General features: G+C 44.8%; 53 protein-coding genes (2 of these 53 only partly in view). 27 read left to right on the top strand and 26 right to left on the bottom strand.

The annotated features are described in order from the left end of the window. The 4 genes from NJD71_RS06110 to msrA all read right to left on the bottom strand — a co-directional run. Nucleotides 1-1,052, bottom strand: partial view of a lytic murein transglycosylase gene (locus NJD71_RS06110; RefSeq protein WP_319051060.1) — the 5' portion only. Its footprint begins 391 nt before the window's first position; 1,052 of the gene's 1,443 nt are visible here — the first part of the coding sequence; the start codon lies at nucleotides 1,050-1,052; its stop codon lies off the left edge, out of view. Between the two features lie 229 nt (nucleotides 1,053-1,281). Further along, nucleotides 1,282-1,995 carry a DUF1499 domain-containing protein gene (locus NJD71_RS06105; RefSeq protein ID WP_319051059.1) on the bottom strand — a complete coding sequence of 238 codons (714 nt, stop codon included), beginning with the start codon at nucleotides 1,993-1,995 and terminating at the stop codon, nucleotides 1,282-1,284. Between the two features lie 50 nt (nucleotides 1,996-2,045). Beyond that, on the bottom strand, nucleotides 2,046-2,759 hold the full coding sequence (tmpT, locus tag NJD71_RS06100) for a thiopurine S-methyltransferase (RefSeq protein WP_319051058.1): 714 nt from the start codon (nucleotides 2,757-2,759) through the stop codon (nucleotides 2,046-2,048). A 182-nt stretch (nucleotides 2,760-2,941) separates the two neighbouring features. Next, nucleotides 2,942-3,463 (bottom strand): peptide-methionine (S)-S-oxide reductase MsrA, encoded by a 522-nt coding sequence (msrA, locus tag NJD71_RS06095; RefSeq protein ID WP_319051057.1) that lies wholly within the window; start codon nucleotides 3,461-3,463, stop codon nucleotides 2,942-2,944. Between the two features lie 235 nt (nucleotides 3,464-3,698). Between msrA and cmoA the strand changes: the two genes are divergently transcribed. Next, complete coding sequence (gene cmoA / locus NJD71_RS06090) at nucleotides 3,699-4,496, top strand: carboxy-S-adenosyl-L-methionine synthase CmoA (RefSeq protein ID WP_319051056.1); 798 nt, start codon at nucleotides 3,699-3,701, stop codon at nucleotides 4,494-4,496. Between the two features lie 50 nt (nucleotides 4,497-4,546). Beyond that, nucleotides 4,547-5,581, top strand: a complete 1,035-nt coding sequence (gene cmoB / locus NJD71_RS06085; protein WP_319051054.1) for a tRNA 5-methoxyuridine(34)/uridine 5-oxyacetic acid(34) synthase CmoB — start codon at nucleotides 4,547-4,549, stop codon at nucleotides 5,579-5,581. Nucleotides 5,582-5,877: 296 nt separating this feature from the next. On the opposite strand, the gene NJD71_RS06080 is transcribed toward cmoB, so the two are convergent. Continuing rightward, on the bottom strand, nucleotides 5,878-6,096 hold the full coding sequence (locus tag NJD71_RS06080) for a DUF2788 domain-containing protein (protein ID WP_319051053.1): 219 nt from the start codon (nucleotides 6,094-6,096) through the stop codon (nucleotides 5,878-5,880). A gap of 431 nt (nucleotides 6,097-6,527) precedes the next feature. On the opposite strand from NJD71_RS06080, the gene argS reads away from it, so the two are divergent. The 3 genes from argS (at nucleotide 6,528) to NJD71_RS06065 (ending at nucleotide 10,474) form a co-directional block, all read left to right on the top strand. Next, on the top strand, nucleotides 6,528-8,357 hold the full coding sequence (gene argS / locus NJD71_RS06075; RefSeq protein WP_319051052.1) for an arginine--tRNA ligase: 1,830 nt from the start codon (nucleotides 6,528-6,530) through the stop codon (nucleotides 8,355-8,357). Nucleotides 8,358-8,444: 87 nt separating this feature from the next. After that, the gene (locus NJD71_RS06070) at nucleotides 8,445-9,245 is read left to right on the top strand and encodes an SPOR domain-containing protein (RefSeq protein ID WP_319051051.1); all 801 of its coding nucleotides are present in this window, start codon (nucleotides 8,445-8,447) and stop codon (nucleotides 9,243-9,245) included. Nucleotides 9,246-9,379: 134 nt separating this feature from the next. Beyond that, the gene (locus NJD71_RS06065) at nucleotides 9,380-10,474 is read left to right on the top strand and encodes a PTS transporter subunit IIC (protein ID WP_319051050.1); all 1,095 of its coding nucleotides are present in this window, start codon (nucleotides 9,380-9,382) and stop codon (nucleotides 10,472-10,474) included. 154 nt (nucleotides 10,475-10,628) lie between these two features. Here NJD71_RS06065 and NJD71_RS06060 read toward each other — a convergent pair whose 3' ends face one another. The 3 genes from NJD71_RS06060 to clpP form a co-directional block, all read right to left on the bottom strand. Beyond that, the gene (locus NJD71_RS06060) at nucleotides 10,629-11,615 is read right to left on the bottom strand and encodes an SDR family NAD(P)-dependent oxidoreductase (RefSeq protein ID WP_319051049.1); all 987 of its coding nucleotides are present in this window, start codon (nucleotides 11,613-11,615) and stop codon (nucleotides 10,629-10,631) included. 340 nt (nucleotides 11,616-11,955) lie between these two features. Beyond that, nucleotides 11,956-13,230 (bottom strand): ATP-dependent protease ATP-binding subunit ClpX, encoded by a 1,275-nt coding sequence (gene clpX, locus NJD71_RS06055; protein ID WP_319051048.1) that lies wholly within the window; start codon nucleotides 13,228-13,230, stop codon nucleotides 11,956-11,958. 204 nt (nucleotides 13,231-13,434) lie between these two features. Then, nucleotides 13,435-14,070, bottom strand: coding sequence for an ATP-dependent Clp endopeptidase proteolytic subunit ClpP (gene clpP, locus NJD71_RS06050; protein WP_319051071.1), 636 nt, complete (start codon nucleotides 14,068-14,070; stop codon nucleotides 13,435-13,437). 966 nt (nucleotides 14,071-15,036) lie between these two features. On the opposite strand from clpP, the gene NJD71_RS06045 reads away from it, so the two are divergent. The 7 genes from NJD71_RS06045 to NJD71_RS06015 all read left to right on the top strand — a co-directional run bounded on the left by NJD71_RS06045 (nucleotide 15,037) and on the right by NJD71_RS06015 (nucleotide 21,849). Next, nucleotides 15,037-16,020 carry an urease accessory protein UreD gene (locus NJD71_RS06045; RefSeq protein ID WP_319051047.1) on the top strand — a complete coding sequence of 328 codons (984 nt, stop codon included), beginning with the start codon at nucleotides 15,037-15,039 and terminating at the stop codon, nucleotides 16,018-16,020. A 146-nt stretch (nucleotides 16,021-16,166) separates the two neighbouring features. After that, nucleotides 16,167-16,469 carry an urease subunit gamma gene (gene ureA, locus NJD71_RS06040; RefSeq protein WP_057761815.1) on the top strand — a complete coding sequence of 101 codons (303 nt, stop codon included), beginning with the start codon at nucleotides 16,167-16,169 and terminating at the stop codon, nucleotides 16,467-16,469. 66 nt (nucleotides 16,470-16,535) lie between these two features. Beyond that, nucleotides 16,536-18,719, top strand: coding sequence for an urease subunit alpha (gene ureC, locus NJD71_RS06035; RefSeq protein ID WP_319051046.1), 2,184 nt, complete (start codon nucleotides 16,536-16,538; stop codon nucleotides 18,717-18,719). 165 nt (nucleotides 18,720-18,884) lie between these two features. Continuing rightward, complete coding sequence (gene ureE / locus NJD71_RS06030; protein ID WP_319051045.1) at nucleotides 18,885-19,499, top strand: urease accessory protein UreE; 615 nt, start codon at nucleotides 18,885-18,887, stop codon at nucleotides 19,497-19,499. Further along, entirely contained in the window at nucleotides 19,489-20,283 is a 795-nt protein-coding gene (locus tag NJD71_RS06025) for an urease accessory protein UreF (protein ID WP_319051044.1), read from the top strand. The genes ureE and NJD71_RS06025 overlap by 11 nt, the downstream gene beginning before the upstream one ends. Nucleotides 20,284-20,340: 57 nt before the next feature. Then, nucleotides 20,341-21,027 (top strand): urease accessory protein UreG, encoded by a 687-nt coding sequence (ureG, locus tag NJD71_RS06020; protein ID WP_319051043.1) that lies wholly within the window; start codon nucleotides 20,341-20,343, stop codon nucleotides 21,025-21,027. Nucleotides 21,028-21,096: 69 nt separating this feature from the next. Next, nucleotides 21,097-21,849, top strand: coding sequence for a HupE/UreJ family protein (locus NJD71_RS06015; protein WP_319051042.1), 753 nt, complete (start codon nucleotides 21,097-21,099; stop codon nucleotides 21,847-21,849). Between the two features lie 153 nt (nucleotides 21,850-22,002). On the opposite strand, the gene tig is transcribed toward NJD71_RS06015, so the two are convergent. Then, nucleotides 22,003-23,346: a trigger factor gene (gene tig, locus NJD71_RS06010; protein ID WP_319051041.1), complete on the bottom strand. Its 1,344-nt coding sequence runs from the start codon at nucleotides 23,344-23,346 to the stop codon at nucleotides 22,003-22,005. Between the two features lie 426 nt (nucleotides 23,347-23,772). Then, the gene (gene rdgB / locus NJD71_RS06005; RefSeq protein WP_319051040.1) at nucleotides 23,773-24,423 is read right to left on the bottom strand and encodes an RdgB/HAM1 family non-canonical purine NTP pyrophosphatase; all 651 of its coding nucleotides are present in this window, start codon (nucleotides 24,421-24,423) and stop codon (nucleotides 23,773-23,775) included. A gap of 549 nt (nucleotides 24,424-24,972) precedes the next feature. Here rdgB and NJD71_RS06000 point away from each other — a divergent pair. Beyond that, nucleotides 24,973-25,602 (top strand): superoxide dismutase, encoded by a 630-nt coding sequence (locus NJD71_RS06000; protein ID WP_319051038.1) that lies wholly within the window; start codon nucleotides 24,973-24,975, stop codon nucleotides 25,600-25,602. An 87-nt stretch (nucleotides 25,603-25,689) separates the two neighbouring features. Here NJD71_RS06000 and NJD71_RS05995 read toward each other — a convergent pair whose 3' ends face one another. The 5 genes from NJD71_RS05995 to NJD71_RS05975 form a co-directional block, all read right to left on the bottom strand. Continuing rightward, the gene (locus tag NJD71_RS05995) at nucleotides 25,690-26,430 is read right to left on the bottom strand and encodes an SDR family oxidoreductase (RefSeq protein WP_319051037.1); all 741 of its coding nucleotides are present in this window, start codon (nucleotides 26,428-26,430) and stop codon (nucleotides 25,690-25,692) included. Between the two features lie 314 nt (nucleotides 26,431-26,744). After that, nucleotides 26,745-26,939: a hypothetical protein gene (locus tag NJD71_RS05990; protein ID WP_319051036.1), complete on the bottom strand. Its 195-nt coding sequence runs from the start codon at nucleotides 26,937-26,939 to the stop codon at nucleotides 26,745-26,747. Next, the gene (locus tag NJD71_RS05985; protein WP_319051035.1) at nucleotides 26,932-28,089 is read right to left on the bottom strand and encodes a metal-dependent hydrolase; all 1,158 of its coding nucleotides are present in this window, start codon (nucleotides 28,087-28,089) and stop codon (nucleotides 26,932-26,934) included. Before NJD71_RS05985 ends, NJD71_RS05990 begins: the two co-directional genes overlap by 8 nt. A 32-nt stretch (nucleotides 28,090-28,121) precedes the next feature. Next, complete coding sequence (locus NJD71_RS05980; protein WP_319051034.1) at nucleotides 28,122-28,940, bottom strand: DUF72 domain-containing protein; 819 nt, start codon at nucleotides 28,938-28,940, stop codon at nucleotides 28,122-28,124. 71 nt (nucleotides 28,941-29,011) lie between these two features. Beyond that, nucleotides 29,012-30,082 (bottom strand): polyprenyl synthetase family protein, encoded by a 1,071-nt coding sequence (locus NJD71_RS05975; protein ID WP_319051033.1) that lies wholly within the window; start codon nucleotides 30,080-30,082, stop codon nucleotides 29,012-29,014. Nucleotides 30,083-30,878: 796 nt separating this feature from the next. Here NJD71_RS05975 and fadB point away from each other — a divergent pair. The 4 genes from fadB (at nucleotide 30,879) to NJD71_RS05955 (ending at nucleotide 36,151) form a co-directional block, all read left to right on the top strand. Next, the gene (gene fadB / locus NJD71_RS05970; RefSeq protein ID WP_319051032.1) at nucleotides 30,879-33,038 is read left to right on the top strand and encodes a fatty acid oxidation complex subunit alpha FadB; all 2,160 of its coding nucleotides are present in this window, start codon (nucleotides 30,879-30,881) and stop codon (nucleotides 33,036-33,038) included. Between the two features lie 214 nt (nucleotides 33,039-33,252). Next, nucleotides 33,253-34,425 carry an acetyl-CoA C-acyltransferase FadA gene (fadA, locus tag NJD71_RS05965; protein WP_319051031.1) on the top strand — a complete coding sequence of 391 codons (1,173 nt, stop codon included), beginning with the start codon at nucleotides 33,253-33,255 and terminating at the stop codon, nucleotides 34,423-34,425. A gap of 285 nt (nucleotides 34,426-34,710) precedes the next feature. Further along, nucleotides 34,711-35,286, top strand: coding sequence for an isochorismatase family protein (locus NJD71_RS05960; RefSeq protein ID WP_319051030.1), 576 nt, complete (start codon nucleotides 34,711-34,713; stop codon nucleotides 35,284-35,286). A 235-nt stretch (nucleotides 35,287-35,521) separates the two neighbouring features. Beyond that, nucleotides 35,522-36,151: an HD domain-containing protein gene (locus tag NJD71_RS05955; RefSeq protein WP_319051029.1), complete on the top strand. Its 630-nt coding sequence runs from the start codon at nucleotides 35,522-35,524 to the stop codon at nucleotides 36,149-36,151. A 93-nt stretch (nucleotides 36,152-36,244) separates the two neighbouring features. Here NJD71_RS05955 and asd read toward each other — a convergent pair whose 3' ends face one another. Next, nucleotides 36,245-37,081 (bottom strand): archaetidylserine decarboxylase, encoded by an 837-nt coding sequence (asd, locus tag NJD71_RS05950; protein ID WP_319051028.1) that lies wholly within the window; start codon nucleotides 37,079-37,081, stop codon nucleotides 36,245-36,247. Nucleotides 37,082-37,195: 114 nt separating this feature from the next. Here asd and dtd point away from each other — a divergent pair, with 114 nt between their 5' ends. The 3 genes from dtd (at nucleotide 37,196) to phoR (ending at nucleotide 39,633) form a co-directional block, all read left to right on the top strand. Beyond that, on the top strand, nucleotides 37,196-37,648 hold the full coding sequence (gene dtd, locus NJD71_RS05945) for a D-aminoacyl-tRNA deacylase (protein ID WP_319051027.1): 453 nt from the start codon (nucleotides 37,196-37,198) through the stop codon (nucleotides 37,646-37,648). 112 nt (nucleotides 37,649-37,760) lie between these two features. Then, nucleotides 37,761-38,465 (top strand): phosphate regulon transcriptional regulator PhoB, encoded by a 705-nt coding sequence (gene phoB, locus NJD71_RS05940; protein WP_319051026.1) that lies wholly within the window; start codon nucleotides 37,761-37,763, stop codon nucleotides 38,463-38,465. Between the two features lie 58 nt (nucleotides 38,466-38,523). Then, entirely contained in the window at nucleotides 38,524-39,633 is a 1,110-nt protein-coding gene (gene phoR, locus NJD71_RS05935) for a phosphate regulon sensor histidine kinase PhoR (protein ID WP_319051025.1), read from the top strand. A 216-nt stretch (nucleotides 39,634-39,849) separates the two neighbouring features. On the opposite strand, the gene NJD71_RS05930 is transcribed toward phoR, so the two are convergent. Then, entirely contained in the window at nucleotides 39,850-40,440 is a 591-nt protein-coding gene (locus NJD71_RS05930) for a M23 family metallopeptidase (protein WP_319051024.1), read from the bottom strand. Between the two features lie 196 nt (nucleotides 40,441-40,636). On the opposite strand from NJD71_RS05930, the gene NJD71_RS05925 reads away from it, so the two are divergent. After that, nucleotides 40,637-41,356, top strand: coding sequence for a putative quorum-sensing-regulated virulence factor (locus NJD71_RS05925; protein WP_319051023.1), 720 nt, complete (start codon nucleotides 40,637-40,639; stop codon nucleotides 41,354-41,356). Nucleotides 41,357-41,363: 7 nt separating this feature from the next. Here NJD71_RS05925 and NJD71_RS05920 read toward each other — a convergent pair whose 3' ends face one another. Beyond that, a complete protein-coding gene (locus NJD71_RS05920; protein ID WP_319051022.1) occupies nucleotides 41,364-42,329 on the bottom strand; it encodes an alpha/beta hydrolase family protein in 966 nt (321 codons plus the stop codon). Nucleotides 42,330-42,635: 306 nt separating this feature from the next. On the opposite strand from NJD71_RS05920, the gene NJD71_RS05915 reads away from it, so the two are divergent. Beyond that, nucleotides 42,636-43,319, top strand: a complete 684-nt coding sequence (locus tag NJD71_RS05915; protein ID WP_319051021.1) for a TIGR00730 family Rossman fold protein — start codon at nucleotides 42,636-42,638, stop codon at nucleotides 43,317-43,319. Nucleotides 43,320-43,499: 180 nt separating this feature from the next. Here NJD71_RS05915 and NJD71_RS05910 read toward each other — a convergent pair whose 3' ends face one another. Continuing rightward, on the bottom strand, nucleotides 43,500-45,068 hold the full coding sequence (locus NJD71_RS05910; RefSeq protein WP_442967655.1) for an FAD-dependent oxidoreductase: 1,569 nt from the start codon (nucleotides 45,066-45,068) through the stop codon (nucleotides 43,500-43,502). A 599-nt stretch (nucleotides 45,069-45,667) separates the two neighbouring features. On the opposite strand from NJD71_RS05910, the gene NJD71_RS05905 reads away from it, so the two are divergent. Continuing rightward, entirely contained in the window at nucleotides 45,668-46,102 is a 435-nt protein-coding gene (locus tag NJD71_RS05905) for a COG4315 family predicted lipoprotein (protein ID WP_319051019.1), read from the top strand. A 118-nt stretch (nucleotides 46,103-46,220) separates the two neighbouring features. Here NJD71_RS05905 and NJD71_RS05900 read toward each other — a convergent pair whose 3' ends face one another. Further along, nucleotides 46,221-46,820 carry a YceI family protein gene (locus NJD71_RS05900; protein ID WP_319051018.1) on the bottom strand — a complete coding sequence of 200 codons (600 nt, stop codon included), beginning with the start codon at nucleotides 46,818-46,820 and terminating at the stop codon, nucleotides 46,221-46,223. A 516-nt stretch (nucleotides 46,821-47,336) separates the two neighbouring features. Here NJD71_RS05900 and NJD71_RS05895 point away from each other — a divergent pair. Then, a complete protein-coding gene (locus NJD71_RS05895) occupies nucleotides 47,337-47,615 on the top strand; it encodes a type B 50S ribosomal protein L31 (protein WP_057761772.1) in 279 nt (92 codons plus the stop codon). 109 nt (nucleotides 47,616-47,724) lie between these two features. Here the strand turns inward: NJD71_RS05895 and NJD71_RS05890 are convergent, their stop codons facing one another. The 4 genes from NJD71_RS05890 to NJD71_RS05875 form a co-directional block, all read right to left on the bottom strand. Then, on the bottom strand, nucleotides 47,725-48,552 hold the full coding sequence (locus tag NJD71_RS05890) for an SGNH/GDSL hydrolase family protein (RefSeq protein ID WP_319051016.1): 828 nt from the start codon (nucleotides 48,550-48,552) through the stop codon (nucleotides 47,725-47,727). Then, nucleotides 48,546-49,943: a nicotinate phosphoribosyltransferase gene (locus NJD71_RS05885; protein ID WP_319051015.1), complete on the bottom strand. Its 1,398-nt coding sequence runs from the start codon at nucleotides 49,941-49,943 to the stop codon at nucleotides 48,546-48,548. Before NJD71_RS05885 ends, NJD71_RS05890 begins: the two co-directional genes overlap by 7 nt. A 155-nt stretch (nucleotides 49,944-50,098) precedes the next feature. Further along, nucleotides 50,099-51,166 (bottom strand): bifunctional nicotinamide-nucleotide adenylyltransferase/Nudix hydroxylase, encoded by a 1,068-nt coding sequence (locus NJD71_RS05880; RefSeq protein WP_319051014.1) that lies wholly within the window; start codon nucleotides 51,164-51,166, stop codon nucleotides 50,099-50,101. Between the two features lie 139 nt (nucleotides 51,167-51,305). Beyond that, a complete protein-coding gene (locus tag NJD71_RS05875; RefSeq protein ID WP_319051013.1) occupies nucleotides 51,306-52,295 on the bottom strand; it encodes an alpha/beta fold hydrolase in 990 nt (329 codons plus the stop codon). 637 nt (nucleotides 52,296-52,932) lie between these two features. Between NJD71_RS05875 and nfuA the strand changes: the two genes are divergently transcribed. After that, complete coding sequence (nfuA, locus tag NJD71_RS05870; protein WP_319051012.1) at nucleotides 52,933-53,604, top strand: Fe-S biogenesis protein NfuA; 672 nt, start codon at nucleotides 52,933-52,935, stop codon at nucleotides 53,602-53,604. 226 nt (nucleotides 53,605-53,830) lie between these two features. Continuing rightward, nucleotides 53,831-55,156 carry an O-acetylhomoserine aminocarboxypropyltransferase/cysteine synthase family protein gene (locus NJD71_RS05865; RefSeq protein ID WP_319051011.1) on the top strand — a complete coding sequence of 442 codons (1,326 nt, stop codon included), beginning with the start codon at nucleotides 53,831-53,833 and terminating at the stop codon, nucleotides 55,154-55,156. Between the two features lie 204 nt (nucleotides 55,157-55,360). On the opposite strand, the gene NJD71_RS05860 is transcribed toward NJD71_RS05865, so the two are convergent. Further along, the gene (locus tag NJD71_RS05860) at nucleotides 55,361-56,374 is read right to left on the bottom strand and encodes an adenosine kinase (RefSeq protein WP_319051010.1); all 1,014 of its coding nucleotides are present in this window, start codon (nucleotides 56,372-56,374) and stop codon (nucleotides 55,361-55,363) included. A 69-nt stretch (nucleotides 56,375-56,443) separates the two neighbouring features. Continuing rightward, nucleotides 56,444-57,400, bottom strand: a complete 957-nt coding sequence (rsmI, locus tag NJD71_RS05855; RefSeq protein ID WP_319051009.1) for a 16S rRNA (cytidine(1402)-2'-O)-methyltransferase — start codon at nucleotides 57,398-57,400, stop codon at nucleotides 56,444-56,446. Between the two features lie 134 nt (nucleotides 57,401-57,534). Between rsmI and NJD71_RS05850 the strand changes: the two genes are divergently transcribed. Continuing rightward, nucleotides 57,535-57,671: the 5' end (the start) of a YraN family protein gene (locus tag NJD71_RS05850; RefSeq protein WP_319051008.1), read on the top strand. It continues 334 nt past the right edge of the window; only the first 137 of its 471 coding nucleotides appear in the window; its start codon is at nucleotides 57,535-57,537; the stop codon falls past the right edge of the window.

Below are 57,671 nucleotides of genomic sequence, written 5' to 3'. Positions count from 1 at the left end.
ATACCAGGATCATCTGTCGGCCATGCAGTTACAAAGTCGGTTTTACTACTGTCTTCACGAGTGACCAAGTCTGATAAGTGCGCGATAGCTAGGGCGTAGTTTTCTGAGGCGTTATAAGAGTAAAACGTATCGAAGTTTTTGCCGACTAGAAACGCAGGACCATCGATACCAGCAGGTAGCAATAAGCCAGCACTACTTAAATCATAAGGTAGTGGGCTACCGTTAGCGAGGGTCAGACCTTGATTGCGCCAGTGGCTGATAGACTTTTTATCTTTACGATTTGAGGCCGCCCAAAATCCATTAGGTAATTTGACCTCGTAACCCCAAGGCTCACCCGTACGATAGCCACGATTATCTAAGAAGTTTGCGGTCGAAGCGAGCGCATCAGGAACACTATTGACCAAATCTCGGCGCCCGTCACCATCGAAATCTACTGCCAACTCCAAAAAGGTGCTGGGCATAAACTGCGTCTGTCCAAAAGCACCTGCCCATGATCCTGTCATATCACTAGGTGCAATGTCGCCGTTTTGCACAATCTTTAGGGCATTGGCATACTCACCTTGGAAGTAGCTTTGACGACGATCGAAGCAAGACAATGTCGCCAATGATTCGAACAATGGCTTTTTACCCAATGTCTGACCAAAGTTAGACTCTACGCCCCACACGCCCAGTACGTGTTCGGCTTTTACACCGTAGCGTGCCTCAATTTGACGAAGCGTTGAGCCCCATTGACGCTTGGCTCGGATGCCATCTTCGACACGCTCTTTGTCTACTAGCGATGATAGATAGTCCCAGACATCTTTTTGAAACTCTGGCTGGTAGTTGAGCGACTGAATAACGCTTGGATCAGGCTGGTTTGGACGATAATTATTAAAAGTATAGCTGTTTACATCGCTAAATTTACTCGAGTTTTTTAGACCATCCAAACATTGCTGAAATTCGCTATTGGATAGATCCGGTGCTGGTGGCTGCGCGGCTTGAGCAGTGCTAGCGAGACTAATGCCAACCGCAACACTAAGCAGCGACAAGGTAGAGAAAGGAGTCAAACGCATGAAAATATCCTATAAACATCAAAGTGATTATTGAGAGAAAAAGCAAAAGGTAAAAAAACGATATTAACGTAGAGTAACCAATCTAAACAGTAAAGAAAAGCTGTCGAAGTACTAAGATTATGAATGGTTACGATAAATTGACGATGGCGTGAGGTTGGGAGAGGGTTTAGCTTTACCAGAACGTCAAGAGTCAAATAACATGTAATTGTTTTTGGCAGATATAATTTAACTACTCAGCCAATATACTATCTAATTCATTGATAAATGTATCAATTCGCGCCGCGTTTTTGCCCAAATCGCTGCCACCAACCCGCGACTTACTGCGTATATCTACTAGGCGCTCGCTATCGTTATCCGTGATGCGCACGACAATATCGTCTTTGAAGCCAAACCAAGCAGTCGTATCGGTCGCTTCGATGATGCCATTATCTATATCAATATTGACCAACTCCCAGCCTAAGTTCTCAACAGCTTGTTTGGTTGCTGCTGCCAGTTCAGGTTGTGTTTGGGTATAGCGTAATGTTTGTAGGTCAGGGTATGCCTCGCGCTGTTGCTCTGCTGCCTCGATACCAGCGTAAGCGGCTGGATTAGGCGCGTCAGCACGCAGTGGGGCAATGGCCACAAATGCAGGCGGATTTACTAAATCAGTAGAGATATCATGAATGGGCGGGACCTTTTTGGCCGTACTCATCATACTTACTGGAATAGCGATGGCAGTGATAGCCAATACTGCTGATATCAATGCGCTACCAACGCTCGCTGTGTTTCGTTTAAATAAAAGCTGTATAACTAACAGTATTAAGGCTGCAATACCCACGAACACGCCAAACTTGAACCCTGTAAAGGCAGTCGCTAACTCAATCATGCCAAATTTGTAGAGTGGGCCTGCGAGCGCGACCAGTAAGACAGCGATTAAACTTATCAGACCAACGAATATTTTCATTTATTTTCTCCAACATGAATTAGTACTGATTAATCGCTGCGCAAACTGATTTATTTATGACTCAATAACCAAGCATGCTCTGTGACGAGTAAATTAGGTGTAGACCCTATAACAGTAGGCACATTTGCCAGTTCACATATTTGATAGTGACTGCCATAGTACTGCTGTAGCTGTTCTGCACTGATAGAGAACGGCGGTCCATTTTTTTTGCTTTGATCATAATTCAACGTCATCAAAAGCTGCGGCGCGAGGTTATTGTCAATGCTATCGACGCTGACAGATTTGTTTACATTACCACTAAGCTGTCGTATCTGCTCACTATATTTTGTTCGCATATCAGCTGGTAGGGCAATCAATGCCGCTTTGTCATATACTGCATCGATAGGACCAACATCTGTAGGGGTAAGCGTAAAAATATCGGCGACCCATAATGTAATAGTTCGCCGCTCTTCACCTTCTATCAGTTGACCTTGATAGCATGTGATAGCTGGATTTTCTACATGTTGAGAGATAGTGTACTGGATATTTTGTTCAACAAAAAAATCCTGCACAGCTGTTTCAATCAGTTCCACACCGACCACATCATATCCTTGTGCAGCTAGCCAAGCCATATCAATAGATTTACCACATAGCGGAACAAAAATACGGCTACCCGCCGATAAATTCAAATGTTTGATATATTCAACTAACAATGGATTAGCAGCCGACTGATTAAAACCAATGCGTTTTTCTTGCCAGCGTTTGTACCAAAACTCAGGGTTCATATGTGAGATCTCTAACAGGTATGGTGTATGTGGAAGGAGCGTTTACTATAAATATCAGCTATCGATATAGTAAACAATAATAAAAAGCCAAACACCTATCGTATAAGTGTTTGGCTTAGGTATTTTGCTCGCATCGTACTCGGTTTTTTGAACAATACGATGCTCAATTTCTTTAATTAAAATCAGCTTATCATATACTTGCTAAACTCTTTACGCAATTTTGCCAGCTTTGGTGGTATCGCAAAGTTACAGTAAGCCTGTCCTGGATTGCGATTAAAGAAGTCTTGATGCGCGTCTTCTGCTTGGTAAAATTCAACGGCAGGATGTACTTCTGTGACGACGTTGACGCCCATGTCGCGCAGTTTGTTGATGGTACGGTCGACCGTTGGCTTCTGATCTTCTTCGGTATAAAAGACCACGCTGCGATACTGACTGCCAACGTCATTGCCCTGACGATCCATCGTGGTGGGATCATGCGTGGCAAAGAAGACGTCGAGGATGACTTCTAGCGGAACAGTCGTCTCATCAAACTCGACTTTGATAACTTCGACGTGACCAGTTGTACCGCTACATACTGCTTCATAATTGGCAGACACTGCATCACCGCCCATATAGCCTGAGACAACAGATTGTACGCCTTTCACGGACAAAAATACCGACTCAGTGCACCAAAAGCAGCCGCCGCCTAATACGATTGTTTGCATAGTTTTTTCCTATTATTATAAATATGGATTAAGCACTGTATTTGGTTGTAATGTTCTCATTTTTCAATGCCTCATTAGTCCTAGCGCTATTTATTCAGCTTAGCAGGCAAGCCAAAGGCAATAAGTAACAAACAGTAATGTTATAATGAGCTTTTGCTATCTCGCTTGTTTATCAACTGACAGTGACAAGCAAAATTCATCAAGTAACGCCTAATGTAAGTTCTATTACTAAAAAATGAGTCGCCCCATGAGCCAATCGCAGCCTGCTATCAAACATGACACCCTATTTGACAAACCGTTTACCACGCCGCTGGATAAAGCAGCGCGTTTTTCCTTTGATGAGCAAGTGGTGGCTTGTTTTCCCGATATGATTCGTCGTAGCGTGCCCGGTTATGGTCAGGTATTAGCTATGTTGCCCATCTTTGCCCGTCGGCATTGCAAGTATCGTCAGCAGAGTGATAGTGGTCAGCGCGTTAGTCGAATTTATGATTTGGGCTGCTCACTGGGTGCCGCCAGTATGACGCTGGCTGGTGAGTTTGACCCGCAGGATTTGCAGATTAAGGCGATTGATATTTCCCCTGCGATGACGACCGAAGCGACGACGTTATTAAGTGACAATTATCCTGAGCATGACATCGAAGTGATCACTGCGGATATTCGCGACGTGGAGCTGGAACCCTGCGACATGGTTATTCTGAATCTAACGCTACAGTTTTTACCAGCCGCCGATAGAGTCGCGGTATTAGATAAGATATATGCGGCATTAAGCGCAGGCGGCATACTGGTATTAACCGAAAAAACCCATGCCTTTGATGAGCAATACGATGCGTGGTTGGTTGAGCGTTATTATGATTTTAAACGTGCCAATGGCTATACCGAAATGGAAATCAGCGGTAAACGCAATGCGCTAGAAAACGTGCTGATTACCGATACGCTAGATGAGCATCATGCGCGGTTAGATCAAGTTGGCTTTAAGCGTCATTTGACGTGGTTTCAGTTTTTAAACTTTGTCTCTATTGTGGCGTTTAAATAAACCTTACTTTTAACACAGTTATTTTTTAATCAATACGGTAACCTGCTTTTATGCTCAACGACACAATCACTCACGCCGAACGCGAATTATATTTAACCTTGTTAGAGCTGGCCCAGCAGTACCCAAGTGCTTACGAATGGCTGACGCGACTGCCAACATGGTTAAATGCGATCAAAGACAAAGCCAACTACGCGCATGCCCCGGCTTATCAAGCGTCAGTGGCACGTCTGCCAAATTTGACGGTCAATCACGTCGATTTAAATAGTGATACATTGACGATTGATGCAAGTCTTAATCAATCTCAATACAAACAAACCACCGCATTATTAAAGCAGCTGATGCCATGGCGTAAAGGGCCATTTCAAATTGGTAATGATGAATCAGGTATTAAGATTGATACCGAATGGCATAGTGATTGGAAATGGCAACGGGTCGCATCGCATTTGAGTGAGCTTGACGGTCGCCGCGTATTAGATGTCGGCGGTGGCTCTGGCTATCACGGCTGGCGTATGGCTGGCGCAGGGGCAGATACCGTTATTATCATTGATCCCTCTTGCTTGTTTTACCATCAATTTATGGCGATTCGTCATTTTGTTGGCGCAGCTGATGCTCATGATACAGGGCGTTATCGTACGCATTATATTCCTGTGCCACTTGAGGCATTGCCTGAGCACAGTCAGTTGTTTGATACTGTGTTTAGCATGGGGGTGCTCTATCATCGTCAGTCACCATTCGAGCATTTACAGCAGCTTAGAGGACAGCTTGTCAAAGGCGGCGAACTGGTGCTTGAGACGTTGGTCATAGAGGGCGATGCCAATACAGTACTGCTACCACATGATCGCTATGCGCAGATGAATAATGTGTACTTTTTACCGTCAGTGGCGGCATTGACAGGCTGGCTAGAAAAAGCAGGATTTGTCGATGTACGCTGCGTGGATGTCGCCGTCACCTCAACTGAGGAACAACGAAAAACGGAGTGGATGACATACCATTCATTAGCAGATTTTTTAGACCCTAACGATGCCGCAAAGACTATCGAGGGCTATCCTGCGCCTATGCGTGCGACTTTGATCGCAAAAAGATAGCAGGTAATGTGCTAGACAGTACTAGGAAAAAACAAGGGATTAACGACTGCTAGCATCGCGCTGTATGGACGTAGAATGGTCAAACGTTTGCTAAGAGCGAAGAGTCGAGTACGGGAATGTGTCGAGGCTTTGCTGGTGGCGCATGGAATCTGCCAACTTACGTGAGTAAGGTCGTAGAAGATAATAGGAATGCTCACTAAAATAGTCGTTTAAGACGTATATCCGACATTTTATCAACTGCATTAGTTATACGCTATATATGTTTGCTGAGTCGTAAACACATAAAAAATAACCGTTTACATCAGCCATTTTTTAAAAGCGACTTCCATGACTATCTTCAGTATAAAACCGACAGAGCCTGCCCCTAGTGCCAAAAATATCCAGAATGTACCTGCGCGCCCAGCGTCAGATTTTTTGGAGATATCCCACATAATAAAGAATAAAAAAGCGATGAAAATCGGCAGTAAGACGTACAGTCCCCAACTGGTGACCGTACTGGCAGCAATAGCAAACATGGCGTAATCCTATGAAGTAGTAACGCATCTCCTATATTTTAGAAGAGCCATACAAACCGCTATTATAACGTGGAAGCAGATAGGTATAAACGACTGCCCAGTGTTGGGCAACAGGAACGCTACAATTGAGCGTGCCATTCGCTGAGTTGCTGTATGTGCGTGATATCAACTTTGCGTCGTTAAGTATAAGCGAGTACGTAACCAATTTTTTATTGTCATCAATTATCAGCCGTAGCTGTCATAACAGTAAGATTTTGGTGCTAATTTTAGTGCAAATGGTGCAATACATCGTAAAGATTGTTATATTTACAGGTTACTTATCTTTTTACGTTATTTTATCCCTGCAATGTCGGTCGCTATTACCATAAACCGTTATTAATCGCTCGTATTTGCACCGCTTTTGTTGTCTATTTAATTGAGTTCAGATCCCTATGTCACAAGCCCAAATTGATACGCTTGCATCCCTATTTAATGATGCGATTCAAACCCTACAAGCAGATGGTACGCTACCAAGTGATTGGCAAAATAATAGCCAAATCACCCGTACTAAAGATCTTAGTCATGGCGATTTTGCCAGTAACATCGCGCTCACTGCGGCAAAGGCTGCCAAAGCCAATCCGCGCCAACTCGCTGAAAAAATTGTCAGCGCGCTGCCTGAGAATCAAGATATCCGTCAAGTAGAAATCGCAGGCCCAGGGTTTATCAACGTATTTCTAAATTCAGAGGCCAAGTTTTCAGTACTAGACGATATCTTTAGCTTGCAAGAAAGCTTTGGTTTGAGTGACCAATTTGATGGTCAAAAGGTACAAGTCGAGTTTGTCTCAGCCAATCCAACCTCAAGCCTGCATGTCGGTCACGGACGCGGTGCGGCGTTTGGTATGAGCGTATCTAACCTGCTAGAAGCCATCGGTTACGACGTCACACGCGAGTACTATGTCAATGACGCGGGTCGTCAAATGGACATCTTAGCAACCAGTACCTATTTGCGTTATCTGGAGTTAAATGGCGAGCAAATCACGTTCCCAGTCAATGGCTACCAAGGTGACTATGTCAGTGATATCGCGCAGACACTAAAAACGCAACATGGCGATAGCTACGTACATGAGTTTGCACAAGTTGCCAAGGATGCGCCAGAAGATGCCAAGTTTGAGCTCAATGCTGATGGCGAAAAAATGCTCATCTCAGGTGACAAAGAAGCGCACATTGATGGTTTAATTGCAAATAGCAAGGCCTTGCTTGGTGACAGCTATGCATTGTTTTTGAATGCAGCATTAAGCAGTATTTTGGCGGATATCAAAGACGACTTAAATGACTTTGGTGTGAGCTATGAGTGCTGGTTCAGCGAGCGCTCTATCGATAGTGAGATTGAGCCAGTCCTGCAAATACTTGATGACAAAGGCTACTTATACGAAAAAGACGGCAATATCTGGTTCAAATCGACTGACTTTGGTGATGAGAAAGACCGCGTAGTGCGCCGTGCCAATGGTCAGTCGACGTACTTTGCTTCTGACATCGCTTATCACAAAAACAAGTTTGATCGCGGTTTTGATAAAGTCATTAACGTGTGGGGCGCTGACCACCATGGTTATGTGCCACGCGTAAAAGCGGCGCTGCTCGCGTTAGGTATTGATGCAGAGCGCCTTGATGTCGTATTGGTTCAGTTTGTAGCGTTATGGCGCGGCAGTGAAAAAGTACAAATGTCTTCACGCTCAGGGCAGTTTGTTACCTTACGCGATCTGCGCGCAGAAGTCGGCAATGATGCGGCGCGTTTTTACTATGTTGCCCGTAAGCCTGAAGTGCATATTGATTTTGATCTGGAGCTTGCCAAATCACAGAGTAAAGACAACCAAGTGTATTACATTCAGTATGCTCATGCGCGCGTCTGCCGCGTATTAGAAAAGCTACAAAGCAATGGTCTTGCGGTAGATGATACCGTTGGTTTAGCGCAGCAAGATCTGCTTAATGCGCCCAATGAAGATGAGCTGATTAAGCTATTGGCAGGCTATCCAGCAACGCTATTACGTGCAGCGACAGGCTATGAACCACACGTCTTGACTAATTATCTAAAAGATCTTGCTGCATTATTCCACGGCTGGTACGACACCAATCGTATTTTGCCGGTCAGTGTCACATCAGGTGAGACGCCAAGTGCTGACGAGCTGGACTTAATGCAAGCGCGTTTGCGTTTGTCCAAGGCAGTGCGGCAGGTATTGGTCAACGGCCTTGGTCTACTCGGCTTGTCTGCACCCTCTGCTATGTAATAACTTTTTACTATGTAAAATAAGTGTAGACAGCTGATAGTATTAATTCGATGATGACAGTTAAATTCAGTAGGGAGAACGAGATCCATGCTAGCCAAAAAACCCAAAGGCGCAACAGAAAAGCGCAAATCAAGTAGCGTATCAGGCTTATTGTGGATGTTTGTTGGGGCCGTATTGACCCTTATGATCGGGGTGTTTATCTACCTCTCACCATTATTTAACTTTAGCCCCGCGGATAGTAGTGCTGAGAACGATCCTGACAGACAAGTACAGCCACGTGTGGATACTGATACTGATAATGGTGATTATGAGTTCTATGATATTTTGCCCAATCAAGAGATGGCAACCATCCCTGATGAAGATATCGCAGAAATCGATAATGATCAAATAGGGGATATCGACGAGTTCGAACCAGATGTTGTGGTGACTCAACCAGAGGGTACGTCGACCAATGGCGTAGACGGTACTGGTAGCTTTGGTAGTGCCGACAATGCTGCAGGTGATAGTGGTAATGATGCCGCGAACGATGATATTGTAATTGTTGAAGAAGATGCGACTTATGACGGAACGCCGCCAGCTAGTAGTAATCCTACAACTCGAAACAACACTGCAGGAGCAGGTACGGCAAGTATCCAAGCGGCTAAGCCTGCTGCGACTTATATCTTGCAGATCAATAGTTTTAGTGATGCAGATGAAGCGGATCGCCGCCGCGCCCAAGTGCTGATGGCAGGTGTTGATGCTAGAGTAATCAAAAACACCACAGGTAATGGCTTACCGATCTATCAGGTAATCTCGCGTCCGTTAAATAACCGTCAAGCAGTGACAACAGCACAGCAGCGCCTACAAAACAATGGTATTGATTCTATTATCGTTGAACAGCGCCGCTAAACATAGGCTAAGCAATAGGTATCAGGTGAATCTGTAAATAAAAAAGCGTCGTCATGACGCTTTTTTTATCGCTTTATTTTATCAAACCCTCATAACGATTTTATCCAATCGCAACGTTTACAAAGAGTACGGTTATGGCAGTATCTCACCCAGCAGCACCGCAAGTCGGCATTATCAGAGCATTCTTTCAAAAATATTTTATCGATGCCTTTACGGGCATGGCGTTAGGGCTATTTGTCACGTTGATTGCTGGTCTAATTATCTCCCAAATCGGTGGTTGGTTGGATCTTCCAGCACTGGTCGCTGTCGGTAAGCTGGCTTCTATATTGATGGGGGCAGGTATCGGTGTCGGTATCGCTTACTACCTAAAAGCGCCAACGCTTGTGATGCTCAGTTGCCTTGTAGCAGGTATGCTGGGTGCACATTCTGAGGCATTGATGGCAAGGACGCTATTTACGCCGCAAGAGGTTGGGCCTGCCACCTTTGTGGCATTACCGGGTAATCCAATAGGGGCATATTTGACCTCGGTATTCGCTTATCGCGCTGGTACGTGGATCGCTGGCAAGACCAAGCTTGATATTTTATTGGTGCCTTTAGTAGTGTGCAGTGTAGCTCTGTTAGTCTGTGCGCTACTCAACCCACCCATCGTGGCAGGAGTCGCGGCTATCGGACAGGGCATTCATGCGGCAACTGAATTACAGCCATTACTAATGGGTATTATCATTGCCGTTGTAGTCGGTATCCTATTGACCTTACCGACATCGAGTGCTGCCATTTGTATCGCGATTGGTCTTGGTGGTTTGGCAGGCGGTGCTGCCGTGGTTGGCTGTGCGGCGCATATGATTGGTTTTGCTGTCGCTAGTTTTAAGGACAATGGCGTCAGCGGTGTGATATCTCAGGGTCTGGGCACCAGTATGCTGCAGATTCCCAATGTACTAAAAAAGCCATTAATTCTACTGCCTGCTGTCATTGCGAGTGCCATCGTAGGTCCTATCGCGACTGTCGGTTTTGAGCTGGCTTGTACAGCGACAGGAGCGGGCATGGGTACGGCTGGTTTGGTCGGGGTGTTCGGAGTCATCGAAGCATCACAAGAAATCATGAGTACTGGTCAGCTGTGGACGGCGATTATTCTATTAATGTTTGTATTACCTGCGGTGATCGCAGGTGTGGTTGCTTATATTATGCGCCGTATGGGCTGGTTGGTTGCTGGAGATATGAAACTGCCTTAATACTCAAAATGTTGAATTAAGATATTACTGACAGTATCAAAACACCTTTTGGTCTGTAGTTAATAACTCTCAAAAAGCCCAGCTATTATCGTAGCTGGGCTTTTTGTATACAGGGTCGTGCAACTGTCATGTTACAAAGGATGCTCATAGCCTATTACTCAACTGCTTTGGGCTTCTTATGGCGACGGGGCTTTAGCTTGAGAGAGAGCTGATGAAATTCAGTTAGGATTTGACTGTAGTGCGATGGAAATACCCGCTGAATGGCGTCAATCATTTTGGCATCATTACCAATTAAGCAGCGCTGCTGATTGGTCGCTGCTGCATGCAAAATAATCCAAGCGGCTTCACTGGCATCGAATTTTAAGAACTTATTAAAGCTTCTGATGGCTTTGGGTCCAGTGCTCATGCCAATATCATGGATGCTCTCGTTACCGCGCGCACTATTGGCAATATTGGTCTTGATGCCACCTGGGTGAATACAGGTTGCTGATACCCCGCAGCGCTGGATGTTTAACTCTTGGCGCAAGCTCTCTGTGAAGCCGCGTACCGCAAACTTACTAGAGTTATAGGCAGATTGTGACGGCTGCGCTGTCAGCCCAAACAGACTTGAGATATTGATAATATGACCATGCTCCCTCAACTGACTCTGCTGCACACTGTTTTTTATCAAAGGTAGAAAGGCTTTGGTACCATAGACCACGCCCCAAAAGTTGATATTCATTACCCATTCAAGCTCACTGATACTGCTACCTTCAACCGTAGAGTAGAGCGCCACACCTGCGTTATTAAAGATAAAGTTCACTTTGCCATGGTCGCTCATGACACTATCAGCCCACGATTCTACAGCTTTATTATCTGACACATCGAGCACAGTCATCGTGACGCTGATGTCATAACCGCTGAGTAACTGTTTGGTCTCTGCCAGCTGTTCAGGATTGATATCTGATAGCGCAAGATGACAGCCCATTTTTGCTAGATGAATCGCCAGCTCACGTCCCATACCAGACCCTGCGCCCGTGATGGCAGCGACATGATTATGATAATAAGCAGCAATATCAGCATCATCTAGTGAGTCTGTATGGGAGGAAAATGGCAGGCGCTGGCGCAATGAAGTCGCCATAGTAGTCACATGAGTGAGCATAATAAACAGTCCTTTGTATTATTAATAACGAGTATTCGCAGATGCTATAAATATTGGAGTGTAGCAATGGAATAAAGATCGAATCCGACTATCTACATTAGCATGATTCATGATCAGGTCTACTTGCGATTGATAAACGCTGCTGTCATTTTGTGAGAGATGGTTTATTATCTCTAAAATATGATGTCGCTATGCGTTATTACGATATGAAGCTCAATTGAGTGTTTGTTAGACCATTTAGATAGTAAGCAGGCATAAAAAAAGCGCCTTAGCTTACTTAGCTAGGCGCTTTTTTGAATAACTCACTACTAATAATGAGTTATCTAATGTTCACTCTACATTAAGCAATTTTAGGAATTTTGCCTTCGTTGATAACTTCTGCATCAACCATAACGGTTTTGGCATTTTCCATAGAAGGCAGCTCATACATGGTCTCAAGTAAAGCGTTTTCTACGATAGAACGTAGACCGCGCGCACCAGTTTTACGCTCCATAGCTTTTTTGGCAATGGCATCAAGCGCTTCTTGCGTAAAGCTAATATCAGCCCCTTCCATATCGAACAAGTACTTGTACTGTTTGACCAGTGCGTTCTTCGGTTCAGTCAGGATTTGTACCAGTGCTTCTTCATCAAGCTCTTTTAGTGCCGCAAGTACAGGTAGACGACCGATCAGCTCAGGGATAAGACCAAACTTAATCAGATCTTCCGGCTCAACTTCTTGTAGCAAGTCTGAGCTGCGGCGACTGTCATCTTTTGAGCTGACATCCGCGTTAAAACCGATACCGCCTTTTTCTGTACGCTGCTGAATGACTTTGTCTAGTCCAGCAAATGCGCCGCCCACGATAATTAGGATGTTGCTAGTATCAACTTGGATCAGCTCTTGTTGTGGATGCTTGCGACCACCATGCGGTGGAATCGCAGCAACCGTACCTTCGATCAGCTTTAGCAGTGCTTGCTGTACGCCTTCACCTGATACGTCACGAGTGATTGATGGATTGTCCCCTTTTTTACTGATCTTATCGATCTCATCAATATAGATGATACCTTGCTCAGCTTTTGCCACGTCGTAGTCAGAGGCTTGTAATAGCTTTTGTACGATGTTCTCAACGTCCTCGCCGACATAACCTGCTTCGGTCAAAGTCGTGGCATCAGCCATCGCAAATGGTACATCAAGTAGACGAGCTAACGTTTGGGCTAGCAATGTCTTACCAGAACCAGTCGGACCAATCAGCAAGATGTTACTTTTTGCCAACTCTACCATAGCGTCATCAGCACCAATTTTGGCTTTCTTGCTATCATTAGCGAGTGTTTGGCTAACTTTTAGACGTTTGTAATGGTTGTAGACCGCAACAGATAAGGCTTTTTTGGCAGCGTCCTGACCGATGACGTACTCATCAAGCTTGGCACGCAGCTCTTTTGGCGTTGGTAGCTTTTTATTGACCCACGAAGTATCCACGTCACTATCGTCATCGCTATATTCTGCGCTGTCGGCGATTAGATCTGTACATAGTTCAATACATTCATTACAGATATTGGCATCGTCGGCAGCAATCAGCTGCTGTACATCACTTTTGGCTTTACCGCAAAACGAACACTGCGGGGTATTATCTTCTGCCATAAAAGGCGCTCCTAAAGTTTAAAACTGGTTAGTCCATTTGCGTCACATCGATGGCTATATTGGTTGAACGCTCATACCTGCTTACTATCTATCAGATATGAGCTATCAGGTATGAGCGACATATTGATCTACCATAATACAAACAGACTATAACTATTCTTATGATTGCACACTCGTTTGAGGGGCGTAGCACTTATCTGTAGATTACAAAGATTCAGGGCGACGCTCTAATACTTCGTCAACCAATCCGTATTCTTTTGCTTCATCAGCATCTAACCAATAATCACGCTCAACATCTTTTTCGATTTTTTCGATTGGCTGACCAGTACGCTCAGCTAAGATTTTGTTTAGACGGGCACGAGTCTTAAGGATCTCACGAGCATTGATTTCAATGTCAGTCGCTTGACCTTGCGCACCGCCTGATGGCTGGTGAATCATGACACGCGCATTAGCAAGTGAGTAACGCTTGCCTTTTTGACCTGCGGCCAATAGGAATGAGCCCATGCTATAAGCACCGCCCATACAGATAGTCGATACTTCAGGTTTGATAAAGTTCATAGTATCAAAAATTGCTAAGCCTGCACTTACTGAGCCGCCTGGAGAGTTGATATATAAATGAATATCTTTGTCAGGGTTTTCAGCTTCTAAGAATAGTAGCTGTGCGACGATAAGGTTTGCCATGTTATCTTCGACCTGACCGGTCAAAAAGATAACGCGCTCACGTAATAGGCGTGAGAAGATATCAAACGAGCGTTCACCGCGCGAAGACTGCTCAACCACCATTGGTACTAAGGCGCTTTGAATGTTTTGCGCGCTTTGTACTTCGTTGTGCGCACTCATGAGCATGTCAAAATGTGGGTTAGCAGTGATGCGATCATAATCTGTCATAGAAAGGTCCTATCGATAAAAGTATAAAATAAAAATGGTTTGAGTAATTTTATTGTCTAGTAGGTTTTGGACTAATGGATAGTTTATAGGGGGTCTGCGCTCACTATTCAAGCCTATAAAAACGGTTTGTGCACAAAATAGAGGAAAAAATAACTATCCTCTGTTTTTATACTTTCTGCATAAACTAAAATAAGAACGTTTGGATAAAAATATGTGAATAAAATCAGTAGTGACTTAAGTGTTTTTTACAGCGTTTGACTCAAATGATTACTATAGTATTTTGCCTTGATACAGATATCCTGAGTCTCATACCGGCCCACTTTTAACATAGAATACCTGATTAATAGCATTACAATCTACCTATCTTGCTAAGGCGCGTCTCTAATTCAAACTTTTATCACCATTTTTAAAATAGGGACACATCCTAGTCGATTTTATGAGTGTGCAAATATCTTTATAGTTTTCCGTTCGACTTTGTAATTAAATATGCCTAGTGTGGCGTGAAGAATAAACAGGATATGCCCAAAGAATAGCAACCATGCATATGACATATCGGTCAATAGCTCTGTTGAAAAATGGTGCATATACTCATTAGAGCGCCATGGTTTGGTGCAAATATAGCTAACTGTCTATGTATAACGAGTCCCAAAATCAGGTAAGAAAATAGCCAAACTGATGTTACTGTTTTCTTAAACGAATACAGGAAACAAAAACCAATGCAAAATCACGGTGTTGGATAGATAGGCTGATTTTTACAGCACTAGGCCGATACAAGTTGGCACAATGCTTGTATAAATAGTAGTATTGATGGTTTTTTACATTATGTGACCTAGTTTTTATGTTGACAGCACTCTGGTTGCAACTGCTAAATAATGATGGTTGTGTAAGACGCTAGATCATATTTGATGAGTATATAAGATGAGTTGGGCTTCCTCCTTAGCATTGAGTTTTGACGCTGTTAAACGTACGACTACCCAAGGCGCATCTATTGATAAGACGCGGCTGTATCACCGAAAGCACACAGGCGCGCTTATGGTACAGCGTGCGCTTTATCCTGAACCGAGTGTACAACAAGGTATTTGTCATATATTGATGCTATATCCACCAGCAGGTATTGCAGGCGGTGATACCCTGACGATAGACTTACGTTTAGATCAGGGCAGCCATGCTGTTATCACTACCCCAGGCGCCGGTAAATGGTACGGCAAGGATAGTAAATTGCCAGCTAATACCGTGACAGACGAGATGGCTACCTATGCCAGTCAGGATGTACAGGCCGAACTTGCAGCAGATACTCGTTTGGAGTGGCTGCCACAAGAGAGCATTATTTATAATGAAGCCAATATGCATGCGACGAGTCGCTTTGATTTAGCTGACTCCTCTAGCTTGCTAACCTGGGAGATCAGCGTGTTTGGGCGACAAGCGTATGATGAACAGTTCCTACAAGGGCGTTATCATACTGGCTTACGCATTTACCGAGAAGGTAAAGTCGTCGTTGCTGAACGTGTAGATCAGTCTGCCCAAAGTCGTTGGTTCACCTCAAACTTGGGGCTAGCAAGCCATCATATTTATGGGTCGTTTTGGGCAGTGCCAAGTTTGAGCGATGTGCATGACAATCATGTACTGTCTGCCTCTCAGCCAACGCAATCAGACGAGACGGCACAAGCAGCTACCAAACAAGCATTAACGCGCTATCTAGACCACACCATAGCGACATTACGTCAAGTCATCGCTCAAGCTGAACTACCCGTCTATTGCACTCATAACAGTCAAGCGGTTAATATCCGTTATATTGGCTCAGATGTGCGCGACTGTTTTGAAGCGTTTTATCAGCTTAGAGAGATTTTGCGTGAGCATTGGTGGCAGCTTGAGCATTGTCGCCCGCGTATTTGGGACACCTAAGCTTGCATTTGCTATCACCAAAGTTTAAGAATACTGAAGCTAATTATTGAGGCTAAGTGTTGCCGCGTCTGTTTTGGGCAGTATGCAATGTTGTTTAATCTCTAGTCTGCTATAAATAATAATCACAAATATAACAAGGATCCGCCATGCATCTGACGCCAACAGAAAAAGACAAGCTCATGCTGTTTACGGCCGGTATGGTCGCTGAGCGCCGCAAAAATCGCGGTGTTAAGCTGAACTATCCAGAAGCCATCGCCTATATCAGTATGCTGCTGATGGAAGGGGCTCGAGACGGTAAGCGAGTTGCTGAATTGATGAGTGAAGGGGCAACCTATCTATCTGCGGATGATGTCATGGAAGGGGTGGCAGAGATGGTCGATGAGGTGCAAATCGAGGCGACATTCCCTGATGGTACCAAGCTGGTTACGGTGCATAACCCCATCGTATAGTAGCGTTCATCAACCACTTATATCACTGTATCACTGAAATGATAACTATAAAATAAGGCGGCTCCCATGCAAGCAGGCGAATACAATATAAAAGATGGCGATATTATCTTAAACCAGGGGCGACAGGTTCAGACGATCAGTGTCAGTAACACTGGTGATAGACCGATTCAAATTGGCTCGCATTATCATTTCTACGAGGTCAATGATGCGCTGAGTTTTGACAGAGAGTCGACCCGTGGATATCGCCTGAATATTATCTCTGGGACAGCAGTTCGTTTTGAGCCAGGACAATCGCGAGAAGTAGAATTGGTGGCCTACGCAGGCAAACAGGAAGTCTACGGTTTTGCGGGTCGCGTCATGGGTAATGCACAGCCAAATGAAGAATCAGATACGTCTCATGACAGAGCACCAGTAACCACTTCGCAAAAGCGAGTAAGCCGGCAGATTTATGCTGAGCATTTTGGTCCGACCACTGGTGATAAAGTACGCCTTGCTGACACGGAGCTTTGGTTACAGGTTGAGGCGGACTTGACCAGTCACACAGATATGGATCAAACGCAGACGTCGCAAAGCGATGAGGGTATTAGCAAAACCACAGAGATCAAGGGTGAGGAAGTCAAGTTTGGCGGTGGTAAAGTCATCCGTGATGGTATGGGGCAAGGGCAGTTGTTAGGGGCAGAAGTTGCTGATACAGTGATTACCAACGCATTGGTTGTAGACTATACAGGTATCTACAAAGCGGATATTGGTATCAAAGATGGTCGTATCAGTGCTATTGGTAAAGCGGGCAATCCTGACATTCAGCCTGCCATCGATATCTCTATTGGCGGCGCGACTGAGATCATCGCTGGTGAAGGAAAGATTCTCACTGCAGGGGGCGTTGATAGTCATATTCATTTCATCGCGCCCCAGCAGTGTGAGACGGCGCTGATGTCGGGAGTGACCACGATGCTAGGCGGTGGTACAGGCCCTGCCCAAGGAACACTCGCTACCACCTGTACGCCAGGAGCATATCATATTGCCTCAATGCTAAAGTCTACTGATAGTATCCCTATGAATATTGGGCTATTGGGTAAAGGTAATGTAAGTGTACCCAAACCGATTGCTGAGCAAATCGAAGCAGGGGCGGTCGGACTGAAACTCCATGAGGATTGGGGTACGACGCCGCAAGCCATCGATAACTGTTTGAGCGTCGCTGACGACTATGACGTGCAGGTCGCCATCCATACCGATACGCTAAACGAAAGTGGCTATCTTGAGAGCACGCTAGGCGCGTTTAAAAACCGCTGTATTCATACCTTTCATACCGAAGGCGCGGGTGGTGGTCATGCACCCGATATTCTAAAGGCGATTGGTGAGTCGCATGTGCTGCCATCCTCAACCAACCCAACGCGTCCATATACCGTCAACACCATTGATGAGCATCTCGATATGCTGATGGTTTGTCATCATTTAAGTCCTGCTATCGCAGAAGACGTGGCCTTTGCCGAAAGCCGTATTCGTCAAGAAACCATCGCGGCTGAAGATATCTTGCACGATTTGGGTGCGATTTCGATGATGAGTAGTGACTCGCAAGCGATGGGACGGGTGGGCGAAGTGGTCATTCGTACGTGGCAAACTGCGCACAAAATGAAAGTTCAGCGCGGGCATCTTGCTCCAGATGCGACAGCAGATACAGAACATCAAAATCAATCCATTACTCTGACAGACTATGACCAAAGTACAGATAACGATAACTTTCGTATCAAACGCTATATCGCAAAATATACGATTAATCCTGCAATTACTCATGGTATCAGCGATATGGTTGGCTCCATCGAAGTGGGTAAGTGGGCAGATATGGTGCTGTGGTCGCCTAAGTTTTTTGGGGTAAAACCTGAGTGCATCATCAAAGGTGGACTTATCGCTGCGGTGCCGATGGGTGATATTAATGCCTCTATTCCTACGCCTCAGCCCGTACATTATCGTCCTATGTTTGCGTCGTATCCAAAGTCGGTTGCCCAAACCAGTATTACCTTTATGTCGCAAGCCGCTATCGACAAACAAGTAGATAAGCAACTCGGGTTAACCAAAGTTATTCAGCCTGTACACGGTATTCGTGAGATTCGCAAAAGCGACATGCGCTTCAACAGCTACTGCCCAGATATGGACATCAATCCTGAGACCTATGAGGTGCGCGCTGATGGTAAGACACTTACTTGTGAGCCAGCTGAGGTACTACCCATGGCACAGCGTTACTTTTTATTTTAGTCCTTATGACGCACGTTTTTAGGATCTTCAAAAGAGCGAACCATAGACCATGTATGCCAATGGTTAGGGGGTGTTTTGAGTGTGATCTTGCCTTCATTGCCACCACTTTTACCATTCAAGTTATAGACCGATAGTTTGAGCAACAGTAAACAGAGCCTTATATTTATGAAAATATTTAATACCCGTTTAAGCGCACCTAACGACACACAACAAGCGCAACTAACAGCACAGTATCAAGCGGATGATTACCTGCTACTGGACTTTGACACGCGCCAGCATACACGCTTTAGAGCAGTTACTGCAGCAGGCACAGCTGTTGGTATTGATTTGCCTCGTACAGGGGTCTTAAAAGGAAATGATGTGCTTAGTAATGCAGCAGGAGACTTGATACAAATCATCGCCAAACCGCAAGCAGTGACTAAAGTGACGGCCAACGATGATTTTTTACTCATGAAAGGCGCTTATCATTTGGGCAATCGTCATGTGCCGTTGATGTTTGAGCACAGTTTTGATCAGGATGATGCAGGCTATGCGCTGTATTTTGAAAACGATCATGTGCTGGCTCAAATGCTCGAAAACTTAGGGTTATATACTGAGTCCACGTCCGTACCGTTCGAGCCTGAGACAGGGGCCTATCAGACAGGACAAGGGCATGCACATAGCCATTCTCACGCGCACTCTCATTCACATGCAAGCAGCCACTCTCATTCGAGTAGCGACTCACACAGTCATTCCCATAACCATGATGAGGCATCTGTAGGTCATTCACATGATGGTTAATACCAGCACGCAATCTACTCAATCCGTCCAACTGGGGCAGCTATTGATGCTGGCATCAAGTAATTTGCCAATCGGGAGCTATACCTATTCGCAAGGTGTAGAGTCAGCGATTGAGTCAGGGGTTATCTCTGACGAAGCCAGTACACTTGCATTTATGCAGGACTATTTAGAGCTTGCAGTGATTGGCTACGAGCTACCACTATTAGGGCTAATAATGTGTGCGCTCGGTGGAGGACATGAGGCGCTGGCAAACGAGGTAGCACATGACTACCATGCCAGCTTAGAGAGTAAAGAGTTTGTGCTTGAGTCCCAGCAGTTGGCACAGGCGATGGTATCTTGGCTTAATGAAGTTTTAAATCTGGGCGTACCTACAGAGCTACCTGAAGATGGCTTTTTGCCACTTTTCGCTCATATTGCTCAGCATTGGCAACTACCACTAGCGCAGTCAATGACTACCTATGGATTTGCGCAATTAGAGAATATGGTGCTCGCTGCTGTAAAGACCGTACCGCTAGGACAGATGGCAGGTCAGCGTATCTTATGGCAATTACAAAACGATCTCGGCTCTCAAATTAATGCGTTGAGCGGTGACGTAAAACAAGCCTTTGATGATGTAATCACGTCAGCAAACGCTACCCATGCTTTGGATATGAATGAAGATCAGGTTTGTCAAAAACTGTGTCAAGACCTCTATGAGAGCCTCAACATCTCTAACAACTTGCCCAATCTAGCTATCCTCTCGAGTATGCACGAGGAGCAATACAGCCGGTTATTCCGCTCATAATTTTACATTCGTTTCTATTTACAATTATTCCTATATGAATCCTCTAAGGAGCTTACGATGTCTCTAACCCCAATAAAACCAAAAAATACTCAAACCATACCTGACTCAGCTATTGATAGTGAGAGCTCACATCAGCCTGCTTTATCGTGTTTACGCCTTGGTATTGGCGGGCCAGTCGGCAGTGGTAAAACTGCTTTGACCTTGAGACTATGTCAAAACCTGCGTGATACGATCAATATGGCAGTTGTCACTAACGATATTTACACCAAAGAAGATTCACAGTTTTTGACCCGTAATAACGCCATGCCAGCTGAGCGTATCCGCGGCGTTGAGACAGGCGGCTGCCCGCACACGGCCATTCGCGAAGATGCGTCTATCAATCTGACCACCATTGCTGAGCTGCAAGCGACCTTTGACGGCTTGGAGATGATCATCATCGAGTCAGGTGGGGATAACTTGGCCGCGACTTTCAGCCCAGAACTGTCTGATTTGACCTTATATGTCATTGATGTCTCTGCAGGCGACAAGATACCGCGTAAAGGTGGCCCCGGTATTACCAAGTCTGATCTACTGATTATCAATAAGACCGATCTTGCGCCTATGGTTGGAGCGTCGCTTGAGGTAATGGAGCGCGATGCCAAAAAAATGCGTGGCGACAAACCTTTTGTCTTTAGCAATATGAAAACAGGTGACGGTTTAGATGAGATTATCGCCTTTATCAAAGAGCACGGCATGCTTGCGTAGCTTAGGTATATCCTTAGTCCGAATCCTTCACCATCGAAAATACAATATAAATAAAAAGGAACAAACCACATGACACGATATACAAAAGAGCTTGATGTCAAAAATGCTAAATTTTCACAGAGGTTGTCTACTCGTAGTCTCGTAGTTGGTTCATCGACACTGGCAATGTTGTCTGTGGTGCCGTCGCTGGCACAAGCACACTCAGGGCATATTCATTCGACTACTGCGCAAGCGCCATCGTTCTTAGGAACGTTGCAAGCAGGACTGATGCATCCAGTGACTGGCCTTGATCATCTATTTTTGGCAGTAGGCATGGGCATGTTGTTTTATGGACTACAAAAGCAACGCCTAGGTATGATGTCATTGACGGCAGGATTGTCGTTGGGTGCAATATTGGGCACGATTGGTGTCTTGGTCGGTGGTATTGGGTTTGCGGCATCATCTGGGCTGATCGAAGTCGCCATATCATTATCGGTAGTCGTATTGGCAATGGTTTTGATGAGTCAAAAAAGCAGACAAGAAGCATTCTCTGCGCAGACCCATACAGCCCGTATGCCAAGCATTCAGCAGTTGTCACTGTTTGGCTTTGGTGGTCTAGCAGTCTTTCACGGGTTGGCACATGCACTTGAAGTGCCAGCGAATGTTGGTGTGAGCGGTCAGCTGGGTTTTTATGCAGGGATGATGGTCACGATGCTAGCGCTATATGCAGTTGGTACGCTAGTTAGTCAACAGTTGCAGCAACGATTTAGCGATAGCTTATGGTTACAGCGCGGGGTAGTACTGCTAGGGTTGAGCGCCGTATTTGCGCCTGTTTTGGTATAAGGCGTGCTTTATAGTACAAGTACGATGTTTGTTGCTGAACTTACTTAGCTAGCGAACGCCATAAAAAATGCGCCCCCGATCAAAAGGTCGGGGGCGCATTTTAGTTTTGATAACCGACTACAGCATATCTAAAAAGACAGCTTGTCGTATCAATTACATTGCTTGCTGCTGTTGTTGCTGAGCGGCTAGCAAGTCTTGGTAGCTAACTTCTTTGTCAGTGACTTTACCTTGTTCGATCAAGTAATCTACTACTTGGTCTTCTAGTACTACAGACTCAATGTTAGCACGCTGCTGCTTGTCATTGGTGTAGTACTCGATAACTTCTGCTGGATCTTCGTAGTTTTCAGCGGCTTCTTTGATGAAGGTTTCAACACGCTCTTGATCTACTTCTAGACCTTTGGTATCGATAACACGGGCAACGATGATACCAAGACGGGCAGCACGTAGCGCTTGCTCTTCAAATAGCTCATTTGGTAGCATGTCTTTATCGAAGCTATCAGCATTCGCACCGAACTGCTGAGAAAAACGTTGCATCATCATGTTGCGTTGACGCTCGATTTCTTGCTCTAGCATCGCATTTGGTACGTCAAATTCGTTCTTTTCTAACAATGCGTCAAAAGTCGCTTGCTTAACTTGGCTACGCGCCGCGTTTTTGATTTCGCGTTCCATGTTTTTGCGTACGTCTTCTTTCAACTTCTCAACGCCGCCCTCGGTCACGCCAAATAGCTCTAGGAACTCTTCGTTAATTTCAGGTAGCTTAGATTTTTCAACCAATTTTACGTTGATTTTGAACTGAGCTTCTTTACCAGCTAGGTTCTCAGCTTGGTAGTCTTCTGGGAAAGTCACGTCGATAGTTTTTTCTTCGCCAGCTTTCATGCCTTTAATACCAGCTTCAAAACCTGGGATCATCTGGTTGCTACCGATAACCAATTTGAAGTCCTCGCTAGAGCCGCCTTCGAATTTTTCGCCGTCGATAGAGCCTTCAAAGTCAAAAGTCACTTGGTTGTCTTTTGCCGCCATGCCCTTTTTCTCAACGAATTCTTCACGTTGCTTTTGTAGGTTTTCGATCATGGTGTCGACGTCTTCTTCACTCACTTGTGCCGTGTGACGCTCAACTTCGATCTCATCGATACCTTGTACGTCTACTTCTGGGAAGATTTCAACAGTCGCTTGATATACCAAGAAATCATCTTCAAGTTTTACGTCGTCGATGTTAGGCATGCCAACAGCGCGAATGTCTTCAGATTTGATCGCTTCAAAAACCGTATCACGGATCACATCGTTGATCACTTCTTGCTGGATACCAGCACCGTACTGTGAGCGGATGTGTGACATTGGGACGTTACCTTTACGGAAACCGTCAATCTTGGCAGTTTTCGCAACTTGGCGAATACGGCCTTCGACTTTGTTTTGAATTTTTTCAACGGGCACTTTAACCGTGAGCTGAGTTTCTTTATTTGATAGCTTATTGGTTGTGACTTGTAAATCTGTAGCCATGTTCATTACACCTTTAGGATTAAGTAGTACGTTTGATTAATGAAATAGTACTTAGGGTTAAATGGTAATAGACAAACCGTGCCTCAAATTACGGGCGTGTACGACCGGTTGCCGTTGGAATAAAAATAGGGGATAGTGATAAGCCCGCAACCTCAAAATCAGCACCAGTAGCCATCGCCGCTGATACTGATTAAGATAACGCTGTCCAAGTTGCAGACACTACCAAATATCAATCATAAACCGTTAATGCAGCGCATAATAACGCTTTTTGGTGAATTATACAGCCAAATAACGGCTTTCAACAAAATTTTAAAAGTAGAACAGTATAATCTATCTGTTTATTAAAGTAAAAATTATCTCTTTAACGCCATGTTTTCTTATGTTGCTGTTTTTATTAAGTACGCTTATCCAGTCAGTTGGGCAAGTTTAGGCCAACTGTTTTAGTAACTGCTTGATCGCCTGACCACGATGGCTGATGCTATTTTTATCAGCTGCGCTCAGGCTAGCTGCACTGGCTTGCAAGTCAGGTAACCAAAACAATGGATCATAGCCAAAACCGCCATCACCATGCGCTGCCTCTGAAATCTCACCATGCCATAATCCTTGGGCGACAATCGGTAAGGAGTCATCGGCATGACGCACCATGGCCAGTACGCAAACGAACATACCTTTGATCGGAGTATTTGGATTTGCTGTGCGGATAGGCTGCAAGTCAGCGATGAGTTTGGCGTTGTTTTTACTATCGTTACCGTGTTCGCCCGCGTAGCGAGCGGAGTAGATACCTGGCGCGTTGCCCAATACAGGTACACACAGTCCTGAATCATCAGCAATAGCAGGCAGCCCACTGATACGGCTGGCGTGACGGGCTTTGATAATGGCGTTTTCTACAAAGCTCAAGCCATCCTCAACAGCATCCTCGATATCGAGTTGACCTTGCGGAACAATCGTTACGTTTAAATTTGCTTCTGCAAATAGTCGTTTGAATTCAGCTAATTTGCCTTTATTATTACTGGCGAGTACCCATTGGTCATCGGAGGTCGACTCAGTAGAAAGTAAAAAGGGGTCAGTAGAGCTCATATAGACATTCCGTTAGGTGAGTAGCGATGATTTGATCGACCTTGATAGCTATGTTGTGACTGTATTACGCTTAATAGCGTATGGCTATACGATGGTGGTGATTATTATTAAATGAATAACCAATTGCTATGCAAATTATGCGGGCTATAACATTTGGTAACTGATATTATTGGCTACTGTTGCTATAATGGTTTCTAAGCTACAGTGAATAAAATCTTATAGCTTGTGAACATTAAGTTAATAAAAGTCTATAGGGTTAGATACTTAGCCTTTAGACAAAGAATAATAGCAATAAGTAATAGCTAGATTAATTTTGGACTCATAATAATACGTGATACTGTGTTAAGCAATAACGTGTATTAAACGATCAAACTTATTTCAAACAATAAACTCAGCCAATTTAGCTCGATATTGTTTATGTCTTTAGTACGCATCTTCTTAGGGTAGTTCTGTTTTTAGGCTTGCCTATCGACAGAAATACTAACTTTGATGATATATTTCCGAGATATAAACAGTATGAGTGGCCAAATAAGCAAGGATAAAATAATTATGTCAAACATTACATTGCCAGACCTACCATATGCAAAAGACGCACTAGAGCCACATATCAGTGCCGAGACGCTAGAATACCATCATGATAAGCATCATGCTGCTTACGTAAATAAGCTAAAAGACTTGCTACCAGGTTCTGGTCTAGAAGACAAAACATTGCCAGAAATTATCAAGGCAGCTTCTGAAAGCGAAAGCACTCAAAACCTATTCAACCAAGCAGCTCAAGTATGGAACCACACGTTCTATTGGAACTGCATGACGCCAACGAACGGCGGCGGCGAACCTACTGGCGATCTAAAAGCAAAAATCGAAGAAGACTTCGGTAGCTATGACAAGTTCCGTGAAGAGTTCAAAAACGCAGCATTGACTCAGTTTGGTTCAGGTTGGGCATGGTTAGTGGCTGATAAAGTTGGTGGTAAATTGTCAATCGCCAAAACTGCTAACGCTGACACCCCACTTGCACATGACCAAGTCGCTGTACTGACTTGTGATGTATGGGAACACGCGTATTATGTAGATTACCGTAACCGTCGTCCTGACTATGTTGATACGTTCTTAGACAAGCTAGTGAACTGGGACTACGCAAATGCAAAATATAAAGGTCAAGATGCTGGCGTTGAAGCGTAATCTTCAGTAGCTAAGTATTTGATTGATAGAAAAGGATACCGAAAGGTGTCCTTTTTTTGTTTGATCACTTTCAGTCGAAAAATGCTATTATGCTATACCGCCGTTTGCACCGATATTTTGTCCTGTCATCCAAGCCGCTTCTTCGCTCACTAAAAATGACACTACGCGGGCGATATCGATTGGTTCACCGATACGATTAAATGGTGACATACCAGCGAGATTTTCGATAGTCTCGTCAGCTTTACCTTGATTGAATAACTCAGTGTCAGTAGGGCCAGGAGAGACTGCATTGACAGTAATGTTGCGCTCGCCAACTTCTTTAGAAAAGATTCTAGTTAGCTGCTCTACCGCACCTTTGGTTGCACAGTATGTGCCATAGGCAGGCAGCATCATGCGAGTGGTCGTGCTTGAAAGGTTAACGATACGACCGCCATTATTGAGTTTAGTCGCCGCCTCACGTAGCGTGTTAAACGTGCCTTTTACATTGATAGAAAATATACGATCAAAATCTTCATCAGTGGTTTCTGCAATGGGTTTATTAATCATTATACCTGCGCTATTGACCAAAATATCTGGTTTGCCAAATTCACTGATGGTGGTGTCGAACAGCGTAGCCACTTGCTTGGTATTACTGACATCTGCTTGCACAGCGATAGCTTCACCGCCTGCTGATTTAATCTGGATCACGATATCATTGGCTGCTGCGTCATCGTTTGCATAATTAATGACGGTTTTAGCTCCTGCCTCTGCAAGCAATATAGCTATCTGTGCGCCGATACCTTTTGATGAACCAGTTACAATCGCGACTTTATTTTTTAGGGTTGTCATTATTATTCTCTCTATTATTGTAGGTGAATATCAGTACGCTTATGTTGCATCTTGACTAATGTCTCTTGATTAGTAGGATATAAGTTACCAGTGTGCAAAACCGATAAGTAGAGCGATTCTGTAGGCTTGTTTTTAGATAAATGTATGAGCTGAGTTTCTATAGGTTTGAAAGATAAAAATTTTGAGTTGCTAAGGGTTTGGATGAAAAAAAGGACACGGTGAGGTGTCCTTTTTTTGGTTTATAGGTTATGGCTGCTGTCAGATTTTTACGGGTTTATTAGTCTCAATTTCTAGATTAGAAAGATAAGAAGGTATTACACAGTAGGCGTTAACAGGTAAAAACCAGAGTAATAATTAGACATTAAGTGAACTTCACCTTTTCGAGCATATGAGAAAGGTAATACTTCTCCATATTTAGTAGTTAAAATACCTGTGACATTTATAATAAAATCTTTTTTAGGAGCTCCTTTTAGACTTATAGTTTGAGTAGCGAGGATATCTTCATTCAACTACCTTCCATCCGGTACCTCTATCCACAACCGACTCATCAAACACTCTCACAAATCCTTGTTTGACCAATTCAATACGCGACACTTCAGGTTCGCCATCCGTTTTGATAACAGGTGCTTCTATAGGCGTAATCGATTGCCATGGTGCCCCTTGTCCTATTTTATTAGCCAATACAAAACTAAAGAACGCCGTGTCACCTGCCATCATACGTAGGTCATCAACGACCAGCTGTTCGGCTGCATCGCTAGTGGTAGAAGTGGCGGGTAGCATTTGGACGCGATATCCTGTCCAATCACCAGAGAACCAATCCAGCCTGTGTGCATAGGGTCGGCTTTGCGCTGGCATGTTTACGCGTAGTGTCTGTGAGTTGTCATACTGCGTCAGGTAGCGATACTCAGGTAAGCGACTGTCTAAAACGCTACCTCGTACTTCAATCAATCTATCTTGATCGTCTTCAGCAACTGTACGCCACATAAGCACTGTCGGCAGGGCAGGCATGGTTTTGAGGCGCGTGGTATGGATATTAGCCGCTGCCAAAGTTTGCTTAGCTTGAGACTGTGCATGGTATTTTAATCCTAAGCTAAGCAGTAAGTAACTACTACTGAGCAGTAGCATCCATAAGGCAAAACGTTGACAATTGACCAGCAGTCCAGCTTTGAATGCTATAAGTCTGCTACCCTTAATAAGTCCCAGAAGTAGTGCTACAAGTAATGGCAAAGTATAGAGTGGATCGATGATGAACATTGACGCAATACTAAAAGGTGTCAGCGATAAAGACTCTTGTAGTGGCCACAGTAATTGTGTGCCATAGACGGTAAAGCTGTCTAAAATCGGATGGGTCGTCAGTGCCAACGTCATGGCTAGCGTTAAGCGAGCTTTAGAGTAAGGCAATGGCATGTTGCGCCATTGATGATAGCGACTGATTAGCCAAGCGCCTATGATACCCACTGCAGTCAGGACAATCAGTGAGTGGCTAAAGCCGCGATGGTAAGTCATGTCACTGATGGGGTCAGGATAATGAACCAGCACATCCAAATCAGGTAATGTACCTAGCATTGCCCCGTACAGATAGGCTTTGCGACCTTGATACTTGCCAAGTAACGTGCCTTGTACGCTTGCGCCCAAGACGATTTGACTGAGTGAATCCATAGCGCTCTTATTAATGTAAGGGTTTAGATTAATTATAATACGTCAAAGTTATGTACTGCCAACGCTTCACGTAGCATCGCAATATTATAATAAGCATGCGCATTGACCGTGTTTTGAAAAAATATATAGAGCGTATCAAAGTGCTGACGCTGATTGGCAATCGCTTGTGCCCAGCCCTGCATCTCAGCTTCGCTATAACGATAATCATGACGGTCAGCTGCGCTCATCGCATCCCACCAGCCCGTGTTATTGCCATGCATACGCAGATAGCCAGTGCGCTCAGTGAATATCAATCGTGATGGTGGCAACCCACCGACTTTTGGATAGTCGACGCTGCACCAGATCAGCCCTTGCTGCTGGAAACTATCGACCACTTGTGGCGTGTGCCAGCCGTTATGGCGGAACTCGATAGCAAGTGGATAATCTTTAAACCAACTGACAAGCTCTGCCAGATAGAGGCGATGCGTGCGGGTACGATCAAAACCGTGTGGGAACTGGAGTAATAACGGTGCTAACGCATCCGCTTCGATAAGCGGAGATAAGGCGTTTAGAAATGCTTGTGCGTGTTCGGCAGTGCCTTTACGTGCATGAGTAAAGTCTTGATGCAATTTTACAGAAAATTTGAGCTGACTACCTGCTTGGGCGTAGGCTTTATCTACCATTCCAGCAAAGGCTTTTTGCCCGATGGGTGCATAGAATGTGCTGTTTACCTCTACCGCGCCGTACTGCTTGGCGTATTCACGTAGGAAATCCGTCTTTTTGGTGCCTTTTGGATATAGCGTACCGAGTAAGTCAGTATCGCTATAGCCACCAGTACCAAGATAGATACGCGGGGTAGGGGGACTGTCCATATTGACCACTCACTGCCGTTTAAGGTAATAAAATTTGCGAAGATCTTCTTGATCACTGATCATTTGATAAACTATTTCTTACGCGACCAGAGCCATTCAATCAACGCCAAGAGAGCATCATTGTTTTTGCCAATATTGTCTTTGTCGCTAAGCTCATGACTATGTAGTTCATGAGAAATGGCTGTGCGTCCGTCATTAAACAGCGATTGCGCGTAGCTGGTCGCATTATCGGCACCCATCAGTTTTACATAGGTAGACTTGTCCAGCTTTTCATCGCTCCCCGCTGGTTTGCCAAGTGTGTCTGTCGTCATGGTGACGTCCAACACATCATCTTGGACTTGAAAGGCAAGCCCGATGTGTTGTGCGCACTCTTGCAGTGCCATGCGCTGCGGGGCTGTTGCACCAGCACAAACGCCGCCCATAAGCATAGCTGCCTCGATCAACGCCCCTGTCTTGTCGCGGTGAATGGCTTCTAAATCGTCCTGCGCGATACTGGTACTGGCTTCGGCATTAAGATCTAGCATTTGACCCGACACCATGCGCCGTGCGCGCGGAGCAAAAATTGCCAATAGCTGGCTTGCAATGTCCGCATTGAATGGCGCAAAGGTTGGCAGCTCTGCAGTGAGTACTTCAAATGCTAGCGTCTGCAGCACATCTCCTGCCAGCAGAGCCGTCGCTTCATCAAAGGCGATATGAGCCGTTGGTTGGCCGCGGCGTAGCTCATCATCATCCATACAGGGCAGATCATCATGTACTAGCGAGTAGGTATGCAGTAGCTCCACAGCCAGTGCAGCACGGCGCGACATATCATAGTCTGAGTCGTTCTCGAGTAATGAGTCCAGATCAGCGTTGAGCATATCGACATCATTGCGCTCGTCTTCACGATTACTCTTACTGCTGTTGATACTGGCAAAAGCGCTGGCAACCATGAGTGGTCTTACCAGTTTGCCTTGTCCAGTCATCACATAACGGCAAGCATCGACCAGTGGACTAGGAAGCTTGGCATAAGCAAACAATACCTCGATGTCTTGCGCCAATTGTTCGCGCACAGCACCATGAAACTGCTCAGTGCTTTGAAAAGAAATAAAGTCAAAAGAGGTGATATCAGAAGAAGTAGTGCCAGAAGTAAGGGAAACAGTCATAATCCAACCATTTATTAGGAGTACAGTAGAGACTTATCAGAGATAAGGTAAAAACAGTATTAGTGTAGCATGATAGGTCATACGGCTTTTGTGAGACACCGTATCAATTGATTGTTTTTTGCATTTTTTATCGCGACTTTCACAGTGAGTGTATACCCTAAAGCAAACTGCGCTAAGCTGAAATACAGCGACAAGATTTTGTTACGTATGGATGGTGTCACTCACTGGTTGAATATGCTTTGATAAAGGTACAATCTAAGTAAGTCATATTTGTTGAGCACAGCAACGGTTTATCATCCTTGTGGTGGTAGACAGCATAGGCAAGCCAGATAAATTAATATCAAAATAGTCACTCAGTATACAGTCATTCACTAAAACACTTTGCGCATAAGGTAAATGCCTACGGGTGATTTAAGAGTGACTTGCGAGTATGGTATTAGCTTGTGACAGTTAGGGGCATAATCCCCTACACTAATTGACGTGAAAATGGTCCGATAGTGACCGTATTGAGTTTTGCTCAGTGTGGTCGATCATCTGTATTGGAGCATGTCTCAGTCAGTATTTTAATATCAGTGGTTGTAACATATAAATGAAGCGCCGTGTGGTGAGGTACAAGCGTCAACACAAGTATCCCATCATGAGCGCTGGATAATAAAGACATCTTCACTCGTGCGTAAGCTATGTGTTTATCTCTAAGACGTAGCATGCGTGGAGTGCTATTACCCATTTTACTAACAATAACTGGCTATTTATTTAATTCAAAACGTAGCTTTCGTTATATAGAAAGGAGTTTCAAATGGTATACCAAGGAAATCGCATCACGGTGACAATGCTAGAGGATGGCATCGCCAACATGCAGTACAACGCCGAAAATGAGAGCGTGAACAAGTTTGATGCTGAGACCAACAAGCAGTTTGGTGAAGCCGTTAGCGCGTTAGAAAAAGCTGACGACGTAAAAGGTCTTATTGTAACTTCAGCCAAAGGCGTGTTTATCGCTGGTGCTGATATCACAGAATTTGTCGGTTCTTTCAAAAAATCAGAAAGCGAGATCAAAGATTGGGTCGTTCATGTCAATGACGCTTTCAACCGTTTTGAAGACCTACCATTCCCGAAAGTTGCTGCCATCAATGGCGCTGCGATGGGCGGTGGTTGTGAGATGACATTGGTCTGTGAATACCGCGTCATGAGCGACAAAGCAATCATCGGTCTACCAGAAACTCAACTTGGTATTTTCCCAGGATTTGGTGGTACAGTTCGTAGTACACGTGTGATCGGTATCGACAATGCGCTTGAGCTTATCGCTACTGGTAGCCCGAAAAAACCACTTGCTGCTCTTAAACTTGGCTTAGTTGATGCAACCGTACCTGCTGATGACTTACAAGATGCTGCAATTGACCTAGTCAAAAAATGTATCTCAGGTGAGCTTGATTGGAAAGCAAAACGTGAAGAAAAACTGGTCCCAGTTAAGCTAAACCAGCTTGAGCAAGCCATGGCATTTAACAGTGCCAAAGGTGCTATTTTTGCTAAAGCCAATCCTAAGCAGTACCCAGCACCAGCGTTAGCAATCGAAGCGATTGAGAAGCACGTCAATCTACCGCGTGACAAGGCAATCGAAGTAGAAGCGGCTGGTTTTGCTAAAGCGGCTAAAACCCCACAAGCAGAGAGCTTGGTTGGTCTATTCTTAAATGACCAATTGGTTAAAAAGCTAGCGAAACAACACAGCAAACAAGCACATGAAATCAATGAAGCAGCCGTACTAGGCGCTGGCATCATGGGCGGCGGTATCGCGTATCAAGCAGCCAGCAAAGGCTTGCCAATCATCATGAAAGACATCAAGTCTGAGCAATTAGACCTTGGTATGGGCGAAGCCAGCAAACTGCTTGGCAAAATGGTTGAACGTAAGAAAATGACCCCAGCGAAAATGGGTGAAACGTTGAGCCGTATTCGTCCTACTTTGAACTATGGCGACTTTTCTGAGACTGATATCGTAATCGAAGCGGTCGTAGAAAATCCAAACGTAAAACGTGCGGTACTAAAAGAAGTAGAAGGCCTGGTAAAAGACGATTGCATCCTAGCGTCAAACACCTCGACGATCTCTATTACTTATCTAGCAGAAGCGCTTGAGCGTCCAGAAAACTTCGTGGGTATGCATTTCTTTAACCCAGTACATCGTATGCCACTGGTAGAAGTTATCCGCGGTGAGAAATCATCTGAAGAAGCCGTGGCGACTACCGTTGCACTAGCCTCTAAAATGGGTAAAGTCCCTGTTGTAGTCAATGACTGCCCAGGTTTCCTTGTGAACCGTGTCTTGTTCCCATACTTTGGCGCGTTTGACTTACTACTCAAGCAAGGTGCTGATTTTGCTCATGTCGATAAAGTCATGGAAAAATTCGGCTGGCCAATGGGTCCTGCATACCTAATCGACGTTGTCGGTCTAGACACAGGTGTACATGGCGCAGCAGTAATGGCGGACGGTTTCCCTGATCGTATGAAGCCTGACTACAAAGGTGCCATTCAGCATCTATATGAGAACGAGCGTCTAGGTCAGAAAAACGGCGTTGGTTTCTACAAGTATGAAACTGATAAGCGCGGTAAGCCAAAGAAAGTTGCTGACGAAGCTACTTACGAGTTACTCAAAACCACGACTGACAGCGACAAGCAAGAATTTGATGATCAAGCGATCATCGACCGTACTATGATTGCGTTCTGCAACGAAACGGTTCGCTGCCTAGAAGACAACATCGTAAGCACGCCTGCCGAGGCCGACATGGCAATGATCATGGGTGTCGGTTTCCCACCATTCCGCGGTGGTCCTTGCCGTTATGTTGACCAAATGGGTCTAGATAACTATTTGGCGCTGTGTGAAAAATATGCGTACCTTGGTAAAGCCTATGAAGCGCCGCAAAAGATTCGCGATATGGCAGCAGCTGGCGAGACTTTTTACTCAGTCAATTAATGAACATACCGTATTAGGATAAGTGTGGTACGTCTGGCAAAAGAGAGATAACAATGGATTTATTAATACTCTTTGATTGCAGACGTACTGTTTTAGCAGATTTATTTCAGTTCAGATCTAATAGATTGCTTTCTGTACTTTGTGCAAGACCAGCAAATCATAGCGCTGAAGTGAACTGCCTACACTGACAATAAAAATTGAAAAGGAAGATAGTATGACAACTTTAAGTCCAAAAGATGTGGTCATCGTAGATGGCGTACGCTCGGCAATGGGCAAAACCAAAAATGGTATGTTCCGCCATGTACGTGCTGATACTATTTCAGCTGAATTGGTACGTGCCTTAGTAGAACGTAATGACTTTGATACCAATGATATTGAAGATATTATCTGGGGCTGTGTGAACCAGACACTAGAGCAAGGTCTAAACATCGGTCGTAACATCGGTCTACTAGCTGGTATCCCAAAAACTGCTGGTGGCCAAACGGTCAACCGTCTGTGCGGCTCTTCTATGCAAGCGCTTCATACCGCTGCTGCGCAAATCATGACCAACCAAGGCGATGTATTCATCATCGGTGGCGTTGAGCACATGGGCCACGTCGGTATGATGCACGGTGTTGATTTGAACCCAGCTGCTTCTAAGCACTATGCAAAAGCCTCAAACATGATGGGCTTGACCGCTGAGATGTTAGGCCGCATGAATAACATTACGCGTGAAGAGCAAGACGCTTTTGGTCTTGAGTCACATCGCCGTGCATGGGCTGCGACCACTGAAGGTCGTTTTGACAATGAAATCATCGGCATCGAAGGTCATGATGCGGCTGGTCGCTTGCAATTATGTACTGTGGATGAAGTGATTCGTCCAGATGCGACAATGGAGCAAATGCGCAACCTACGCCCAGCGTTTGATCCAAAAGGCGGTACGGTTACAGCAGCAACCTCATCTGCCTTGTCTGATGGTGCATCAGCCATGCTAGTCATGAGTGCACAAAAAGCCAAAGATCTAGGTCTAAAGCCACGTGCCCGTATTCGTAGTATGGCCGTTGCTGGTTGTGATGCGGCCATCATGGGCTATGGCCCTGTACCTGCTACCAACAAAGCACTAAAACGTGCTGGCATGAGCATCGATGACATGCAAACCATCGAGCTAAACGAAGCATTTGCAGCTCAGGGTCTGTCTGTATTGAAAGGACTGAACCTAACTGATAAGCAAGACATCGTCAACATCAACGGTGGTGCAATCGCTCTAGGTCATCCACTAGGATGTTCAGGTGCTCGTATCACAGTAACCTTGCTAAACGCAATGGAGCAATCAGATACTGAAATCGGTCTAGCGACGATGTGTATCGGTCTTGGCCAAGGTATTGCTACTGTTATTGAGCGCGTTTAATCTTATCTATATAGACAAGATTATCTAAACACACTAAACCAGCTATTTGCTTGTAAATAAAACCCCCAGTCATGATGACTGGGGGTTTTTTATGGCATAAATAAACGAGCCACATGCTCAAAAACAAAACTTGCAGTACGTTTGCAAGTTATCTTCATTGACGCATCCAAAAAACTGTGACTAAATAAGAGTGAGCTGAGCTAAGATGTTATTGATGACAACTCTAATAATGATCATTCTAAAATAGCTTTTGATAATAAATGTCAGCCGTACAAGGAGTGTACTATGTCTACTATGATTAATGATCGCACCTATCGAATCGCTCGCGAGAACACCCAAGCGATGATTATTGATGTGCAAGAGCGCCTAACACCGCATATCTATGACCACGAAAACATCGTCAAAAAAACAGTTACTCTCATTAAGGGTCTGCAAGCACTCAATATCCCAATTATGCTGAACGAACAATACAAAAAAGGGCTGGGCGATACCTTACCAGAGTTACGCGAGGTGCTTGAAGGAGATAATGCCAAGAGCTTCGAGAAAGTTACCTTTAGCGCTTGTGATAACAATGACACGTGGCATCATTTGGCACAGCAGAACCGTAGTACCGTGCTGCTATTTGGTGCTGAAGCGCATGTCTGTATTATGCAGACAGCATTAGATTTATTAGACAACGGCATGCAACCTGTCATCATTGGCGATGCGGTTGGCTCTCGCTTTCCTTATGACAAAAAACAAGCCATTCGACGTATACGCCGTGCGGGAGGCGTGATCAGTACCGTTGAGTCTATTCTGTTTGAGCTGTGTCGCAGTAGTGAAGACCCTGCGTTCAAAACCATTATTAATTTGATTAAGTAGATGATTGACGAGTAAGAGCGTTGTTTATTTGACTTCTTATCTTGCATCTTGCATCTTACATCTTACATCTTACATCTTACATCTTGCATCTTGCAACAAATAGCGCTTAGTAAGATAAGCGCTATTTTTTCGATAATATTCTCTCAATCACCAAGATATATCGATATAAAAAGCCATAAGCATTAAACATGATAAACGTCAAAAACCAATAAATAGATAAAACCAGAGAAAGCCAATGTCACAAGTAAGCCTTACACCATTAACCAGTCCAGCTGTTGCCTCAAACATCGATATGGACGATGTCACTCATTTTTTACTAGAGCTAGATGCCCTCAAGCGTATCAATCGCCGTAGCTATGTGACAAAAACCACTCGCCGCGAAAACTCTGCCGAGCACTCTTGGCACTTGGCTATGGCGTGTTGGTCAATTGCTGAAGCGTTTGAATTGGATGTCAATCATGAGCGACTGCTAAAGATGGCACTGGTACATGATTTGGGTGAGATTGACGCTGGCGATACGTTTTTATTCGCAAATAGCCGTAGCGATGCGCACGTTGAAGAGCGTGCTGGTATTGCTCGACTACAAGCAGAGCGTGGCAATGGTATCGCAGCGTTAAGTGAGGTTTGGGAGGCGCAAGAAACGGGTAGCAGCAAAGAAAGCCAGTTGCTCAGAGTGGTTGACCGCTTATTGCCGTTTTTACTCAATCTTAATACTGAGGGGAAAACGTGGGTCGAAGCTCAGGTAACACGTTCGCAGGTAGCTTATGCCCTTGCTTTTATCAAAGACAGCTTTCCACCCATTCATGATTGGCTTACCAAAAATATCGACTATGCAACCCAGCAAGGATGGCTGGTCGATGCATAACTCTATATGAGTGACAGTCATAAAAAAGCCCAGTTAAGTATGCATTAACATACCTAAATGGGCTAATATTTTGAGCGTTTTTATACGGTCGTATTATTGAGTATTTGCCATTCCCAACAGTTGACCCATTTGCACGACGCTGTTGGCTTGCATGCTATCCAACCAGTCAGCTTTTGCTGCTTTTGGTAGTACCACGATAGCCGTTGAGCCTAAATAAAAACGTCCAAGTTCATCCCCTGCGGCAAACGGCATGTCATGATCAGCTTCTTGGATGTCGTCAGTACGAGTGATTTTGCCTGTCGCGACGGTTTCGATACCAGCGACGATCATAGCGCCTACCATGACAACGGCTGCTTTGCCGTACTTGGTATCGAACATGCAGACCAGACGCTCATTACGAGCAAATAAATCTGGTACGTTAGCGGCCGTAGTGTTATTAACCGAAAACAACGTGCCAGGTACGTAGCGAGTCTTGGTCAACGTACCTGTAAACGGCACATGGACACGGTGATAGTTGCTAGGTGCTAGGTAGATCGTCGCAAAACTGCCATCCGCAAAGTAACTGCCATCTTCGCTATCAGCCAGCAGCTGTCCGACATCATAGTGACGACCCTTGGCTTGCAATAACTTATGATCTTGGATTTGTCCGAGCTGAGAGATAATACCATCAGCAGGGCTGACGATACCGTTGTCAGTGGTATCGATGGTACGAGCGTCTTCTTTTAATTCACGAGTGAAAAAATCATTAAAGCTCTCGTATGCGTTGAGACTCTGGCGCTCATACTCGTCTAGGCTGATGTTATAGGCTTTTGCAAAACTACGAATAAAGGTACGTTTAACATAAGGATGGCGGCTGGCGGCCAAACGTCCAGCGACTTTACTGAGCTGCTGCTGTGGTACCAGCTGTTGTAAGGTGGTAAATACATTCATAATACGGCTACCAAAATAAGAGATGATGTCATTATTGCATGTGCAAGTTAATGACCGTATTTTATCATGGACAGCCCATTATTGTCTGAGCATAATCTGTTAAGGAATGAGTAAATGAAGGCACTTATACAACGAGTCAGGCGGGCTAGTGTGACTATCGATGAGCATTGTGTTGGCAAAATAGATCATGGAATACTGGCTTATATTGGTTTGGGACACGAGGATAGTCTGAGTACGGCTCAGCGAATGATTGATAAAATTCTCACGTATCGTATTTTTGAAAATGATGAAGATCCTACAAAATTTGGTAAACTAGATAAAGATGTCCAGCAGGCAGGCGGTGGTTTGTTATTGGTGTCGCAGTTCACCTTGATGGCAAAAACAGACAAAGGTCGCCGTCCTGATTTTGGTAGTGCAATGGCACCTGATGCGGCTCAAATACTGTTTGAGCAACTTATAGACTATGCAAAAACACAGTACCCAAACGTCGCCACTGGTCAGTTTGGCGCTGACATGCAAGTCGATAGTGTCAATGACGGACCCCTAAATTTTCTACTGGAGATCTGACACTAGAGTGTCATCAAGCTGTCATAATTAATCCGTTTAATAGATAAAGACTGGTGAGTATTTATCGCCTTTTTACATGCTAAATTTTGCCCTCTAACACTGAGAATGTCATATGTATAACGAGCAAATTTTGATTGTTGAAGATGAACCTGCGATTCGTGAAATGGTTGTGATGACGCTAGAAATGGCTGGATTTGAGAGCCTGCAAGCCGCTGACGTCTCAGAGGCGCACCAGCAAGTGGTCGATCATAGACCGTCGCTGATCTTGTTAGATTGGATGCTACCGGGAGACAAAAGCGGCGTTGATTTTTGCCGTATGCTAAAAAACGATGAGCTGCTCTCTGAGATACCAGTCATTATGTTGACAGCGAAAAGTGAAGAGGACAGCAAGGTTTATGGGCTCGACGCGGGTGCAGATGACTACATGACCAAGCCTTTTTCAACCCGTGAGTTGATCTCTAGAATCAAAGCGGTATTGCGCCGTAGTAGTGCGATGAGTAGTGACAAGCCTATTGAAATCGGTCAGTTGAGTCTAGATACCAAAAGCCAGCGTGTGACCGCCGCCGGAAAAGTCATCGATGTGGGTCCGACAGAGTATCGTCTATTGGCGTTTTTTATGAGTCATCCAGAGCGCGCTTATACACGAACGCAGCTCCTCGATCAGGTTTGGGGCGGCAACGTATACATCGAAGATCGTACCATCGATGTACATATCAAGCGTCTGCGTAAACTCTTGCGTCCTCATGACTGTGATACATTGATACAGACGGTACGCGGTACAGGCTATCGATTCTCTAGTCTTATTGAGCCAAGCTAGTCTTGCATACATAAGGTCGCTGGAATACTAAAATAGCGGATAGTGGTAAGGATAAGAAATGGACAAGACAGTGCCAGCACAACACAAAAAAACTCGTAACAGCCATCAGCAAGATACCCCAGAAAACACCTCTGCCCAGCATGAAGCAGAGCAGCTACAAAAAATCAGAAGCGCACTGCGAGCACTACGAGACGCGGTGATTTTAATCGATGAGAATGATTGCTTAGGATGGTGGAATCAGGCGGCGCAGGATCTATTGTCTTTGCAGCCAGATGATAAAGGGAAGAGTGTCTTTGATTTTATTACCATACCAGAGTTCCACCAATATTATGAGGACACCACGCTACCCAATGACGGCATCCACATAGAGTCATGGCGCGACCCTAGCCGCTACCTAAAATTTGAGCTCACGTCTTTTGGTGATGAAAAACTCCTATTTATTTATGATGTGACGCGCTTAAAGCACCTAGAGCAGATGCGCCAAGACTTTGTGGCAAACGTCTCTCATGAGCTACGCACACCATTGACCGTCATGACAGGTTACTTAGAAAACTTCACGGATCAGCCAGATATGCCGCCCCATTGGCGCCGTGGTTTTGAGCTCATGACTCAGCAAACCGCGCGTATGAATAGAATCGTAAATGACTTACTACTACTATCTAGAATTGAGATCGAAGAGACGCACGAAGTCAATGCTATAGATATGACCAAGCTACTTACCAATATCTATGATGATGCGCAAGCCTATAACCAAGCCTATAAGCATATCATTCATCTGCATATAGACACCTATGATGGGCTATATGGGTCAGAGATGTACTTAAACAGTGCATTGTCCAATCTGGTGATCAACGCGATAAAATACACACCAAAAGGTGGCAATATTACTATCAGTTGGACGCGAACATCAAATGGATGCCGATTTGCAGTCGAAGACGACGGATTGGGTATTGCACCAGAGCATATTGTTCGTTTGACGGAGCGCTTCTACCGTGTTGATAAAGGTCGCAGCCGTGCCACAGGTGGTACAGGTCTAGGATTAGCTATCGTAAAACACGTACTGCATCAACACGAAGCGCAGCTACAGATTGAATCAATAGAGGGTGAGGGTTCGACATTTAGTGTGGTATTTCCAGCCACTTATGTGCGTACAGTCACCGCAAACTAGGGCGTGTCCCTAATTCAAACGCTTATCACTAAATGGGCTAAAAATGGCTAAATCTTTGGCAAACGGCGTCAAATAGCTGGTCAATATCTCGGTATTGCCTGCACTATTTTCCTTGTTAGCCTGCGATTTATTTCATTTTTATCACCATTTTTAAAATAGGGACAGGCCCTAGCACCTCTCTTGATACATGTTATTAGAGCTTTTTATACATTATGCTTAATTCTTTTGTAAAAGTGGATAGGGGTTCACAGCACTGCCATTAATATAAATACCATAATGTACATGTGGCGGTGTCCCTTTTGCATTGCCACTATCACCCACGTAGCCAATAGTATCACCTTTATTGACCCAATCATTGGGAGAGATATCAGCATAGTCCTCTAGATGAGCATAATAATGTCCTGCACCGCCCGGTCCTACTACGACGACCACGAGCCCACCTAAAGTATTTTCGCCAACTTTGCTCACGATACCCTGCGTGGTTGACTGTATGGGTGTTCCTCGTTCTGCAAAGATATCGATACCTTCATGTGAGCGCCCTTGACTGCGTGCTGCGCCCCACGTATCTGTTAGGTTTTGCCCTGGTAGTGGGCTGGGTAGGCTATCTTCTGTCGGCAGTTCTTGCTGCAGCAGACTCATCTGTTGCCATTTGGCGACCACAAATGATTGGGTCTGTTGGCTGATATCGGGCAGCAGCTTATCAAACACAAATAACAGCCCCAGCAATACCACTGCTCTAATCAGTACGCTCAACACGCGCCCAAAAATAGAAGGCTTGGGTTGTTTGTTTTTTTCATCTGCTAGCATTGAGGTCTCTTATTTGTTTTATACGGTATAAGACTTTATTATAAAAGCCCTGTATACAAAGGTGTGTATAGCATTGTTATCTATGGATTTTATCCCCATAAATACAGGTGTCATTAAACACAAGCACAGCAAATATAACGTTATCTACTTAACACTGTTGTTGAGCGATGACGGTGCTATGGATGGTTAACTTCTTATGAATGATGCTTTTAACACGGCTGATATCTCTACTATGGCTGAGACGGCGCTGGTCATCGATACTGAAACCGATCAAGGCCGTGATCCGAGGCCGATTCAAGTGGCGACGATCAATGTGACAACTGGATATGAGTGGATGAAATACTTCAACAGTGGTCGTTCGATATCGCCTGTGGTCATCAAGGTGCATGGTATTACGGATGCTGATGTCGCTGGTCTTGAGCGCTTTGAATTAGATCAATTTGAGCTACCAGAGTATTTGATCGGACATAACGTACGCTTTGATTGGCGAGTGATTGGTAGTCCCTCTGCTAAGCTCATCTGTACCGTGAGACTGGCGCGCGCCGCTTTTCCAGAATGGCGCGCGTATGGTCAGTCCAAGTGCATTGAGCAGTTATTGGGCAAGAGCGAGGCGAGTGCCATGACGATTGCCGCTCATGACGCGTTAGGTGACGCACGAATGTGCTATCTGCTTTATCAAGCATGCTGTGAGCGACTAGAGATTGCCCCGACAGATTTTGCAGCGGCACATGCGATTTCCAACAAAGCGACTCCTGTGAGTAAGATGCCGTTTGGTAAGCATAAAGGCAAACCAATCAAAGAGGTACCTATCAGCTATGTAAAATGGATGATAGGCAATATTCATAATATGCAGCCGTCGCTATACTCCGCCCTAAAGAAGCGTATTGAAGCAGAGAAAACTCAAGAAGGTGAATAATTAAAGCCTATTCACCTTTGCTCAGCCAATCTACTGCCATTTGCCAAAGCTCTGGTGCTTTGGCATTGGTTTTACCACTAAAATAGAGCATATGACCGACTTGATTTAGTCCAAAATCATCAGGGTCCAAGAAGCGCTTTTCTACAGGCATCTTGGTAAATACGCGTATCATATCGTCCATGTTTTCACTATTGGCGATATCATCATCACTAAAGCCTAACCACAGTGCTGGCATGTTGAGCTCATCATAAAAATGCGTGTGAATGCTTTTGCCAAAGGCGGTTTTGATATAGCCTGCGCCATTGCACCACTCACGCCATTGGCGCGCTACGCCACGTGGCAGGGGCTCGCCCATACCAATCTTGTCTGCAGGTGTATAGCCCAATGCTAAGTTAGTAGTCGGAATAAAAACATCCATAAACCACATCGCTTTGAGCTTATAGGGCATACCCATGTTTTTGATCTGCCCTGATGAGCAGGCGACATTGAATACTGAAGAGATGGCGTCATGGTTCGGCATTAACCCAATGAGCTGTCCACCTGCGCTGTGGCCGATGAGATGGTAAGACGCATCAGGGAACTGATCTTGTAGCGCATCAAGTACGGCTGGCATATCATGGCGACCCCAGCTGATTAAAGAAGCACTACATTTTGCCAGCTCAGTCGACAATGACTCGCCGATACCTTCATTGTCAAAGGTCAGGACACCAAAGCCACTCTGTGCCAAATATGTCGCAAAGTTATGATAAAAACGGCGCTTGATGCCAGTAGCGGGCGCCATCATAATGGCTTTTGTGGGCGCCTCTTTAGGACGATAGACTGTAGCTGCCAGTACTTGATTGCGATCGGTCATGATGCTTAGCGAGTATGTATCGATATCAGTAGCGCCGTCCGTACTGTTGGCATTGATCAAATTGTTGTCAATGATAGAATTTGTGTGGTCTGTAGTCAAAGAAGCGTCGCGATTATCCATCGTTATACCTTAGTGTTTTTTTATTGGTAGATAATAATTATTAAACTATGATGTGTCACAAATACATGTCTTTAAAGTGTAGTTTTTGCGTAGTGATAAATCCCTGTGACTGTGTGATAGCATTGCTTATGTTAAGATAAATGCTGGTGAGACGGTTGCTCAAATATGACTTCCAAGTTTTGTATCCCTTGGCTGAGCGCGTTTTATAAACAATGTGCATGATAATACAATCGAAGGGTGTCGGTGTTTGACCTTCATCAATAACAAGCACTCAATAAAACCTGATATAAAAATTAAGGACGCTGTATGCAAATGAAAATAAATGACGATACTTACGATGTAATCACGAGTAAGGACATCACAAACATAGAAAAAGCAGTGGATAAATCAGCATTGACGATGCCATTGGTCGCGGTATATTGTGGCTCGCGCTTGGGCAACAGTGATGTCTATGAGCAGGCGGCGCGTGAATTGGGCAGTGCGTTGGCAAATAATGGTATGGGGTTGGTGTATGGCGGAGCCAGTATCGGTCTCATGGGTGCTGTGGCAGATGAAGTCATCACAGGTGGTGCCGAGGCCGTGGGTGTTATCCCAACTTTCATGCTCAAGCACGAAATTGCTCATGAGCAGCTAACTCGCTTGCATTTGACCGATACGATGCATACTCGTAAGACCGTCATGGCAGAGTACGCGGACGCTTTTATTACCTTGCCGGGCGGGCTAGGCACACTAGAAGAAATCATGGAAATCGCTACATGGCGCCAGTTGTACCAACATGAAAAGCCAATGATTATTTTAAATATCAATGGTTTTTATGACCGTATGATAGAGCATTTAAAATATACGACTGAGCAAGGTTTTATGAAGCAGCAAGATTTAGACCGTCTAGTAGTATGCAATACCATTGACGAGGCAATCGACATGCTACAGACCGTCGTGACTATCAAAGACGATGTCGATACAGAAAAAATGGCGGGTAGTAACCGCTAGGGTTGTCAGTATATAACCTAAATACGCTTATCAATCTGAAATGATGGCAATCATCGTTAGCACATTGAAAGCAAGCATATTGCAAGCAAGCACAAAAAAAGAGCAGATAACCCTATATAGGTTGTCTGCTCTTTTTTCTACGTATGGACAAAGTAACAACTTATCAATAAACGATAACGGCTACGCACCAGCCGGTGACAAATCGTCCAAAACCGCTTCGCGAACACTATGATTGACATCTGCCATCGCTATTGGAAAACCGCGCTGCTCAGCGAGTACGCGAGCCACCTTATCGACAGACACACCATCGTTGTGTGTCAGATATGACCATTCGTGCGCATAACGGCCACGATTCATCGGTGTATCGTTATCTACTAGTCCAAGTTCTGTCAACTCATTGACTATCTGATCAGCAGCGATCAGGGTTGAAGACGCTTTGACATTTTCTGCACGGGCGTAGCGTATATTAGAGTATAGGCTGACATCAGCCACTCGCAATGTATCATCTTCTCCAGGGATTTGCTGCCCACCATATAGCGCGTTACCGATGGTACGTGCACTATTAAATGTTGGTACAAACTCAGCCACATATTCAATCGCTTGCTGACTACGCGCTTGTAATGGTGACTTGTCCCAACCATCTTCGATATAGTGTACATATTGCTGTGGTAACTTGGGCTGAGCACTGTCAGTGTTAGAGGCCACCAAACCATCATCGAATAAAGTGATCGCTTTACTCATCCCATGTATTTGGAAGTAGCCACCAGGGTAAGGGGTTAGCTGTGCCATGCCCTCGGGCGTACCTCGTTGACCATAAACAATAATCTCGGGTATCTGTCCACCTGCATCGCCCCAGTGAGTAACATAGGAAGATTTGAACTCGACCATACGCGTGACTTCTACACCGACCATATCGTCAATGACGCCAGTGCGAAAACCGCACGCATTGATTAGATAATCAACTTCGATAGACTCAGTTTGAGAGGCGTTCTCTTGTTTTTGAGCTTGGTTGTGAGCTTGTTGATAGTCAATACGCCATTTAGTAACATGATGATCGGCGTTGGTGCAGTTCTCACAATCTACCGGAACTACTTTTTGTACCGTAGTATCAGTGAAGACATGGGCATGGTCATACTCTTCAAGCGCTAACTGCGCAGAGGCCGCCAAACGAAAGATATTCCAGCCGTACTCTTGTACCACAATCAACGGAAATTTTACTTTGTTTAAGTCTAGGTATTTGGCAACAGGTATTACCCATTCATCAACTGTGCTCGGTACGGCAACTTGCTCACGTTTGGAGAGCTCTAGCAGTTGTTCATGACTATAGAGTTGATAGTAGTCTTCAGGCTCGCCCAATACTTTATTGTTAGCGTCTTGCTCGATCAGTTCTTGATAAGCATCCGTTAACGTGTCCAAGCGCGGTAGCAAGTCTTCAGGAAACCCTTCATCGCGTGTTGGCACCGCGAATACCGTAGGACGAACGTCGATGGTATGAGGATAGAGGCGTAATATATCGATACATTGTTTGAGAAGTGCCACGCAATCCTCATCAGGTATCTCACGGTATAAGTTACCACCTGCATGCAAATGGCACATTGGTGGACCATCAATAAGTGATTTTTTCTTTTCAAACAAGTAAGTTTCAAGTCCTAGCGCTGCTAAGCGAATAGCAATCGTTGACCCTGCAGTACCGCCGCCCAAGATACCAACGCGTTTTGTAGGCGATACGTTTTTGCCTCCATGAGACATCAAGTCAACAGCAGAACCCTGTTTGGCAGAGTCTTGTTTGATAAGGTGAGCGCGATTTTTATTAGAAGACTGAGTCATTGTCGTCGTTGTATCCTTAGTAGCATTTGCATCAGGCTATGCTCGGTGTAATCGTGTAATGTCTTATAACTATTGATATGCGTGCGAAAGGCGCTAAGTTCAACATTCATGTATGAGTTGCAGTGAGCATGTTGTCTATCATGTCATAGTCTATTGTGTAGTCATGCTTCACTTCCATAAGACTATTTTACGAAGAACTGTAGATAATATGATGACAAATACGTAAGTAGATGCATGAGTTTTGTCAACGAGGTGCTATAACCGCAGATTGGTTTTTGACAGAAGAGCGAAGTAAGAAGCAAGATAGTAGAGTTAAGGTGCTAAGTGAAAATGCTCGTACTTAATCATTTTGTAAAGTTCAGCCACTTTTGTAAGTTTGTATATGGATGACCGTTATGGCCAAAAACTGTGTGCTATATTTATTTCGCTCAAGTGAGGTTAAAGCCCAGTTTTTATATCAGAAAACAAAAACGGCTCATAAAATTTATTATTAGAATTATCAAAATGACAAGGAAGTTACTATGAAAAATATCATGATGTTATCTGCTCTAACAGGTGTTTTGGCTCTGACAGGCTGTACGACACTAAAGAGTGTCGTCGGTAATGACATGTCAGGTACACATGAGGTGCAAGCCACTAGCAATAATACTGCACCAGTCGCTAGTAAAAACGGCGTATTGGTCGACGCAACCAATCACATGACACTATATACTTTCGATAAAGATTCAATGAACATGTCAGCTTGCGGCACCGCCTGCCAAGTTGTGTGGCCAATATTTCAAGCGCCAAGCAATGCCAAAGCTTCTGGTCAGTTTGCTGCATTCAAACGTGAAGATGGTAAGTATCAGTGGGCCATGAATGGTAAGCCTTTATACTTTTACGCCAATGACACCAAAATGGGTGATAAAGATGGCGACGATAAGCTTGACGTTTGGCACGTGATCCCAACAAAATAATCTACGATAGTTTGATATAGACATAAAAAAGCAGCGCCTATATAGGTGCTGCTTTTTTGTTACCGTCGAATAAAAATTGATATTTAGGACGAACGTAGATATTCAACAAAGTCTGTCTTTATTTTTTCTCTACCAGTTCACCGTCGATTTGGATAGGGACGTTGGTCGTAATACCGCTAGCATAAGCAGTCATACCATAAGCGGCGCGATCGATCGTACCAGTAGCGCGAAAACCAGCAACGGGCTCTTTAGTCAGTGGGCTGTTATCGATTTTATTTAACGTAACATCCAATGTCAGCGGTTTGGTCTGACCGAGTAAGGTAAAGTCGCCAGTTACTTTAGCTTGCTGTGGGTTGATAAATTTAACTTGGGTCGATTTGAACGTCATGGTTGGGTACTTTTCGACATTAAAAAACTCATCGGTTTTTAGATGTTTATCACGAGCATCCCAATTGGTATCGATACTATCAGTTGCAATAGTAAATTCCATGCTGGCTTGATTTGGTGCTTTCATATCGTAATTCACCACGCCCTCAACATCACTAAAATGTCCCATTGTGGTCGAGAATCCCATATGGCTCACAGAAAATCCGACACGAGTATGTGAATCATCTAACTCCCACTGAGTTGGTAGTGCCGCACTGGCCATAGTAGTGATAGCAAGTGCTGAGCTGACGAATAACGCTTTAGCAGTAGTTTTCATTGTCATACTTATCATTGAATAATCCTTATTGAGTATTTGTTTTCCATGCTTGATTATAAATCTAAGCTTGTCTATAAATGAGTAGAGCGATACTTCCTGTAGACCTGATCAATATCGCATAGTTGTGTAGTTTAATATGCTAAGTATAAATGACATAGTCATAGCATATTTATTTAGATAAACTACAGTATTTTATACTACAGATTAATTTTACTAACTAAATAATTGTACTGAATTACATTGCTTATCTCAAGACCGTAGCTATATTATTGACAACTTATCACATATCTCTATCACAACTGCAGCTTGCGTCCGCGTCAAAAAAGCGTTAAAATCGCGGTTTAATTTTCCCGCTGGGGAAAGGCTAAGTGAGCAGAGGCGTGGTATTGGGTGCTGGAATAAGCCAGTGATGCAGTTGCCATACTTGTAATGTCCTTAGTGCCTCAGTTACGTATGTGTTCGCTTGTTTGAGACATCAATTATGATGTTGATTGACACTGCCTTACATACATCGGACCTAGAGAGTATATTATGCGTAAAGATATCCATCCTAACTATCAAGAAGTTTTATTCCACGACACTAACGCTGACGTGTTCTTTTTGACTCGCTCAACGGCTAAGACTAAAGCGACTCGTGAATACGAAGGTAAAGAATACCCATACTACCCACTTGATATCTCAAGTGCGTCGCATCCATTCTATACTGGTGAGCAACGTAAAACGTCTACTGAAGGCCGTGTTGCAAGCTTCAACAAACGCTTTGGTGCATTTGGTGGCCGTAGCAAGAAAGCTGCTGACGCTGCTGAGTAATTTACCCTTATGGTGTAAATATATACTGCCAAGCAATAAAAAACCGCTGACTATTCAGCGGTTTTTTTTGTTCTAAGTTTCTCGTTCTTAGGTGTGCTTAGCAGTCAGTCTAAGCGGTAGATGAGTCTAATAACTGAGTCATCGTCTCTACAATCTGCTGCGCCCAGTAGCCATACATCAGGCTACTCGGATGAAAGCCATCACTCGCGAACATCACAGCGATATCGATAGGGTCACCATTTGCATGCTCCTCTATCATACGGGCAAAGTCAGTTGCCATGTAGTGGACACCATTATGAGCTGCGCATACTTGCTGTAATATCTCATCGAGCAATGAGGCTTTTGCACCCACAAAATTATTGAGCGGGGCAGGGATTGCAGGCATTTGCGCCATTGGTGGTAAACTCAAAAATATTAACTCACGGACACCGAATTTACGCTGTGCAATATTAATAATGTCTTCGATCTGCTGCTGCCATTTTTGTACAGAGACATTAGAAGTCGTATCATTGACGCCGACACTCAGCAACATCACATCAATAGGCTGCTCAGGAGCAGGTAGGACATACAATCTGCGCAAAATATCAAAACTGGTATGACCTGTGGTCGCCTGCAATGACCAATTAAGCTGAGCAAAGTTGGCCCGAATAACCTGATGCTGCTTCAATATCGGTATGAGTTTGCCAACCAGCGCCTCTTGCTGAGTTTGGCTGCCGACACCTGCTGCTGCCGAGTCACCGACGACCATTAGGTTGAGTGTGGTATTTATTTCAGATGACGACCCATCTGCTTTCGGTAATTTAACCATACCATGCCTTTCACCGTGTGGCTCAGGCAGACGAACCGTATCACGCTTGATTTTACGACCTTGGTAAAAGTATACAGGGGCAAATAGTACGTCTTTTGCAACCGCTGTTAGTTTGTTGGTGTCTACCATCCCGCACGTTCCCTAATAGTTGTCAGGCTATCTTCGATTAGTAGTTGACCGTCCACATAGACATCACGTAATAGGTTGTCAGCTGTGGCACTCATGTCTTGTTCTTTTATGGTTTTTATCTGACCGCTTTCGTTTTTTACTAGCGCCAGTCGCCCTTTTTTTGAGCGTTTTGAGCGGCTAGTGATGGGGTCTTTGTAAATGTCTTTCCATGCGCCATTGATACAGATAGCACTCGACTTCATGGCCCAACTCATGGTGTCGCGATTGACTTGTTGTAGTAGACCACCGCCCATGCCAAAAGTCACGTTTTCGGCGCTAAAGCCTGCTTTCGTTACCACATCAATAATTTTGCTCAAGCTCTGTGCGCTGATACCATCCCCTTGGATGATACGCACATAGTCGGGCAGTACTTTGTAGCCTTTGCTATTTGTCGTTGTACCAAATTTCACAGCCAAACGCTCTAATGCTTCTCGAACGACTTTGGTCGGCTTACCGCTGTCTGGTCGAATGACTAAGGTGCCGCCCATATTTTTGACGTCATCCTTTAAGGTATCACCCCAGATATTATCGATTGCATTCCACAAGTCATAGCTATCAGATACGACTGAGAACGCTTTATCTTCACCGCCAAACTGATCAATCATGTTGTGAAAAGCAGCGGTCTCACCATCGCGTCCCCATGCGGTCATCGTACTGTGCTCAGCTGCTGGGATAGAGAATGCAGGCATATCATCACCCATCTGATACCAGCGGCTGGCAGCAACCAATGCTGTCATCGAGTCCGTCCCAGCAAAGTTGACCAAATGTGCCAAACTACCCAGCGCAACGGTCTCTTGACTAGAGGCACCGCGTGCGCCAAAGTCATGCAAGCGAAACGGGAGCGACTCTGTGTTGTCCGCTGACTTTTCTAACGCTTGACGGATAATGTCTTTGCAGTAGCGCGAGACACTAGCGACCGTTGACGGGTACCAAATCGCGCGTAACAGTGCCGTTTCGATATAACTGGGTAACCAATAGAACTCAGGGTCGGTGTTGATAACCTGACAGACCACGTTAGATACTGGCACGATACTGCCTTCGGGTATGGCCTCGATACGCAGTGGCAAGTAGCCGTTGTGTTTTTCGATCAAGTGCTCCCAGCCAGCACGATTAAAGGTTAGCCCATGCGCTCGAATCACTTTCTCGGCTTCGTCGATGTCTTGATGCGTGATAGGGGTGCTTAGGTATTCTTTGATAAAGGCTTGCAAGCCAAAGAACACCACATCGTAGTCACCCTTGCGCGCTTCAACGTAGCTTGACAGATACTCGCTGCCACTTGGGTATTGCACCCAATGTGAGGTCTTATAGCTGTCGCTGTTTAAGATTAAATTATTTAGATTGCTGGTGTACATCACAGAACTCCTCTGCTTTGAAATGCCGCAGCTGCGTTGAAAGAACAGTAGCGGCGGTTAAGTGCCGTCTATCGGCACCGGTATAAGGTTTTAAGGACGACTGGGGTGGTAGCTTTTTCAACCAGTCACTAAGATAAGCTATGTCTAAGAGAAGGCTACAAACCAACCATCTTGGTGATAATTGCATAGTGATCTTCAAACATCATCTTGGCATCGAGCTCAGCGAGTGGCAACCAAAATGCTTTGGTTGCATCATCGCCGCCTTTTACTTTTGGCAATCCTTTTGGATCGTTTTTGAGTTGAAAATAAAAGGCTTGGGTAATGGTGCGACCACGCGCTGATCGGTATGGGTCGTCAAAGGTATGCTGACTGTGGCAAGAGCCGCGCAGTACAGGCTCAGGGACCTTTAGGCGTGTCTCTTCACGTAGCTCACGGATACAAGCGTCAAACAGCGTCTCTTTTGGGTCCAAAAACCCGCCCGGCAGTGCCCAAAGCCCACGCCCTGGCATACTGCGCCGCTCCACCAATAGGATATGTCCCGACTGTACAATCAGCGCGTCAGCCGTCATAAAGGTCGGCGGGTAGGGTGCTGACTCCCATTGTCTTTTGTATTTATCGATGAAGTCTGCTTCTTCGTGCAGCTGTTGATAATCTTCGGTTTGTTTGAACTCGTCAAGGACGTTGCGCGTCGACTCAGGTGTACGCTCGGGCGTCGGCGTGGCACCCATTAGGTAGCTGTCGCGAATCGGCGTGGCAGATAGGTTGTGATAGTTGGGCACCGATACGGATGCCCAGTTAGGGAATAGCGATAGGTAATACGATGAGCTGTCTTTTGAGTGACCAATCAAGCCAATATCTGTCTGCAAGTCACCAGTGACAGATTTCACGCCTGCTTGGACATACTGGAGCCAGCGTGTGTCGTTATAGAGTGCATCATCTAGCCCAACACAGTGAATACGTGCAGCATCCTCTGCTGAATAAGCGCCTTTGATCATTGCAGCACGCTCAGCGACGCTAAACGGATTACGTAAGCTGCGTGGCAGATTGGCAGAGCCAATCAGCATAATCACATCGTCTGAGCGTTTTAGCGCCTCATCAATGACGGCCTTGTGTCCACAATGAAACGGCTGAAAACGCCCGATAAAAACCAAATAACGATAGTGTTTACTGTGTTCTTGCTCGGGGTTTTGCTTATCTGAATGTTGCTCTGATAGTTCACTCATAGACGCCAGCTTCCTACGACTTATTTTTATTGATTAAAAATTGATGACGCTAATACTGACACAGCCTGTGACTTTCTGACAAGTACAAAGATGTTTAGGGGTGTGTCGTTATCGATATCATCTAATCGGCATATTTGCTTTAACCTGAATGCTTCTCTATCCATGCTGTCACTGTTGGCCAAATCTCTGTGGCTGCGTTGCGACTGATCATAATGCGACTGTGTGTGTAGTCATCTAAATCGCCGTTACTGAGCGAGTATTCTCGAAAGACATTGTACGAATTTTTAAAACCATCAAAAAACAACTGGCAGCCGCGAGTAGGGGAGATAAAATTATCTCCTTTAGCACTGATAGAATAAATAGGGGTCGTGATTTGTGGCATATACTGTCGATAGTCGATAAAGTCGTTACTAGCGTTTTTTGAGTGGTGCATAGGCTCGTTCATACTGTCTGCATGCGCAGCGCCTTGGCTAAAACTTGCCGCATTCAAAAAGCTGCTTTTAAAGTTTTTGCGCAAATTCCAATCATACCACTGGGTCATCGTATGATAGCTTTCATTAAAAGGCCCCATGTTGAGTAATTTGGCAGGAATAAAACCAATCAGCCTGGTAACGAGTTTGGCGGCGAGAATTTTCGCGTAGCTTGTTGAATTTAGCGTCGCCCCAAAAGCTTGGCAGGCAAACATACTGATGCTGTTGACCTTATCGATATAGCTGGGGTTTTGGACAAGAAACATGGTCAAACCAACACCGCCACCGCTATGAGTAACGCAGTGCAGGTTATTGAGTTTTAATTCTTCAAAGAAATAACGAAAAGTCGCTTCGTAGTCGTAAGTGGCAACAGTTTCAAAGTTAAACGACTCTTTTGGCTGTGAGCTGTCACCATGACCACGCCATTCCATGATATAGCAATGATGTCCCAAACCCGCAAAATACTCAGCGATTTTTAGACAGGTTTGTTTGTCTGAAAACGTACCATGCGTCAAAAACACATTTTGTGCGGTAACGTCAGAACCAGTATTGGCTAAACCCTCTGTCGTAGTAGCGCTTGCTGCCGTATCGACCACCTTCCAAACAGCAATTTTTTCATCATCTTTGGTAGTTACTAGGTGCAACGTCCGTGTCATCATAAAAGTGATCCTATCTTCAACATACGTATGACTGATATCCCGCCATCCATGGCTCATAAAAACAGCACATCAAATCGTCCAAATTGTTAATAGTACGTCAAAACTAAATCGTTTGCTCGGTATAGAATTAATCACTATGGCGTATGCATTAATTTATTTGCAGGGTAGTTTAATTTATTTATAGGGTAGCGATGAAAACCATACTGATGATTATGTAGCAATGTAGAGTGACAAGAATAAAACCTGTGACCTGCTAGAAAAGCAATGAATGCTTGATAAGTGACCAGTCTGTCTTTATATAGAGGGTAGCGTATAAATCATCGTACCAACACGACCTAAATGGATTGTTATCACCATTAAAAAAACCAATGGCAACCATTTGTCGTGGTTACTGTGCAATTCACAGTAGCGCAGTCGGAATTGCGGCTTGATTCAGGTATAATGGCCACCATAAACGGATTGAATTTCACAAACATTGTGATCCTTTCATAAGTATAGTAATCAGTGTCATACAATAATAAACTTAAGTCACTGATGACTTACTAACCAACATAAACGCTAGACATTAAAAATTCAAATTCACGACACAGTAGCCATAATAGATATTGTATTTGTGTCATAACGCATAGGAAATATTATGAGTGAGCTAAACCAACCAGATCAGTCTACCGATTACGAATCAGCATTAGATACCGAGCAAGCTGAAGCGAAAAGTAACATTACGATCACTGAGTCTGCTCAAGGGTACTTGGCAGATTTGTTGTCTAAGCAGGATACCGATGGTATCGGTGTGCGTATTTTCGTTGAGCATCCTGGTACACCGCGTGCAGAGTGTTGCATGGCGTATAACCAGCCGGGCGAAGAAGACAGCGCTGACTTGCGTTTTACGTATGAAAACTTCTCTGCCTTTATTGAGGCGGCGTCAGTACCTTATCTAGAAGACGCGGTCATCGATTATAATAAAGACCGTTTTGGTGGTCAGCTGACTTTCCGCGCGCCAAACTCCAAGGTACCTAAAGTAGGCGCTGATGCTAGCGTCGAAGAGCGCATCAACTATGTACTACAGTCTGAGATTAACCCAGGCTTGGCGGCGCATGGCGGTGATGTACAATTGCTTGAGTTGATTGACGAAGAAGGTATTGGTCTGACGGCGGTATTGAAATTCGGCGGTGGTTGTCAAGGGTGCTCGGCTGTTGATATGACACTGCGTCAAGGCGTTGAAGTGCAGCTCAAGCAGCAAATACCAGAGCTGACGCAAGTGGTTGATGATACTGACCACACGCGCACAGAGAACGCTTATTATAAATAAAAGCTTATCAACCATATAAAATCTGAATGGTCAAATAATAGCTTTAGTATTATATTTAATAAAAAAGTCGAGTTCTAATGAACTTGGCTTTTTTTATTGCTATGATTTGGTAGATAGCTTTTTGAGGTAGTATTGAAACGCTGACTTTCGAGCAGTAGTTTTTAATCAGTCATTGTTAAACATTAACTTTTGATCTATACATTTTATCCACACAAGGGAATGTACTATGAGTGACGAACAAGCAGTCCAGCAGCAAGACCTAGAGAGCAACCAGCGTCTCGAGACACTAGCCATTCATGCTGGCTATGCTGGCTATAGTGTTGAACAAACAACCAAGGCCGTAGCCGTACCTATCTATCACACCAGCTCATACGCGTTTGATAACACGCAGCATGGTGCTGATCTTTTTGATCTCAAAGTCGCTGGAAATATTTATACGCGTATCATGAACCCGACCAACGCGGTACTAGAAGAGCGCGTTGCAGCACTAGAAGGCGGTATTGGCGCGCTTGCAGTTGCTTCTGGTATGGCTGCCATCACTTATGCCATTCAGACTATCTGTGAAGCAGGTGACAATATTGTCGCTGTCTCGACGCTATATGGCGGTACTTATAATCTGTTTGCCCACGCATTGCCGCGTCAGGGTATCGAGGTGCGTTTCTTTGATCACAAAGATCCGGAAGCGATTCGGGGTTTGATCGATGATAAGACCAAGATGGTGTTTGCAGAGAGTATTGGTAATCCGCTAGGTAATATCGTGGATATACAGGCGCTCAGTGATATCGCTCATGAATACGGTGTGCCCGTGGTAATTGACAATACAGTGGCAACGCCTGCGCTATGTCGCCCGTTTGAGTTTGGGGCAGATATCGTGATTCATTCATTAACCAAATATATGAGTGGTACAGGAACATCAATCGGCGGTGCGATTGTCGATAGCGGTAAGTTTGCTTGGGGCGACTATCCAGAGCGCTTTCCGTTGTTGAACACCCCAGATCATAGCTATCATGGCGTGAATTTTGTAAAAGACGTGGGCGCGCCTGCTTTTATCGCTCGCGCACGTGTCGCACCATTACGCAATACGGGCGCCGCGCTTAGCCCACTAAATGCATTTAGTATCCTACAAGGAATGCAGACGCTGAGTCTACGCATGGAGCGTCATGTACAGAATGCACAAGCTGCCGCAGAATATTTGCGTGATCATGACAAAGTCGCTTGGGTGAAGTACGCAGGTCTGTCTGATCATCCTGAACATGAGCTTGCCAAAAAATATATGAAAGGCACACCTTCTGCTATTTTGACCTTTGGGGTAAAAGGTGGTCTTGAAGCGGGCGCACGCTTCATTGATGCGTTGCAATTGATTACTCGATTAGTCAATATTGGCGATGCCAAATCACTAGCCTGTCATCCCGCAACGACGACTCATCGTCAGTTGAATGGACAAGAGCTTGAGCAAGCTGGCGTGAGTGAAGATATGGTGCGATTATCGATTGGTATTGAACATATCGAAGATATCAAAGCGGACCTTGCGCAAGCACTGGCTGCTGCTTAATACAAAGCGCTACTTGCTTTTTTAAGCAACGTAATTGAGTGGTGCTCATTCAAATACAAAAAAGCCTATATCTGTCTGATATGGGCTTTTTTGGGCAAATACGTTCAGTAGTCAAGTAGAGATAATCAGCTTAAGATGATATACAAAGGCGTGCGCCTGACACTGTATTTTATCAATATAAGGCTGGCTATTATATGCGCTGAACTACAGTATGCGCTGCGCGATGTCTCGATAATCTTGCGAGGTCAGGCGTGGTCCAAACTGTTGAATCACTTGCGCTGATATCTCGCTGGCAAGACGTCCGCATTCTGGCAAGCTAAATTGTTGCGACAAAGCATATAAGAAGGCACCGGCATAATTATCACCTGCGCCATTGGTGTCGATGACATTAGCTACTACCGGCGTTGCAACGTCATAAACCTCAATCTCTGCCTCGTCATTTGGTTTGTGCACGATAACGGCACCATTAGCACCATCAGTCACGACCGCTGTCTGGCAGTACTCAAGTAGGGCGCGCGCTGCTGCTTTGACTTGCTTTTTATCTGTAAATAGCTTGGCTTCTTCGCTGTTGCAGAATATCACCGCGACTTTATTACCCAGCATATTAAGTAGGCCATCTTTGGCAAATTTCACCACGGCAGGATCAGCAAAACTTACAGCGATTTTTGCATTATGAATACCTGCTTGCTGACGCAGCTGCGTCATCGCTGGCTGAATGCTCTCAGACATCGCTAGATATCCTTCGAGGTATAGCCAGTCCGCTTGCGTCAAGGCATCAAAATCGACGTTGTCCGCAGCGATCTCGCTTGAGGTGCCAAGATAGGTTTGCATAGTACGCTCACCGTCTTCTGTGACAGCGACCACACATGAGCCAGTCACACCGCCTGCATGGATGGATTTGTCTGAGGTGGCGACGCCTGCTTCGTGCAGATCTCTAAGGTAAAATGCGCCTTGATCGTCATCACCCACGCGGCAGGCATAGAACGGTTTGCCGCCTAGGCTTGCAAAGGCATACATCGTATTGGCTGCTGAACCGCCGCCCGCCTGCTTTGACGGGGCAATGTTGGCAAGCTGGAAGTACGCTAGCAGCTGCTGTTGCTCTTCAAATTCTGCTAGGGTCATATTGCCTTTAGTCAGCTCAGTTTCTTCTAGCGCGGCATCTGATAGCACATACTCGTGATCAACCAACGCATTACCTATTGCCATTACGTCGTACATTGCTTACCTCTCTTTGATATGTTTATAACTATGATCGATTTATATCGTTGAAATTATTCAGCCTATGACTTATTCAGCTTGTAATTCTAGCAAACGCTGATAGAGCGCATTCTTTTTTACTCCAGTTATATCAGCCGCCAACGCCGCCGCTTTTTTGACGGACAGATCCTCTAGCAACCGCTGCAGTAACTTATCATGAGTACTGATATCGTCGCTATCTTTTGCTACGTTGACACCCGCAACGACCACGACGATCTCACCGCGTTGTTGATTGTCATCCGCTTTGACAAACTCGACCAACTCGCCAAGGGTGCTTTTGTGTACCGTTTCAAAGGTTTTGGTTAATTCACGACAAAACGTCACCGCGCGATCTGCTCCAAATATCGTTGCCATATCTTCTAGGCTAGATACGATGCGATGCGGTGCTTCATAAAAGATTAAAGTTTCGGTACGTGATATCAGTGCACTCAGTTGTTTTTGACGGCCGTGGGTCTTGGCAGGCAAAAACCCAATAAAGCTAAATCGATCGGATGGCAGACCTGCCACTGACAATGCACCGATGGCAGCGGATGCACCAACGATAGGTGATACCGTCACGCCCGCATCATGCGCAGCTTGCACCAGCTGATAGCCTGGATCACTAACCAGTGGCGTACCTGCGTCACTAATCAGGGCAACCGAATGACCTTGTTCGATCATCTCAATAATCTTAGGCGTTTGAATCGCGCTGTTATGCTCGTGATAGGCCCATAGCTTATTGTGACCTTTTTGCTTGGTGGTCGTGTCATCACTGTCAGCGTTACTTTTAGCAGTATGAGTCTCAGTGTCTTTTGCCTCGTCAGCTTTATTGCCTTTGGTATCAATACCAAAATGCGATAACAGCTTACCTGAGGTGCGGGTGTCTTCACAGGCAATAATAGCGACTTGTTTTAACACATCAATGGCGTGTGGGGTCATGTCAGTCAAGTTACCAATCGGCGTGGCAACGATATAGAGACAAGCCGGCATCGTAGTAAGAGTAGACATGAAAACCTCGGGTCATTAAAAAGTAATAGTGCGCCACTATGCACAGTCGCTATTTATGGCGCGATTCAATCAAATAATGAATGAACAAACGTATAGATATCGAGAGTAGGCGGCGCAGAAGTGGCTAGTTTAGCATGTTGTGCTATGATAATTCTCAAATGTTGATTAGACACATTACTCTTATGACCAATCATAAACCGTTAATGCTCACCTCGCCAAGACAACGCCAAGGAAGTTGGTTTGAGCAGCGTGCCTGTGAGTTTTTGCAAGA

This window comes from Psychrobacter sp. PP-21 (assembly GCF_033790785.1).
Taxonomy (GTDB): domain Bacteria; phylum Pseudomonadota; class Gammaproteobacteria; order Pseudomonadales; family Moraxellaceae; genus Psychrobacter.
This window is presented reverse-complemented; position numbering and strand designations above follow the sequence as displayed.

Bases quoted from the DNA above. Each gene is read 5' to 3' on its own strand.
- NJD71_RS06105 (WP_319051059.1), bottom strand. From the start codon at position 1,995: ATGAAAATATTCGTTGGTCTGATAAGTTTAATCGCTGTCTTACTGGTC.
- tmpT (WP_319051058.1), bottom strand. From the start codon at position 2,759: ATGAACCCTGAGTTTTGGTACAAACGCTGGCAAGAAAAACGCATTGGT.
- msrA (WP_319051057.1), bottom strand. From the start codon at position 3,463: ATGCAAACAATCGTATTAGGCGGCGGCTGCTTTTGGTGCACTGAGTCG.
- cmoA (WP_319051056.1), top strand. From the start codon at position 3,699: ATGAGTCGCCCCATGAGCCAATCGCAGCCTGCTATCAAACATGACACC.
- cmoB (WP_319051054.1), top strand. From the start codon at position 4,547: ATGCTCAACGACACAATCACTCACGCCGAACGCGAATTATATTTAACC.
- NJD71_RS06080 (WP_319051053.1), bottom strand. From the start codon at position 6,096: ATGTTTGCTATTGCTGCCAGTACGGTCACCAGTTGGGGACTGTACGTC.
- argS (WP_319051052.1), top strand. From the start codon at position 6,528: ATGTCACAAGCCCAAATTGATACGCTTGCATCCCTATTTAATGATGCG.
- NJD71_RS06070 (WP_319051051.1), top strand. From the start codon at position 8,445: ATGCTAGCCAAAAAACCCAAAGGCGCAACAGAAAAGCGCAAATCAAGT.
- NJD71_RS06065 (WP_319051050.1), top strand. From the start codon at position 9,380: ATGGCAGTATCTCACCCAGCAGCACCGCAAGTCGGCATTATCAGAGCA.
- NJD71_RS06060 (WP_319051049.1), bottom strand. From the start codon at position 11,615: ATGCTCACTCATGTGACTACTATGGCGACTTCATTGCGCCAGCGCCTG.
- clpX (WP_319051048.1), bottom strand. From the start codon at position 13,230: ATGGCAGAAGATAATACCCCGCAGTGTTCGTTTTGCGGTAAAGCCAAA.
- clpP (WP_319051071.1), bottom strand. From the start codon at position 14,070: ATGAGTGCGCACAACGAAGTACAAAGCGCGCAAAACATTCAAAGCGCC.
- NJD71_RS06045 (WP_319051047.1), top strand. From the start codon at position 15,037: ATGAGTTGGGCTTCCTCCTTAGCATTGAGTTTTGACGCTGTTAAACGT.
- ureA (WP_057761815.1), top strand. From the start codon at position 16,167: ATGCATCTGACGCCAACAGAAAAAGACAAGCTCATGCTGTTTACGGCC.
- ureC (WP_319051046.1), top strand. From the start codon at position 16,536: ATGCAAGCAGGCGAATACAATATAAAAGATGGCGATATTATCTTAAAC.
- ureE (WP_319051045.1), top strand. From the start codon at position 18,885: ATGAAAATATTTAATACCCGTTTAAGCGCACCTAACGACACACAACAA.
- NJD71_RS06025 (WP_319051044.1), top strand. From the start codon at position 19,489: ATGATGGTTAATACCAGCACGCAATCTACTCAATCCGTCCAACTGGGG.
- ureG (WP_319051043.1), top strand. From the start codon at position 20,341: ATGTCTCTAACCCCAATAAAACCAAAAAATACTCAAACCATACCTGAC.
- NJD71_RS06015 (WP_319051042.1), top strand. From the start codon at position 21,097: ATGACACGATATACAAAAGAGCTTGATGTCAAAAATGCTAAATTTTCA.
- tig (WP_319051041.1), bottom strand. From the start codon at position 23,346: ATGGCTACAGATTTACAAGTCACAACCAATAAGCTATCAAATAAAGAA.
- rdgB (WP_319051040.1), bottom strand. From the start codon at position 24,423: ATGAGCTCTACTGACCCCTTTTTACTTTCTACTGAGTCGACCTCCGAT.
- NJD71_RS06000 (WP_319051038.1), top strand. From the start codon at position 24,973: ATGTCAAACATTACATTGCCAGACCTACCATATGCAAAAGACGCACTA.
- NJD71_RS05995 (WP_319051037.1), bottom strand. From the start codon at position 26,430: ATGACAACCCTAAAAAATAAAGTCGCGATTGTAACTGGTTCATCAAAA.
- NJD71_RS05985 (WP_319051035.1), bottom strand. From the start codon at position 28,089: ATGGATTCACTCAGTCAAATCGTCTTGGGCGCAAGCGTACAAGGCACG.
- NJD71_RS05980 (WP_319051034.1), bottom strand. From the start codon at position 28,940: ATGGACAGTCCCCCTACCCCGCGTATCTATCTTGGTACTGGTGGCTAT.
- NJD71_RS05975 (WP_319051033.1), bottom strand. From the start codon at position 30,082: ATGACTGTTTCCCTTACTTCTGGCACTACTTCTTCTGATATCACCTCT.
- fadB (WP_319051032.1), top strand. From the start codon at position 30,879: ATGGTATACCAAGGAAATCGCATCACGGTGACAATGCTAGAGGATGGC.
- fadA (WP_319051031.1), top strand. From the start codon at position 33,253: ATGACAACTTTAAGTCCAAAAGATGTGGTCATCGTAGATGGCGTACGC.
- NJD71_RS05960 (WP_319051030.1), top strand. From the start codon at position 34,711: ATGTCTACTATGATTAATGATCGCACCTATCGAATCGCTCGCGAGAAC.
- NJD71_RS05955 (WP_319051029.1), top strand. From the start codon at position 35,522: ATGTCACAAGTAAGCCTTACACCATTAACCAGTCCAGCTGTTGCCTCA.
- asd (WP_319051028.1), bottom strand. From the start codon at position 37,081: ATGAATGTATTTACCACCTTACAACAGCTGGTACCACAGCAGCAGCTC.
- dtd (WP_319051027.1), top strand. From the start codon at position 37,196: ATGAAGGCACTTATACAACGAGTCAGGCGGGCTAGTGTGACTATCGAT.
- phoB (WP_319051026.1), top strand. From the start codon at position 37,761: ATGTATAACGAGCAAATTTTGATTGTTGAAGATGAACCTGCGATTCGT.
- phoR (WP_319051025.1), top strand. From the start codon at position 38,524: ATGGACAAGACAGTGCCAGCACAACACAAAAAAACTCGTAACAGCCAT.
- NJD71_RS05930 (WP_319051024.1), bottom strand. From the start codon at position 40,440: ATGCTAGCAGATGAAAAAAACAAACAACCCAAGCCTTCTATTTTTGGG.
- NJD71_RS05925 (WP_319051023.1), top strand. From the start codon at position 40,637: ATGAATGATGCTTTTAACACGGCTGATATCTCTACTATGGCTGAGACG.
- NJD71_RS05920 (WP_319051022.1), bottom strand. From the start codon at position 42,329: ATGGATAATCGCGACGCTTCTTTGACTACAGACCACACAAATTCTATC.
- NJD71_RS05915 (WP_319051021.1), top strand. From the start codon at position 42,636: ATGCAAATGAAAATAAATGACGATACTTACGATGTAATCACGAGTAAG.
- NJD71_RS05910 (WP_442967655.1), bottom strand. From the start codon at position 45,068: ATGTCTCATGGAGGCAAAAACGTATCGCCTACAAAACGCGTTGGTATC.
- NJD71_RS05905 (WP_319051019.1), top strand. From the start codon at position 45,668: ATGAAAAATATCATGATGTTATCTGCTCTAACAGGTGTTTTGGCTCTG.
- NJD71_RS05900 (WP_319051018.1), bottom strand. From the start codon at position 46,820: ATGATAAGTATGACAATGAAAACTACTGCTAAAGCGTTATTCGTCAGC.
- NJD71_RS05895 (WP_057761772.1), top strand. From the start codon at position 47,337: ATGCGTAAAGATATCCATCCTAACTATCAAGAAGTTTTATTCCACGAC.
- NJD71_RS05890 (WP_319051016.1), bottom strand. From the start codon at position 48,552: ATGGTAGACACCAACAAACTAACAGCGGTTGCAAAAGACGTACTATTT.
- NJD71_RS05885 (WP_319051015.1), bottom strand. From the start codon at position 49,943: ATGTACACCAGCAATCTAAATAATTTAATCTTAAACAGCGACAGCTAT.
- NJD71_RS05880 (WP_319051014.1), bottom strand. From the start codon at position 51,166: ATGAGTGAACTATCAGAGCAACATTCAGATAAGCAAAACCCCGAGCAA.
- NJD71_RS05875 (WP_319051013.1), bottom strand. From the start codon at position 52,295: ATGATGACACGGACGTTGCACCTAGTAACTACCAAAGATGATGAAAAA.
- nfuA (WP_319051012.1), top strand. From the start codon at position 52,933: ATGAGTGAGCTAAACCAACCAGATCAGTCTACCGATTACGAATCAGCA.
- NJD71_RS05865 (WP_319051011.1), top strand. From the start codon at position 53,831: ATGAGTGACGAACAAGCAGTCCAGCAGCAAGACCTAGAGAGCAACCAG.
- NJD71_RS05860 (WP_319051010.1), bottom strand. From the start codon at position 56,374: ATGTACGACGTAATGGCAATAGGTAATGCGTTGGTTGATCACGAGTAT.
- rsmI (WP_319051009.1), bottom strand. From the start codon at position 57,400: ATGTCTACTCTTACTACGATGCCGGCTTGTCTCTATATCGTTGCCACG.